We start from the raw sequence: 57,671 nt of genomic DNA on the forward strand, positions 1-57,671 counted from the left end.
CCATTGGAGAGCTCAACGAACGCCTTGACATAAACTTTCCACTTGCACGGTCTATCCTCGTTACGTTGAAGTTTGGATAGATCCGCTGTATGTCCTGGTCTATGTATGAACCATCGGTGGAAGCAAAATACTTCTGTTCGTTCACTGCAAAAATTACCGAGTTCACAAAGTTTGCACCATTTTTCATTGCGGCATCGTTGACCTGCAGCAGCAAATCAACTTTCTCTTTTACTGGAACAGAGAACGCATTCACTTCTACCGGGGCTTTCCAGCTTACTTCGCCAAAGCCTTTTTGTGGTGCCAGGCGCACTGCCTCGCCCTGTATCTTCGCATTGGCTTTCGCAACAGCAACTGCCTGCTCGGCAGCTTTTGCGATAGCATCTTTTGTTACATTATTTGTTGCCGCAAATCCCCAGCAACCATTTGCGATAACACGAATGCCGATACCAAAGGATTCAGTATTGGCAACACCCTGTACGCGCTTTTCCCTTGTAGCTACGAATTGATTGAGATAACGACCAATACGGACATCAGCGTAGGTAGCGCCTTTTGATTTAGCCGCATTCAGCGCAACATCCGCAAATTCTTTTTTTATCTTAACATCCATGCCTTCATTTAAGGCCTGTAGTGGATCGATTTCATTGCCAAGGAGGGAAAATTTCGGCAGAAACATTGCACCCATGCTCAAGGCAGACAGGTGAAGAAAGTCTTTTCTTTTCAAGTTATTTCCTCTTATTAGTTAGTGAATGGAGATATCATTAATAAAGCGACCAGTGCTTCGGGGTTCAATTTTAATTTTAAATTAATGTGGACAGGCGCCGCATTAATCCTGAAAACCTTTCTCTCCTGGCTGTACGATGATTAATAGTATCATTAATTACAGAACAGCAATCTATGCAAATTTTATTAACTACTATCTGCTATTGTGAAATTTTTCTTCTATCCAGATATAAGTACAGCAGATCAGAAACATTATAATTATATATAATTTTGCAAAGCTGTTAAAGCCATGCGTAGTGCTGCTGTCCGATGTGAGCTGCGAAGATGATAACATGGAAGACCTCAATTTGTTAACAGCTATTCTGCTTACTGCATGCAGATCTTTCCAGTCTGTTTTGCCAAAGCTATACCAGTAAAAAGATTGATTATCATCTGAATGTATCACCTGCCATCCGTTCTTACGCGGCCAGTATATTCCCTTCCATTGAAACGGCAAAAGATATTGTTGATTCATTGGCACAAGCGAGTGGTTAACGTTGGCACGGAAAGGCAGTGAATCTGCCGATTCAATCATGATGTATGCAGGCATATCCGTCGCGTTTATCGACGGCGCAACTGTATATAACTGCGGTAGATTTTTTGTCCGGGAAGTTTCACTGATCAGATCGGACCAGTACCCGCGATAAGCAAGCGTATCACCGCCAAGCACCCAATTATAAGTATTTGAAATCGTAGTCGACACCAGGATGCCTTTTCCTGATACTGCCGCAGCTGAATAAAGATGACTTTCCCTGTCTTTGATCAGCGGTCTCAGATGTTCCGCCTGGCTGATAAACATGGGTCGGGTAGCGGTGAGTACCGGCATCGCAGCACCTGTATCTGCCGTCTGCAAGTGTAACTGTTGTTTGTTGAGTGAACCTGACTGGCTATAACGGAATGGGGCATTAAAAAACAAGGAAGCCGGTGTGATGCTATCTGCTTTGATAATGAGTCCGAGACCATCCTGTTGCACAGCTGTCTTTAAGTTATTAAGCTCAATTGCCGACAGTTTATTCAATGCTGTCGCATCGCCGATCACCACGTCGAAATTATTCAACATCGACCTGCTGATACGATCAGCTTTTATGTCACGGATGTTAAGATATTCTGTATTGAATTTGTTGCGGCTCACAGCCGTCCTGATGGCAACTCCATAGTTGTTAGTGAATAACCAGTTCTTGAGAAATTTATTTTCAAAATCCGGCGAAGAAGCAAGCATCAGGATTTTTATCGGGGCGGTTGGCAGTGTTTCGAACGGAACCTTTTCTTTGTGCAACGTATCTTTTCCAGCCATTACCAGCAGTGTGTATACTGCCCTTCCGTTTTGCTTCGGTATGGTTTGTAATTCGAACCGGGCTAACTGGTCACCTGGTATTGTTGCAGAGTCAAGCGTTGTATTGAAGCCTTGAAGAATGATCTGAACATCTCCCGGTTTATTGTTATTAAAAGAACCCTGTACTCTTAGTTTCTCGCCGGAATATAACTGGCGGTTCCAGTTCACCGAATTAAAATGCCTGGTAAGGAAAGGCGGATGAAAAATGATTTCATGGTTACCAGCCAAATTCAACTCGTTTTCTTCAAGCCCATAACCCAGTACATGAATTATTTTAATGGCCGGGCGCGGGTCAGATGTGTCGGTGCTTCCGGGCGCATTTAAATATGCGTTGTTTTGTAACCCTGGGATCTCATTGATCTGGTGTATCAATGTCGCTTTGCGGTTTGCCATCGCCAGTTCTGGCTCTTTGGTATAGATTTTCAGCCCGGGTTTCACATTAAGTAAACGCTTCAATGTATCAGTTGACGACCCTGGTGTCAGGATGATGAGTTCTTCTGCATTATCTGTTGCAGTCTGTTTGTCCCGGGCGATGTTAAGAAAAAGAAGATACATGGCGGCAACAGCAACCAGGCTTACAAAAGCCCGGAGATGCCTTTGTTTTTTATTTGCCCGCCGGTAGGTCGCCCATAAAAGATAGCTACCCAGCAGCAGGCTCAGAACGGGCGCCAGGTAATTCCAATAACTCATGAACCGCGGGTAGATTTATTCAGGTTGATAAAATATTCGTTTGAAAGTTTCGTATCCGGGGCTGATTGTCTGCCGGCCGGCGTACGGGTGGATTGCTTGAGCATAAGTTGCAAAGCTTTTCCTGTTTTTACAAAGTCGGCAAACCCACCTTCATTTTTTATTATTCTTTGAATCGCTTCAAACGAAGCCAGGTATAATCTGGGATCTGCACTTGCCTTAAGACTTAATTCGCCGGCTGTCTGTTCCAACACTTCCAGTTCGGATCCGGATAATGGAGGTGCTGTCAGTTGTTTACCGGTTTGACCTTGATTATTTCGTATCTGTTCCGTCGATTCGTCTATTATGGCCATCGCTTTCCTTAGAACTGATTCCTTTTGATGCGGAGATTGGTATGTCTGGGTATTCACTCTTTCGATGATCTTGTCCAATTCGCCGGTCAATCTTTTTTCTGGTTTTAGCGGGGTTGTCTTGGTGTTGGTCTTGGCGACATACTCCCGCGATTTTTGCTGCAATTCTTTCAGGAGGCGGAGTGCCTTATATTCATAAGGAAGTGCATCGGCCGGTTTATAGGTCCTTAATCTTAATTCGGCTTCCCACATCTCAGCCAACACAGCCTTCAGATCTCTCTTTGTTTGTGGATCAAAAAAAGTTGCATCCTCTGCTATATCATGTTTGTGTGCGTACCTGTCTATAATCTTTTCAGCATTGTTAAAATCTTCCACTGATATTTCTTCGTCATGATCATCATCGTGTTCATCACCTTCCTTTGGCTTTTCATCATGGTCATGACCGGTATTACCATCTTCTCCGATCTTAGTCTCAGATTCCTCGCCAAGGAATTTGCCATATCTCAACCGAAGCAATTTCTGATCTATTCCGAGATCATTACAACGATTATTGAAAGTTTCTTTGCTGATGGTATCCCTGCTCTTTAATAACTGTTCAGTCTCAATGATAATTTGCCGCTGGCTGCGGAAAAATTCCGGTTTAATATCAACTCCACTCATCATGCCATCCATGCTCATCAAAGCAGCTGTGTCTTCTATCTTGATGGTGAATATATCAGACCTTGTTTCCTGTTTGTTGTTGTCGGTCGCGCTGACATAAAAATAAAGTTCATCACCGGGCTGCATACCCATACCCGAAAGATTGAAGGTTTTGTTCAGCCTGTATTGTTTTCCACCGGCTGCAAACTGATTAAATGCGAGTTTTTGTTCTTTGAATTTAACAGCCTCTCCATTTCCACTTGCTATAGTTGCTGTTATACTGCTGCCGGCGATACCATAATCATCAGTAAGTACCAGGTTTAGTGGTACCAGTGTTGATTGCCCGTACTCAATAATTGTTGCAGGTCTTGGTCTCTGCACAATAATTGAAGGTTCTTTATCCGGTATGATCTCCAGTTGATAAAATTCTGAAAGCTCATTATCGATCTTAACCTGGTAAAAGCCATTGGAGGATATCAGCCGTTCTGTGGCCCAGGCACCGGGTGTTTTATTCAACGATTCGAGGTCGAGCGTGGTACTGTCATTAAATATCAGCTGTACAGAAGAAGGATTGCCTTTTGTGTTAAGCTCCCAGGTGAGTCTTGAACCCTGCTCGGCCCTTACATTTAACCGTTGTTGTCTGCGGGTTGCTACACCAGTATAGGCAGGTGGATCAATGGTAAGATTGATACTACTTACTGATGGCAAAATTTTCTCTGGTGTCTGATCAACACCTGCTCTTTGCCGACTATCTGTTTGTTGGTCGCCGTAGCCTCGCTGCGCACCAATAACATAAACCGATCCGGCCAGCAGAACACTGATACCAAAAATGAGAATAGCTTTTTTTGTTCTCGCAAATCCGGGATTATTGTTCCGGAATTTTCGATCAGCTGATGCTATACCGGTCAGCGCTGCCGCCAGTTTCCTCACCTGTAGTTTTTCAAGTAACCCAAGTTGATGCGCTGGCTTTAGTAACAGCCCTGTGCTTTCCTCGAGTTCCGGATAATTATGGTTGAGCAATCTTGCCGCGTCTTTGTCCCTGACTTTCCAACGCTGAAAAACGGATAAGCTAACGGTAAATATGAGTATCGACATCGGGATTACCCACCAGATACTGATATTAAAAAAAGTATACAGGAAGGCCGACAAGGGCAAAGAAATAGCCAATGCAATTACTCCCATGGCCAATAGCTCATACTTGCGCCATGACTTCTGAAATCCCGATATATGTTCATTCCGATTCATAGCATGATGACCACCGGTCATTGTTGTATGCGATGCCATTTCAGACGATATGATATTTGGTTTCGGTTCCTGCATTATTTGTTCATTACCTCATTGATTTGTTTCGTATTCTGCGGTTGATCGATTCCTGCATTGTTTGTTCGTTACCTCATTGATTTGTTTCGTATTTCTGCGGTTAATCGGTTCCTGCATTATTTGTTCGTTACCTCTTTGATTTGTTTCGTATTCTGCGGTTAATCGGTTCCTGCATTATTTGTTCGTTACCTCATTGATTTGTTTCGTATTTCTGCGGTTAAATGAAATGATACGTTCTGCTGCAAATAACAGGAATGCTACCAGCCAGAAAGTGTAGCTGAGATCCAACACCTCAACAGCTGATTTGTTTTCCTTATAAGTTTGCCTGGTTACCGTAGGAATAACATTGGCTGGTTCAGTGATATTCTGATCATGGTTTGGGACAAGCTGTTTAACCGGGTCATTCACGATCAGCGGGAAAAGCAGCTTCGGAAATTCAGGATTCCAACTTAGATCGGACCATGCTGGATGGAAGCGCGTATAAAAACGGTAAATGCGTTGAGCCTTGTTCCTTTCATTTGTTGTTAGGTCCGAAAGATTCTCATTGCTCTCTTCCAGGGTCAATAGCGGACTTCCAAAGCCATCCTTCCATATTAATCTTTGTTCTTTGTCAGCTGCAGCTACGCGCTGAAAAATAGCAATAGCTCCCGGCAGAACGCCACCATTTTCTGTGGTCAGCCAGCTGCGCGATAGAACAGGGGTTCCCGGTTGGTAAAGGAACAGATTTTCAGCAGTTACATTTGCCGGGGGCGGATCTTTTGAGAGCCAGAATAGCCAGTGTTGTGAAGCAGGTATATCTTCGATCTTATCAACCGATGTAAGGACCAATTTGTAGCTCCCGAATGCGGAGATAGCCTTTATTGCGGCCTGCAGGTATCGTACATCTTCTGCAAATTTGTTATGATAAACTGAAACCCTTAAAGTGGAAGTATCCACCTGTTCGGATTTGTCCGGCGTACCTGAAGTAACTGTTTTTACAAAAAAACTCCCGTTGTCTCCCGGTTGAAGAGCACTCAACTCGTATGCACCATTATTTAGCTGCCGGGTTATGACCGGAAGTGATGGGTAAACAGTATCCTTTTGAACCATCTGCCACCGGAGATCGACGGAAACCACGGGTCGCCTGCCAACCATATTTCCCGTGACATCGCTGAGTTTATCATTGCTGAAAAAATACACAGGGTAAGCTGCCGGTAACAATTTGTCGGCCCGGCTGAGTATGGACCAATAAGATAATGCCGGCCTTGGCAATGTTGTTGAGTCTGCTATAAATCTGGAGCTGTCACTGATATTTATTCTTTCAAGCGTTTCGTCGGCAGCATGTAGTTCAAAGCCCTGGTTTAATAATGAGTCGATGGGCGTCCTGAAGTGGTTGTATACAAATGAAAAATCTTTTTTATCGACAAGCACCCAGCCGTTTTTCTCTTTTTGTTTCATGATCTGCCATTCGGGGCCGGCCATTAACATGGCTAATGCCAGGATCATCAGGCACCTAAGTAATAACAATAACCATTGAGTGGGCCGGAGGCTGGATGAAGTTTGTTGTGTGGCATCCGTCATCAGCAGTGTAGAACCTATTCTCAGCACTTTCCCCTTCCGTATGTTCCATAGATGAATAATCACTGGTATAATAATACCAGCACCTGCTGCTAACCATATGGGATTCAAAAACTGTAACAACTATGCCTTCAGTTTATTGCGCTGATTAATAAAATCACGCAGTGCTTTGTCAACCGGCTCGTCGAGTGCCGTTAAGCGGTAAAAAATATTTTTATTCAGTGAGAATGCTTTCTTTTCTTCGATAAAGGTTTGAAGTTGTGTTTTATAAAGATCTCTGTCAGCCTGTGCATTGATCGCAACAACCTTGCCCGTCTCAAGATCCTCCACCGCCTGGTAACCTTTGAAATTGAACTCGAGTTCATTCCTTCCCATCAGGTGAAATATCATGATCTCATGTCTCAACGCTACAAATGAAGTGAGCAGCTCACTGATTTCCCTGTTTTCCTCATAGAAATCAGTAATGAAGATGAGCAACTCACGTTTATGGGTACCCGCAAATATGTCTTTATAGTTGATGGGCTCAGTAAACTTACCCGAAGGTCTGATATTTTCAAGTTGGTAAAAATACCTGGAAAGGTGCTGGTGATCCTTCCGGCAGGGCAACGAAAAGAGATCCCCATCACGAAACACGTATAGCCCAATCGAATCTCCCTGGCTGTTTGCCAGGTAAGCCAGGCAGGCTGCAAGGTAACGGCCATAGTCCATCTTGGTAAATTCGCCATCCTTATGTTCCATTGACCCACTGGCATCTATTACAAATCGTACTGATACACTGGTTTCCGTTTCCGATTCCCTGATATAATACCGATCGGACCTTGCATACATTTTCCAATCCAGCGAGCGCAGATCATCACCCGGCTGATAGCTGCGGTATTGACTGAATTCCATACCCGTACCCTTTACATTGCTCTTATGTATGCCCGCCATAAAACCATCTACAGTAGTTTTCGCGGCCAGCGAAAGATCCTTTATTGCCAGTAAAACCTTCGGATCCAGTAATCGACTCATTCTTCTTCTTTTTTAATCCACCGAACCTCTTAATTATCTCACTCATCACTCACTCATAACTCATAACTCACCATTCATCACTTTCTTTGTTACCATATCAGGAGTCACATTTTCTGCGTCTGCCTTAAAATTCATCAATATCCGGTGTCTTAACACGGGATAAGCCATTGCATGTATATCTTCTTTTACGACTGCATATCTCCCTTTCAGAAGGGCCCTTGCTTTTGCAGTTAATATAAGTGCCTGGCCCGCGCGTGGCCCCGCACCCCATCTGACCCATTCCTTTACAAATGGAACCTCGCTGGTTGCCGGTCGCGTTGAACGGATGATATTGCTCACATAAGTGATCAGTTCTTCGCTGATACTTACTTCTCTTACTAATCCCTGGAGTTCTTTGATTTCCTCACCATTTACGACGGGGTTAACGGTTGCCTTTTTATTCCCTGTTGTGTTTGTAAGAATTGCAGTTTCTTCTAACTCTGATGGATAACCGATTTGAATGTAAAGCAGAAACCGGTCAAGCTGCGCCTCCGGTAACGGGTAAGTACCTGCCTGTTCTATTGGGTTTTGCGTTGCCAGGATAAAAAACGGCCGGTCGAGCGGATAGGTTTTACCACCGTACGTTACTTCAAACTCCTGCATCGCTTCCAGCAGGGCAGACTGTGTTTTCGGTGGTGTACGGTTTATTTCATCTGCCAGCACAATGTTTGCAAATAACGGGCCCTGGTTAAACTTAAAAAACCGTTTGCCGGTGCTATGATCTTCCTCCAGGATCTCCGTTCCCAGGATATCTGTTGGCATTAAGTCCGGGGTAAATTGTATCCTTCTGAAAGTAAGGTGCAGCGCCTGGGAAAGAGTACGTACCATCAGCGTTTTTGCGAGTCCCGGTACCCCCTCAAGTAAACAGTGCCCACCTGCAAGCAAAGCAACGATTATCTCTTCAAGGATATGATCCTGGCCAACGATCACTTTCTGAATTTCTTTTTTCAACAGGGATAACTTCCCGATCAATTCGTCAACTGTTTTTTCCGTTACTTCCAAAATTCTATGTATTAATGAGATTTTAATAAAGCCCTGGCAAATTTTTCAACCGGCCATTGATATGATGGTAATCATATGGTTCAATTACAGGAGGCAGCCGTTGGAATGGTGATGAAAAAAGTAAATTAGCTAAAAAACGGAATGTAAAAAAACAGAATTGACAAGTCGGGTTGTAATTAGCAGGGAAGTAAGGATATTTGTTCTGCAAAGTGTATATAATAGAAATTCATCATAAACGAAATTAATGCCCCAGGCGAAGTTCACGTTTGCAAGAATTCAATACAGGTCCGGCGACTGGAATACTGATCAGCGAATGCCTTCAAACGTTCTTAACTCACTGATTGAATACACGACTATTCCGGTGGAGACCGATGAGAAAATTGTTGAGTTGAGCAGTGAAGAGATCTTTGCATATCCCTTTGCCTATCTGAGCGGACATAAGCTTGTTCAGTTTGATACAAGGGAAGCTGCAAATTTTAAGAAATATGTTCAGAATGGAGGTTTTGTGTTCGTGGATGACTGTAACCACGATATAGATGGATTGTTCGCCAAGTCATTTGAAACACAGATGAGCAGCTTGTTTGGTGCGGGTTCATTAAAGAAGATTCCGAATAACCATAAAATCTACAATTCATTTTTTGCATTCGAAAAAGGTCCCCCCAATACCTCCTTTGAATTGAATGGATGGGGCGATGACCTCGTACATGATTACCTGAAAGCCGTCGAGATCAATGGACGTATTGGCGTGCTTTATAGCAATAAAGATTATGGCTGCGAATGGGATTACGATTTCCGCAACAAAAGATTTTTAGCTGAAGACAACACAAAGTTCGCCGTAAACATTATTGTTTATGCAATGAGCATTTAAGGAGTGATGAGTTAAGAGTGATGAGTTAAGAGTTAAGTTAATCACATAACTCTTAACTGACTCATAACTCTTAACTCATCACTCTTAACTCTCATGGCCTTTATGTCGCAAGATCATTAAATCGCGACCATAATTTTCTTAACATAGACTTCCTTACCGTGCCTGATCTTGATCAGGTACAATCCTGAAGGCAGGCCTTTCAGTCCAATCTGTTTGGTAAATCTTCCGATAAAGCCAGGCGTTGCGTTCCGGTACACGGTTTGCCCCGTTGCGTTGACCATCGTTATTTCAAGATTTTCTTTGGTTTTAAATTCAAACTGCAAGGTGAACAAGCCATCATTCGGATTTGGCGCTACGGAGAGTTTGATCTCGTTATCTGAAATATCTATAACCGCTGTTGAGACAAAATTTATTTCGTTGGAAGATAAAAGGCAGCCAGAGGCTCCGCTCACCACAGCTTTATAAACTCCGGAAATAGTCGGGTTGTAAGTGCGGCCGGTGGCTCCGGGTATTTCAGCGCCGTCTCGGAACCATTGGTTTCCAGTGAGAGCCGAACTGGTAAGTGTGCCGCCATTCAACGAGATAACCGGCAGGGATACGGTCTGCGCAACCACAGCTCTTCTTGCTGTCGGACAGTTCAACAGGGCAATCTTCATATCATAGAAGAAATAATAAAAGTTCCTGAAGTCGTTTGGAGCGGTTACGTTATTACCGGTGATGGAAAAAGTTTCGGGGATAGTCAACGGATAAGGACTGGAAGCAACCGGTATGTTGTTATTCCGGAAAATGGTGGCGCCATCAAGGCATCTTATCATAATGGCATACTTCGTTGATGCTTCCGGAATAGGCAGGTTCAGCGCAAAAACGGCACCTGTATCGAGTGGGTTATTCCCCGCAACCTCACCGGGGGCCGGGGTAGGAGTGGTAGCAAAAACATCAATAGTGGTCTCCGAAATATTGAAATAAGAGATATTGGTTGCAGTCTCACTTTCTATCTCAATTACCGAAAATTTGATTTTACCCGGATTGCCAATGTACAGCCGTGCGCTTTCTATTATCATTGGTCCGGTAGTAGTAAATCTTACAAAGTTGCCTATGAAATTCGGATCGCTGCCAAACGAATTGTACCCGCCTGACGGATAAACCATTTTGTTCGGTGGGCCTATCTTGGTTTTTACATCGTTCAGTCCAATATAATAAGTTCTGTTTGCAGGTATCACAGAAGTCGAAGCATTGTCGCCACTTGCTATCGGTGTGCCACCGGTCGCCGTAGTGTACCAGTATGCTTTGTCTGAAGTCAGAGTGCCCGTGCGGGTAAGCACCACCTGGTTCGTCCCGCATTGTTCTGCACTTCCCGTTGGAGCGGCCCCCGGCAATGCCACCACTGCATTGCTGGTCAAGGCATCATTGGAAGTTACCTGGTCACCAACCAGGTTTGTGCTGGCAGTGATAGTGTAAGTTGCTCCTGCAATAGCGTTGAAGTATGCCTGGAACGTAAAGACGCCTTCTGAAAAAGGAGCCAGGGTGAGGGGGTAAACTGTATTGAAGACCGCAATCGTGGTCGGGCCGTTTTTCACTGTAGCAGTAACCGGGATATTTGATTGAGCTAAGTCCCCAAAGTTTTTCAACACCACACTAACCATTTGAGAATCGAGTGCACAGACATTGCCTGAAGGATTAATGATACTGGTGATCCCAACATTTCTTGAGGGCGCAGCAACCTGCGTGCGAAGATCTATGGTTTGCCCGGCAGCATAAGTACCACAAGCCGCAGCATCGGCCGGGTTTGCAGTTTCCACCGCCACAATACGCAGGATACTATTGTTACCAACGGGGATATTGGCCGGGGTGGTAATACTTCCGTTAAACGTTGCGTTGCCAGCCAGTACACCGCTTTGTGCCAGCATTTCACCAGCTTCAAAAGCTCCATTGTTATTGAGATCAATAAATACTTTTACGATTCGATTGGCAGTACTGCCATTACAGCTGTGTATTTTGATGGAAATGGGGTAAGTCTGGCCGGATTGAAGGGAAAACGTGGTTCCTGTAAGACTGTTATATCCTTCACAGGTGGCGGGGCCGGCGTTTGTAACCGAGCCGATCTGAACGCTTTCTATCCTGGTGCTGCCGGAAGCTGAGGCAGTAGAGCTGCAATAGGCCTGGCCTCCAACCCCGCTCACCAGCAGTGAATAGGCCTGGGCCCCTCTTTCCAGTGTACCCTTGTGGGTTACTGTAATAGTATAAGCCCGGCCGGGAACCGCACCCGGAATAACGATTTTCTCCACATTGTCCAGGATATTATCGCCGTTTGTAGCGGGGGCATCGCGGTTATTAGGATCCAATATATAAGGAAGAAAAGTGGTCCCCCCGCTTGTAATTTTTATATCAAGATCATTAATGAGTTTTCGCTCCGGGTTGTTAAGTCTGTTCGAAGTATTTACGGTACCCCTTGGATCGGTCCAGGATATGGTTGCAATCAGGGTACCTTTACCTGAAGCAATAACAGGCAGGGAAAAGGTAGCTCCGTTGTTAAGCGTTTCCTCCCTGATGAGCTGATCCGAATTATTTGATGTAATGACCGCTGCGGCCTTTTCCATATTCACCAGTCCCCAGCCATGTTTATAATCCGGGCCGGGAGCGGGGCCGGACTCATCAGCTGTGTGAATTACCAGTCCCTTTAAGGTGGCAGAACGCATAAATGTCCCGGCATGGATTTTTGAATAATACTCCTGCAATAGGAACAATGATCCACTGGCTACGGGTGTTGACATCGATGTACCGCTCAGGTAAGCATAGGCGTTATTATCACTGGCCAATCCGGACAACAGGTTGATACCATCAGTTACCACGTCGGGTTTGATGCGTCCGTCATCGGTTGGGCCGAAGCTGGTAAAAGTCGAAAGTTCTACATCGGATGACTGCAGATACCCGCCTGAGATGGGGTTTACGGCACCGACAGTGAGCACATTTTTTGCGACCGAATAAGTCGGAAGAATGTCATATCCATCATTGTTGCTGATTCCCGCCGGGCGGGGCCCCGCATCAATTAGTGAATTGGCTGTATTATAGCGGAAATACTTGGCACCCTCGTCAGGGCCATTCAGATCGCGGTTATTTCCGGCCGCTTTTACGATCAGGTAATAGGGAGCATTGTAGGCGACTGAATCCCACATGCGCGCATCATTATCATAATATCCGAATTTGTAATCTTCATTGGCACCCGCTTCTCCGCGGAACTCCCAGCGGCTCTCACTGTCATTATAATACCAGCCGGAAATGGTTCCATACGAATGGTTTGAGACGAGGAGGTTCGGAGCCTCAGCAAGAATTTCAGACATGTGATTAGAGAAATCATAAGCGATCAGTTGCTGCGCGCCAAAAGCCATGCCTTTTGCATTCGGATTTACCCCGGAATTGACCATAATCCCGGCCACGTGGGTGGAATGATCTTCGAGTGAGGCAGGATTATCTTTCTGGGTTATCTTACCGGTAAGTTCGACATGTGTGTTGAGAATCCGGCCCCCATCCCAGATGGCAAGTTTGCCACGCATATTTGCGGAAGAACCGCTCAGGTTAAGGCCTGTACTGGCTCCGGGCCAAAGCAGATTTGTTCTTATTGTTGCAGCGCCGTCGAGGTTGTCGAGGGTTGTGATATATAACGGGTTCCCGGCGGGGTCGATGCCAACCAGCCTGGCCACACTGCCTTTTTTGCCTTTGGTAAGCATCGGCCATGATTTCTGAGCAGCAATGGTTTTTAAACGGAGATAGTCTTTTTGTTCCTGCAAAGCCGTTTCAGTACTGGCTTTTTCAAGGATGGAACGGTTTGTTTTGGTTTGGGCGTTTACATGGGTAGACACAACAGAAACCAGGATAAGTCCCAGGGTCAAGATTCTGCTCATAAGTAGTAGTTGTCTTTGTTTTAAAATTACACTTTTTGGGATTACAACCATCTTTTTTGATAACTTCAGCGCCAAATAGAAACTCGTAGATGAAGCATGTATTAATCCGGATTTCAGCCGCTTTTATGGTCCTCTGCTTATGCTCTTCCTTCATATACGGGATTTTCGGAAAAAGGTGCGGGATCCAGGGTTATGTTTACGAGATTAAAGGGAACCAGATGCCTTCCCCTGATGAAAAACGGGCTCCTCCGAAAGGCATAAAAACCTCTGTATATATCTACGAGCTGACCTCACCGGCACAGGTAGTTGCTGCGGACAGACCAGGGTTTTACAAATCAATCAAATCCAAATTGATCAAAGAAGTTTCTACTGATGAAAAAGGATTTTTCAAGGTTAAACTGCCACCAGGTAAATATTCCCTTTTTACCAAAGCCGAAGCGCTTTATTATGCAAACATCTATGATCAGTTTAACAATATCTACCCGGTAGAGGTTCAAAAAAAGAAGATGACCGACGTGGTGATTAAGCAGGATTTCAACGCAGCTTATTAGAAGCGCCAGTGGTAACGTTCTCTGATATAACATTCAAAACAGCGATTTTGGCAAAATTCACTTTTCAGCAAACAATGCGATGGTTCGGCCCCAATGATCCGGTGAGCCTGGCAGACATCAGGCAGGCAGGATGTTCCGGTATAGTTACAGCACTACATCATGTTCCCAACGGTGAAGTATGGTCGAAGGAAGAGATCAATAAACGTAAACGCGAAATTGAAGCAGCCGGCCTGGTTTGGTCGGTGGTCGAAAGTGTCCCGGTACATGAAGACATAAAGACCCGGCAGGGAAAGTTTGAACTGTATATTGAAAACTATCGCCAGTCGTTAAAAAATCTTTCCGCCAGCGGGGTGAATATTGTTACGTATAACTTTATGCCGGTGCTCGACTGGACCCGGACCGATCTTGCATTTGCCTGCGAAGATGGAAGCAAGGCCCTGAGATTCGAAAAAGCCGCATTTGTTGCCTTCGATCTTTTTATGTTGCAGAGAGCGGGTGCTGAAAACGACTATTCTGCCGCGGAGATCTCAAGAGCAAGGGAACGTTTCGAGTCCATGACCGATGATGAAAAATTATTACTTCAGCGGAATATTATCGCCGGGTTGCCAGGTAGTGAAGAAAGTTTTACACTCGCAAGGTTCCAGGAGGCGCTCGATAAGTATGATGGCATCGATGCTGACAAACTCCAGGAAAACCTTTTCTTGTTTCTCAGGGAAATAGTACCGGTCGCCGAAGAGGCAGGGATCAAGCTGGTCATCCATCCCGATGACCCACCGTTCCCCATTCTCGGGCTCCCGCGAATCCTGAGCACCGCGGATCACGTCGAAGCGCTTTTTGATGCGGTGCCTTCACCGGCCAACGGGCTTTGTTTCTGTACAGGATCCTTCGGGGTGAGAGCCGACAATGATCTCCCGGGCATCGTCCGGAGATTTGGCGACCGCATTCATTTCGTTCACCTCCGAAGCACACTTCGCAATGAATGGGGCGATTTTTATGAGGCCGATCATCTGACCGGTGATGTGGATATGTATGAAGTGATCAAGGAACTGCTGATGGTAATGAATAGCCGTAAACAACAAATACCTGTTCGTCCTGATCATGGTCACCAGATGCTTGATGATCTGAAAAAGAAAACAAATCCTGGTTACAGCGCTATCGGAAGATTAAGGGGCCTCGCAGAGATCAGGGGTCTTGAATTAGGTATTTATAGAAGTATTTTTTAATTCGTTTTTAATCATGATTTGAGAAGAGCGTTAATTAGCCTCAACATTATTTCTCTATTTTAACGCTATGGAAGAGATAAAAATATTACTGGTAGAAGATGAGAAGAAGATTGCTGAAACATTAAAGAAGGGATTGACAGAACAACAGTACCAGGTAGAACTCGCGTTCGACGGTTTGCAAGGTTTGAAATTGTTTGAGACCTATAACTTTGACCTGGTCATCCTCGATATCAATATACCCGGGTTGAATGGCTATGAAGTCTGCAAGGCGATAAGAAAAATAAATGAACGTATACCCGTCGTAATGTTAACGGCGCTGAGTGCTGTTGATGACAAGGTGGAGGGCTTCGATGCCGGGGCCGATGATTATATCGTTAAACCTTTTGATTTCAAGGAGCTCCTGGTACGTATCCGTGCTTTGCTGAAACGTTTATACCAGGGTCCCCCTACCGGGAATATTTTGACTATTGCAGATCTGACGATGAACCTGGATAATAAGGAGGTTACCCGGCACGGTTCCTTAATATCATTGACAGCCAAGGAATTCCAGTTGCTTGAATACCTGGTCCGCAATAAAAATCGTGTTGTGTCCCGTGCGGATATCGCGCTCAATGTATGGGACATCGATTTTGATACGAAAACGAACGTGATCGATGTGTATGTGAATTTTCTGAGAAAGAAGCTTGATAAAGATTTCGAAAACAAACTGATACATACACAGGTTGGTATGGGATATATTCTAAAAGAAAATCCCTGAGTGAAAATCAAAGTCAAAATAACCGCAATTTTTGCTTTAGTGGTGACGGCCCTGCTGTTGCTTTTAAGTATGTCGGTTTATTATTTTTCGAAGCTGGAAAGAAGGGAAACATTTAAGAACCGAATTACGGCAAGGGCCAATATCAATACCCAGATCTACACAATTGTTGGTGATACTAATCTTGCAGCCCTGGCAAGGTTCGACTCCAGTTCGACAACTATCCCGCAGAAGTCTGTCACCATCTACAATCAGCAGAACGTTCCGATTTATCAATTCAATGCCCGGGGTGCTGATACCGTTCATGCTACTCCGGAAATTTTGGATGGGGCCAGGGCACTGAAGCGTTTTTATTTCAGCGATGGTGAAAAAGAAGCCGTTGCGTTTAATTATGAAGACGGACCCAGAAAGGTAGTTATCGTTGTCGGTGGGTTCGACGAAGACGGCTGGACCAGGCTACGAAAGCTCCAGAATATGTTGGTGGGAAGTCTTGCAGCTGGTGTACTATTAACGCTCATTGTTGGCTATGTGTTCTCCCAGCAACTGGTCCGACCAATTTCACAGATAATTCATGAAGTAAACGAGATCAGCTCACAAAATATATCGCATCGCATTCATGCCGGGAGTTCTCAGGATGAACTTAACCAGCTAGCCAATACTTTTAACGAACTGCTCAACCGGCTCCAGGAGTCGTTCCTGATTCAACGGAGATTTATATCAAATGCATCTCATGAGCTTTCTACCCCGCTGACTTCCATATTAAGTCAACTGGAAGTTACGCTTCACAGGGACCGGTCGGTTGACGAATATAAACAGGTCATGCAGTCGATTCATGAGGATGTACGGCAGATGCAACAGCTGACCAAAAGCTTGCTTGAAATTGCAAAGACCGGTTCTCAGGGCAGCATAGAATTGATTGAAGTACGTATAGATGAAGTCTTGCTCAAAGTGACTGCAGATGTTCAGAAGATCAGCCACGAATATAATGTTGACCTCAACTTCGGCGATTTTCCCGAGGATGAAAAAGCATTCATGGTTTTCGGATCGAACGACCTGCTGTATTCTGCAATAAAAAATGTGGTTGAAAACGGATGCAAATATTCTCCTGACCACGTCTCTGTTGTAAATCTCAGTTTCCCGGATAACAAAGTTGTTATTGAAGTAAAAAATGAGGGCGATGTTATAGCGGAAGAAGAGATTGAAAATATTTTTCAACCGTTCTACCGATCCGGTAATATAGGACAGGCGAAAGGATTTGGACTCGGTCTTGCCCTTGCAAAACGCATCATTAGTTTACATAAGGGCCGTATCGATGTGCAGTCAGACCTGATCACAGGTACAGTATTTACTATTATCCTCCCAAGTCTCCGCAGCTCCGAAACATAGAAAAAACCTGCCGGTGATCTGCCTGCCCGCATTAAGATAAATTAATCCTTTCAGTGCAATATAGGCATGATTCGTGTTCATTAATCCCGGCAATGATTCATAGAAGTGACAACGGATTTGTGCGCGTCCGTTAATTCAGGAATTTAACAATTCAATGGTATGAATAAGTTATTCAATAATATTCTGGTGCCGGTTGATTTTTCAGATGCAACGGAATTGGCTATTGAAAAGGCGATCGATATCGCGAATCATTTTAAATGTAACATACACCTGGTATTTGCTCGCGCGAACCCGGGGGTAAAGAAATCCAGGCATTTTGTAAAAGGTATAACAGGGAGCTCCATAGATGCTCAAACAAGGCTTTACCAATTACAGAACCGGGTTACTTACCAGCTGCATCCTGGCCTTTCTTTCCAGTCTTGTTTCAGGAAGGGCAACAGGAGTCGCGGGATAGTAGATTATGCACTTACCCACCATATAGACCTGGTAATTTTGGGTAGAGCAACCGGCATGTTAAGGGGCCTGGTAAATGGGAGATATAATATTAGTGAAATAACGAACCGGATTGATTGTCCTGTGCTCACGGTACGGAAAGATAATTCTGATGACCGGTGGATGAATATCGTGCTTCCGGTCTGCAGTATGTTACCAGTCAGGAAGATGATGTTTGCAAGCTACCTGGCAAGGAAATACAATTCCAGGATTCATTTGGTTTCCATTGCAGATGATAAAAACGAAACGAGCGAAGATAGCAATCAATACCTCTCAAGGGCATACCAGTTGTTAAGAGACAACACAAATCTTACCATTGAATGTCACACGATCCGTGGCCATAACATCGCTAACACAACGCTACGGTTTGCCGAGAAGATAAACGCAGATCTTATCGTGGTAAATTCCGGTTCTGAATCCAGGCTTCCTGGTTTTGTCAATAAACTTTTCAACGGAAGTTTGTTCAATGAATCCCGGATCCCGGTGATGGCAATTTCAACGGTATAACGTTGAAATGGTTGATGCAAATAATGTCCGCGCGACACTTATGAGTGTCGTCATAGCTTTATCTCAGTTATGGCCTTCCTGTTCCAATCAACAAGGTCCACTTGCTATCTCCGCATAATTTATTAAGTCGGGTTTTCTACCGCAATTAATCAGGTCTTTCTACGGCAATATTTCAATTTTATTTTTTAAGTCAACAGAAATTGTCGTAACTTTTATTTGTCAGCGAGGCTCTTTAACCACTTTCTTCTGTATACTTCGTCTAGACTGTCTTTGATGTCTGCCAGGCTTTTTTCAAAGTGCCCGGGATCACTTAAATCCTGTCAATAAATTTTCCATTGTAGCCATTTATTCGTTAATAATAAATAAACAAATCGCTATGAAACCACATCCATCTCCGTTTATCAATGAGCGCAAAAAAACTATTCAGTTTCACTTAAAAATGGGCGCTGCTTCCCATGTATCCCTATCCGGAACCTTTAATAAATGGTCAACCAATGAATTGGAAATGAAACATGTTGAAAAAGATGACTGGATGATTGAAATTCCAATGCTGCCGCAAGGAAAATATTATTACCGTTTTCTGATAGATGACAAAATGTGGATCGAAGATATCGAGAATCAACTCCGTGAACCGGACGGAGTAGTGGGATTTTACAGTGTCTTGACAGTTTGATGTCTCAGACTATGTCCCCCGCCCAAGAAACACCGATCCCACTCATGGTGGTTGTTTAAAACAGCAAATCGTCTTTCCTGTTTAGAAATAACCACCTTTTTTTTGCTCTGGTTATACAACCATCACTTTCCCATTTCCATTACATATAGCATAACATAATTCACCGATCTCATCTGGTTTTACCCATCCGGATGTGTCAGCTCCCGGCATGTTCCGCCTGTTTAAGGCTGTATCCAGTGTTCCGGGAACAATAACGGTAACGCTCACATTTTTTCCTGCGGCAGCAGCATTCAACATATCCGCTAACTTAAAAAGTAAAGATTTGCTCAGGGCATAGGCGATCATATCTTTTCCGGTGGCAGGGTCAAGGGCTGGTTTTGCGCCGACGAATACAAGCTTGCCGTTGTTCCGGCTCATCATATGTTGAAACAACGGCCTGGCGCAATTGTATACTGTTTGAAAGTTCAGCGTAAACATGGACTGCAACGCCGCAATATCGGTTGTCTCTATATTACCCATCTCAAAACCTCCGACCAACAGCAGCCCGGCGTCTATGTTTCCCTTCAGACTTGCGATTTCAAGAAAAAATTCCTGTGCCGTTTCCTCGTTGTCTAAACTTACCTGGTGCAATTCAAAATTTGAATGACCTTCTGCAAATCCCAGGTGGCTGCCGGAATGATCAACCCCGATAACATGATAGTCACCTGACATGAACTTTTTAACAACCGCGGATCCCATGTTCCCGTTTGCACCTGTGATGATTACATTTTTCGGCATTTTTTATTTAAAAATAGTGGATTTAAAACATACTTATCTGCTGCCCCGGCCGGCGGAAAAGGGTGCAGTCCAGTTCCCATCTGTCCGCATTCAGGTTGTAAATGTTCGAATACTTTCTGTATTGCTGGGCAACCAACTCGGCAATATTACCTTCACCACGCATTCTTACACCGTAGCGGCTGTCATTGACCTTCCCACCATGGCTTTCTTCTATCATATGCCACACCTTGTCTGCCCTGTCCGGGAAGCTTTTATAAAGCCAGTCATGGAACAACAACTTAACGGCTCCATTTAACCGGATAAATGTATAAGCAGAAAAGGTTGCCCCGTTTTCGCTCGCGGCTTTCATGATCCTTTGCATCTCATGTTCGTTCAGACCGGGAATCATTGGTCCAAGCATCACCCCACATCTGACGCCAGCATCGGTCAGCTCCTTGATTACCCGCAATCGCTGTTTGCCGGTAGTGGTCCTGGGTTCCATCACGCGTCGCAGATCTTCATCGAACGAGGTAATCGAAAGCAACACTGCAACCAGCCGCTTTTTCCCCATTCTTTCAAGGATGTCTTTATCCTTCAGGATTGCGGCATTTTTTGTGATCAATCCGACGGGTTGATTAAACTCTTCACAAACTTCAAGGAGCCTTCGGGTGATCCTGTACTTCTGCTCAGCGGGCTGGTAACAATCTGTATTACCACTCATTGAAAGGGGCTGACACTCCCATTTGGGATTCATAAGAAATTTGCGAAGTAACTGAGGAGCGTTTTTTTTGACAACGATTTTTCTCTCAAAATCAAGGCCGGCACTGTATCCCCAGTATTCATGAACATTCCTCGCATAACAATAAATACAACCATGCTCGCAACCCTGGTATGCGTTCATGCTGTACATCATGCCAACATCCGGGCTATCAACCTTATTTACAATCGACTTTGCTTCCTGCTCTATATACTGGGTTGCTTCATTGGATACGGTCCAGTCATCAATGCCTTCGGAATGTTCCCTGACTGTCTCCTGTTTAAGAAATCGGTTTTTTGTGTTTATCTGTGCACCACGCCCTTTTAAATAGGAAGGCGATTGGTTCTCCCACTCATCTAACTCTTCATTGTTTTGCATAGGATATCTCCTCTGTTTAAAATAACTCTCCCTGCCTGGTGGTAACCGGCAGATTTCTGAACTCGGTCCTTTGCGCGATCTGCCAGGCCTTTTCGCCCTGCCGCCGCTTCAGCAGTAACATATTGTCCGCGATAAATCTTCCCGTAAAATGGCGGTGTGAATAGTCGCCCCAGCCCTTCTCATACTGCCACGGCAGCAGTTTGCGGGCTACAAGAATCTGTGGCTCATCCGGGAAATAGGGTTTGGTTTCCGTGTTAAGTCGCATCAACGCCTGGAAGTCCTTTAGTTCCCTTGTCAGTTTACGGATAGGTTCCCTCGTCGTGACATTAATATAAATTGCATGTGATGGCATCGGGAAATAATCTTTCAATTCAACCTTGAAAGGTGCCATCCCCATTCCAACAACATTCAACCGGTTCATCAGCCGCTCTTCCTTCATTTCGTACTGGGTGAAAGCCGCCAGCATGATATGTGATTTACCTGCATTGTTCAGGCTGGTTTTATATGTTTCGGCAAAGTCCTTTTTTACCTGGCCGATCTTATTGCGAAGATCCTCAGGGGGATGTAAAACAATCATATACTCATTGATGCGATAACCGGGTATGCTCTGAATAATTGATTTCATACGTTTAGTTTATTTATGCTGATCTGGTTTCATAATTTTTCCATAAGGCGACTATTTACCGGGTGACTCTTCATCAGGCGACCTTGTTAAACAGGTCGTTGTTCGCGGGAAGTAATCCAAAAACCTGGACCGTCCTGAGGGAGCTATACCCGTCATTTCTTTTTAGCAGCACCAGTTCTTCAACATTAAATGACTCATGAAACATTTTACGTGAATAGTCACTGAGTGCCTGTTCATAGATGCCGGTCGGGAGTTTGGAGCCGATAGTTACATGAGGCCGTCTGAAAAAGCCTCCCGGGCCCGGTTGTATAAAGTCCTTCATCGAATTCAGCTGTGCAATAAAATGCTGGATGGGAGATGCATCGGGCACACGAAGAAATATGGTATGTGTCGGGTAACCACTGTAATTATTGAGCGTAAGCCGGAAGCCATGTTCAAGGCTGCAGATGCGCTGGAGCCATCTGACAATGGTACTTTCCATGCCTTCTGATGCAAGAAAACTGGTAATAACAATATGTGGCCTGGGCGAAGCTTTCGGTCTCAGTTTATAAGTTTCATTGAAGAAAGTTCTTTCAGCCAGGATCTTTTCCAGGCAAGGCTTATCCGGAAAGGCGACGAGGAGATATTCATTTGATTCATGCTGACTTTGCATATACCCGCTTTATTCGTTGACCAATTATTTAGCATAAATATACTAAATTCTTTAGCAAAACCAAAATCTTGAAATTAATTTGCGGGGCACATTCTCTGCTTTAAGCGACAAAACTTTCTTAAGGGGTGAAATATAAATCTGATAGGGTCGAACATTCATCTTCCCGGGCAAATATCAATCCTTTACTGCCGGATGTCAGTCAACCGGAACTACGAGTATCACGGACACGTGTTTATTGTCCGACTGGATGTCGAGTACCGCGTTCAGCGATTCTGCCCTTTTTGAAATATCGGTGGTTTTTTCATGATCGAACAGGGATTCGGGTGTGCCATAGCCACCATTAGACTGGATCTTCAGCGATAAAGCAGTTTTGTCATAATCAATATTGATGAGTATCTGGTTAGCTAAAGAGTTCTTTGCGATGGAGCGAAGCGCCCGCCGGAAGATCACATAAAATTCATAACGGGCTTTCATATCAAGATTGATATTACGTACCTCGTCATCCACAACCATTTCGATATTGGCAGAGTGACGGTGACGCATAGCCGCAACAAATTCGTTCATCCGCAAAAGTGTCATCTCCATATTATCATTCGCGGGGTCAATGCTCCAGAACATATCATCCATCACAATGATCATCTTCCGGCTCTTTTCATTTATCTGGTCAATATATTCTTTGGAACGCGTGATGTCCTTATCCGCTTTTATCTTTGCCATCTCGCTCAGCATACTGATGTTGTTAAGTGTCGTGTCTAGCTCTTTATGAAGATTACCGGCAATCTGCGTCCGGACCTGCTGGAGTGCCATAAATTTTTTAATACGTTCACGTTCGATCCAGAACAGGATACATGCCACCGCCAGCAACAGGAATGCATAGAACCACCAGGTTCTCCAGAATGGAGATTTGATCTGGATCTTAAGCGAGGTAATATTTTTACTGGTGATTCCATCAGCGTTCTCAGCCATTACATTGAATGTATAATTGCCGGGAGGAAGGTAACTGTAGATTGCCTGCGCATGTTCATCGGCCTCCTGCATCTCCTTTTCAAGATTTTCAAGCTGGTAATGATAATGAAGCTTTTGTTCTTTAAGATAGTTGAGTGCACTGAATTCTATGACGATGGAATTTTTGTCATAGGGCAGATAAATCTTATCAAGGGTTTTTAGTGAATCTACCGGGATAGATTCGTTACCGATCCGGAAGTCTGTTATAGCTGCATCCGGGGGCACTTTTGATTGCACCATTTTCAACGGATCAAAAACAAGGAAGTTCTGATTGTTGGTAAACACGAGCCTTCCGTCAGGAAGCGCATGTGCATCACCGGGACTGAATGCATCATAGTTTATCCCATCGCGGCGGTCATAGGTGGTGAACGTGCCGATGTCGATATTGAATCGACAGATCCCGTTAAATGAGCCCAGCCAGAAGATGCCGTTCCGGTCGCGGGTCATACAGTTTACGTTATTCCCGGGCAAGCCATCTTCGGTTGAAATATGAACGGTTTTTCTTGTGTTGATATTGAGCATATCAAGTGCTCCCGAAGCTACCAGCAATATACTGTCATTTCGTTGCGCCAGGTCGGTAACCACATCACTCCAGAGCGTTTGATTGGGTTTACCCTCCTTTCTGAATATATCAACTACCCGGTTAGCTGTGGGGTGGATCTTTAACAGGCCATGACCTAAGGTGGCGGCCCATATCATCCCGTCTTTTGCAACGAATAGTTTATGTACCAGGCCTGTTTCGGCAATAACCGTATAGCCCTTCTCAATATCGTCACCGGCAATTCTGCGGTCCCATTTTATAACCAGGCCCCCCTGTGTTCCAAACCATAGGTTGCCATTCAGATCTTCCACCATTATGCGGATCGTACGGCCGCGGAAGATGGGATGTTTTATCGTCTTGTGTTTATCTTTCAGGCGGTCATAGGCTATGATGACACCCTCCTGCAGACCCATCCAGATCAGCTTCGTCTGCGAATGCTGTACAATCGTCCAGATGGAATACTTATCCTTTATTGAATCGAGATCTTTCGGAACATTAACGGGATTGAAGTTTTTGTCATAAATATAAAGCCCGGCTCCCCAGCAACCAACATAAATGGTCCCGTTATCAATCTGGCATGCCGTCTGGGTGGTCCCATAAATCATTCCTTTGCCATTGGGCCTTACCAGGTCGTATGAATTAAACATCTGGGCGTCCGGGTTGAAATAGAATATTCCGTTGTTGGTGCTGACCCAGATATTATGTTGCCTGTCTTCATACATGTTTGTGATCTTCTCAAACCGGATACTGCGCTCATCTTTAAAGTCGTTTTTTATGAGGTTGAGCGGTTTCCCCCCGGTTCCGTATTCCATCATGAAAGGCAGCCCGTAGATCCATAATTTGCCATTGTCCTGCCGGAGTGCTCCTAATATTTCATAATAAGAGGTACCCAGTACTTCATCAGATAAAACATGCTCCCTGCTTTCATTTGTTTTTGCATCATGATAAAATAGTGTAGGCACAGATTTCTTAGGTCCCCAGCTAACCACCAGGAACCTGTTGGAGTGGTCAGCATAAACGCCCGTAACACTCGTAAGATGGCCGTATTTTGTTATGAGGGGATTATTGTCAACGTTGTTTCCGCGGTAACTCATGTGACGCGTAAGCGGATCAAATACCGCTATGCCCGAATCGGCGGCAAGCCACAACCTTTTTGTGAGGGGATCTTCACAGATATTTGTCAAACGCCATTTGTTGGGAATCGGCACGTAGGAGGGACTGTATTCCAGTACATTTTTCCTGGCATTGTACAGCATCAGCCCAACGCTGTTGATAGCAAGGAGCAGATCGCCCCCGGAGGTTTCCAGGATCTGTTTAGGGAAGTAAATGGTGAGCGGTGTTTTAAGGTCCAGTTTTACTTCCTGGTAAGTGAAGTTGCTGGTGTTGAAAATGCCAACTTTATTATCGGCTGTTCCAACCCACAGGTTTTGTTTCTGATCTACATAAACAAAAGTAATGTTGTCGTCCGGAAGGCTTTTCGGGTTTCCCGGATCCGCGCGATAGGTTGAGAATTTTATGCCATCATATCGCTGAAGACCATTTGCGGTGGCGAGCCAGATATATCCCTTCTGATCCTGGATGATATTATTAACGTAGTTGGAAGCCAGCCCGCGGGTACTATTGAAATGAGTAAATACAAATTGCCTGGCCTGGGTAGTAGCCATCCGGCTGGCATCGGCAGCTACGGGAGCAACCTGGGCGATCGTTCGATGGCCCGACAAAAGCACCATTAATATTGTGAGTAATCGGATCACAATTTGCGGTTTAGGTAATCAAATTTACTATGCGTAAACGAAATACGCGAAAGCACTTACAGGTCAGGCCAACTCATACCTCGATACTTTCTTTAAGGTTTTCTTCAAACAGGTAACTAAGCGGGCACTGCTCGAGGATGATGCGGACTGATTTTCCCTCTGTACTTTTCCATTTGATGAGCCTGATATTGTCGCCTTCGATTTCAATCCCCGTAATGTCACCATCACTAAAGCAACAGCAACCCGTGTTGAAGTATGTGGGTTTCACCATAGTTTTTACAAACTTCTTGTTACCATATTCTTTTTTTCTCCATTCAAGTTCCTTTTCTAGCGTGTCTACGAGCTCCTGGTGATTAAGCTCGCGGGCCCGGGCTATCTGTTTCAGTATTCGCTCAATATGATCAAGCGAAGCAAAAACAGGTTTGTGTGTATGACCGGAAATGAACAGTGTATTCTTTTGTGTGGCAGACCATTCATACATGATTATATTGTGGTGATCGATCAGTTCAAATGAATCCGAAGTGGTGTTTATGCTGATATCCAGGAATCGCTGGATCGGTGTCCAGATCGCTGCCACTATCCACATGCTCAACCGGTTGCCGTCACTTTGTTTATCGCCCTGGTGGCCGTGGCTCAGGAGAATCGAAAACTCTTCATTATTATGTATTGTCTTCAGAATGATGCCTTCAGGTATTTTTAGCTTCTTCCCAAAGATGCCTTTTAGATAGAGCTCACGCTGGAAAGAAAATTTCCACTCGAGATCATGATTGCCAAAGGTTCGCAGATAACGATCCACAAGCAGGAACCTCGCCTCTTCTATCAGGCTTTTACGGCTTTTTTCTACCACCTTGTCCGGGGTATTTTCCCACAGCTCTTCGCAGTCGCCGATATTGGCAAGGGTAAATCCATGTTGATAATAATAGTCAAGCGCATTGAGATAGTTTGCCTCGGCGTTCCGGAAATCATCTGCAGCATCCTTGGCTCCTTTATGTTGATCTGAGAAAATGATGTACTTTCCCTTATCCAGCTCAAAGGTTTGAATAAAGCCCGCTTCTTCTTTTCCTTTATGAATATTTTCTACCAGGGAATTCAGCGATTCAAAAACATCTTTCTTTACCGGTCGTGAAGCAAACTTGTTGGCCAGGAAGGTCACAGGTTTTCGGAGTATGCGTTGGAGAAATCTTCTTATCATTAACCGGCTTCCTTTTTTTCAGGTCGTAATTTACGTGTTTGAAGCTGACAATCGCGAAGTGGCCAGGCGATCCTTTTCGCCGGAATGGGGTGTCACAAAAAATACGCTTGATATGACCCGTAAAATCACCTTGGTTGCCTCTTAAAAAATGAAGGGCTAAGTCAGGCGCTCACAGGTTCCGGTTGACGGGTATTGGGTACCGCCTCATTGTTCCGGTAATCAGTCATGATAAAACTTGCTGTGGCCATGGCCAGGAACGCCAGGTGAAACGCAAGCGTTTTTTTATGATTGCGGATCATGGGGGACAAAGTCATTAATGCCTGTGTGGCCAGGACACCTGCATCAATTTTTTTATGCATGTCCATCGAAATTTTTGGATCCACGGTCAAAGGAGTGTCGGTCACTGAATTCACAGATAAGATTGCCGTCCCGATCTCCGCATAACTTTTTACAGCCTTTTTGTTCAAACCCATTAATGCAGGTCCGATTAGCTGCAGGGCAGCAAAGGCATAATCTATAACTGCATGGGTTGTGGGTGTAATAAGCTTATGTTTCATCGTGGTTGATTTATGTGATAGAATAATTGCTGTTCAAAATTTGTTCCCGGCGGTTTAGCCTCACCCCATTGCAGTCTCATTATCCGCCGGCTGATGGCAGGAAAATTGTACCCGACCCTCGTCAGACATTATAGTGCTTAAGGCAATTCCGCCTGTGCATACAACATGTCTGCTGGATGAGATTATGTTTAAACCCGTTGCTGCGCTGCTCTTGCTGATCGCATACCATTCTTTGCTTCAGGCACAGGAAAATGAAATGAATCCCGACAGGCCCGACCAGACCGAAGAAGTTCACCTGGTACCAGCAGGGAAATTCATGCTGGAATCAGGGTTCTCAATAAACCGATTCGATACCGGTCGCAACGCAAACATCGTTAAAGCGATGCTTCGCTATGGCCTCACGAAAAAAATGGAGATCGGTATTCTCACCGAACAAGGCAGGGACCGCAACCGGTACATTGAGAAAACAGTTCAAAGTACTTATCCCCTCGCGCTTCGGTTAAAACTGGCGTTGCTCGAAAAACATCAATGGCTTCCCGATATTACGCTCATAAGTTACTGGCAGGTCCCCGTTTCCAAAAACGACAAAGGTGAGCATGCCCGCAATTCAATAGCACTGTTGCTAGCCTTTCTTCACGAAATCTCCGATAAATGGAAAATTGAGTACAATACCGGGTTTCAACAGGAAGCTTTCAGCAAAGACATTGCCTGGCAGCTCTATACTTCTGTTCATTATAAGTTTAATAATGAACTCGAGGGGTTCGCCGGAAGTTACTCCCAGTTTCAAAAGCACGAAGAGCCATTCCACAATGTTGATATAGGCCTGGGATACAAGCTGAAAGAAAATTTACAACTGGATATTGCTGCAGGCACCAGCATAGATTATCCCGAACCCAATAAATTCCTTACCGTCGGGATTTCAATAATGCTGTAAGCCTTAATAAGTGTTGCCCGGATGTTCCCGGATGTTTACATAGGTTCTATCTTATCAGCAATGGTATCTTTTTCTTTGTGCCTCGCTTTTCCAACCTCGAGCAAAGATTTAATTGAAGCCTCTGATGGTAACCCGTTTTCATGTGAGGTTGTATTGATGAACAGCACTACGGAAGATCCACAAATGTTGACGATATCCCTTGCCCTTGCTTCCTTCTCAATTTTTTCAAATTCTTCTTCGCAGGTATCGAATACTTTTACCCAGGTAGAACCGAATTTAGCAGCCGGTAAAACAAAATCAAGTGCCTCTTCACCCGCATTAAAAACCAGGTAGAAGCTGTCATCAGTCATTTTAGCACCATACTCATCAACACAGCTTAGTCCAAGCCCATTGATAAAAATGCCAAGTGACCTGGCGTAATCCTGCTGCCAGTTGTGCTCAGCCATCTCGGTTCCATTGGGTTGAAACCAGACGATATCCTCCAACCCGATGCCCCTGATAGGCTTTCCCTGGAACCAACGCCGGCGCGAAAAAGCAGGATGCGCTTTCCAGAATCTGATCAACTGCTCCACATATCGTTTAAGACCATGGTCCATGTTCTCCCAGTCAACCCAGGAAGTTTCATTATCCTGGCAGTAGGCGTTATTATTTCCATTCTGTGTGCGGCCGAACTCATCTCCTGCGAGGATCATAGGTACTCCCTGTGACAGGAACAACGTGGTAAAGAAATTTCTCTTTTGCCTGGCCCGGATGGCATTGATCTGCTTGTCTGACGTAGGTCCTTCCACACCATAATTGCAGGATCGGTTATGGTTATCCCCGTCCTTATTGTTTTCCTGGTTTGCTAAATTGTGTTTGTGCTCATAACTTACCAGGTCGTGAAGGGTATATCCGTCATGCGAGGTTATAAAGTTGATACTGGCGGTCGGCCGGCGGTAATCGTTTTCATACAAGTCGGGGCTACCGGTAAAACGCAGGGCAAATTCCCCCAGCATACTGTGTGCGCCCCGCCAGAAATCGCGTATACAATCCCTGTACATTCCGTTCCATTCAGCCCATCCCGGTGGAAATTTCCCAACCTGGTATCCGCCTTCTCCCACATCCCAGGGCTCGGCAATCAATTTAACCTGGGAAATAACCGGGTCCTGGTGAATGATATCAAAGAAAGCGCTCAACCTGTCCACAGCATGTAGTTCCCTGGCAAGGGCAGAGGCAAGATCAAACCTGAATCCATCCACATGCATCTCTTCCACCCAATATCTAAGGCTGTCCATGATCAGCCTTAGCACGTTCGGCATCCGGGCATTGAAAGTGTTGCCCGTACCGGTATAATCCATGTAATGAAGTTTGTTATCGCAAAGCCTGTAATACGATTCATTATCTATACCCTTAAATGAAAGCGTCGGTCCGTATTCATTTCCTTCCGCAGTGTGATTATACACCACATCCAGGATTACCTCCAGCCCCGCCCGGTGAAAGGCTTTCACCATTTCTTTAAATTCAATTACCTGCGCACCTCCATCCTTGTCAGCGGCATACCTGATATCAGGTGCAAAAAAACCGATCGTGTTATAACCCCAGTAATTGACAAGCCCCTTTTCCGCGAGGTGACGATCACTTACAAAATGATGCACAGGCATCAGCTCGATGGCGGTAACTCCCAACGATTTAAAATATTTAATTGTAGTAGGATGTGCCAATCCCTTGTACGTTCCCCTGATCTCCTCCGGTAATTCTTTCTGAAGTTTTGTAAATCCCTTTACATGAAGTTCATAAATGATTGTTTCATGATAAGGAATATCCGGCCGACGGTCATTCTCCCAGTCAAAGGCAGGATCAACAACTATAGATCTTGGGATATAAGGCGCACTATCAGTAGCGTTAAATGCTTTTATCTTATCGGGATGATGCAGGTCATATCCGAACAATGCATCATGCCACTGAATGGTTCCGGATATCGCTTTTGCATACGGGTCGATCAGGAGTTTATTCACGTTGAATAACTTGCCGTTCGCGGGATCATATTTTCCATTTACCCGGTAGCCATATAACTGACCCGGTTGAATGTTCGGAACATAACAATGCCATATATGATGGGTTCTTTCCTTTATCCTGATTTTGACTGTTTCGTATTCATCTTCTTCAGACTGGAATAAGCAAAGTTCTACTCCTTCCGCATTTTCTGAATACAACGAAAAATTTACTCCGTCACCATCCCAGGTCGCACCAAGTGGATAGGGTTTGCCTACGCGGACCGCTAATCTTGTCATAGAATATTCTACAGTTAATTCACGCCATTTATTTCAAATGTCATACCCGAAAGCACAGATCGGGTGATGGGACAACACTGTTTGCCTGTTTTAGGTCTGTTGAGCAAGTGTTTTACCTGAAAGAGATCATAATGTTCCGGATTTTGTTCGTCCTTCCGCGGGTTTCCGGTGCGGATCGTTGTTAAAACACAGAATTGGGTGGATTGAGACAGGGGGATAGTGTTGATCTACAGACATGCTGGTAATTCGTTCAACAATCTGCTGAATGGAGGTGTGGAAACAGATTTCACACCAAATTTTCTACAATACCCATTTCCCCTGATTTCAGGTTTTATTGTGGCAGATGTTTCACAAACCGTGATTTTCTGGGCTTTAGGGCATTTTGCGACGGTCTTTTGAGGGTTGGCAGCTGAATTGTCATATTAGAGTAGCATTAAAATCACCTAATCACGATAAACTAATTTTTTTACTTGCATGGATATAGTATGCTTTTGCCATTTGAGATGGGATTTTGTTTACCAGCGACCGCAACACATTTTGTCAAGATTTGCAAAGAGATCAAGGGTGATCGTAGTCGAAGAACCAATATTTACAGATCAACCTTCATTTCTTAATGTTAGTAACCGGGAGGACGAGCTCTTTATTATTACACCTTACCTCACTCATGGATCCGGTGATCACCTGCAGGCTCAAAAGGATTTGCTGAGACCGTATTTTCAGGATCTTGGGTTGAAAGACTATATACTCTGGTATTATACCCCGATGGCGATGCCTCTCGGATCTGAATTACCTGAACCGACACTGGTTGTCTATGATTGTATGGACGAATTGTCCGCCTTCAAATTCGCACCCCCTGATATTAAGGAGAAGGAAGAGCAGTTGCTGGGCATTGCTGACATTGTTTTCACCGGCGGGCAAAGTATTTATGAAGCAAAAAAGCACCTGCATAAAAATATTCATGCTTTTCCCAGTAGCATTGACCGGGCGCATTTTGCAAAAGCCCGCGAGATCCAGGAAGTACCCGCCGAGTACGAACATATCCCTAAGCCAAGAATTGGCTTTTACGGTGTGTTGGATGAACGATTCGATATTGACTTATTAAGGGAAATCGCTTTAAATCGTCCCGATTGCCAGTTTGTGATGATAGGACCTGTAGTAAAGATCGAACAGGATATTCTCCCCAGGGCCGACAATATCCATTACCTGGGTAGTAAATCCTACCAGGAGCTGCCAAATCATCTTGCTGCCTGGGACCTGGCGCTGATACCTTTTGCCATCAATGAATCAACCCGGTTCATCAGTCCCACTAAAACTCCGGAATATCTTGCTGCCGGCAGACCGGTGGTTTCGACACCCATCAGGGATGTTGTTACTCCATATGGTGACCAGGAACTTGTTTATATCGGGGGTACCCCTGAAGAATTTTTAAAAGGAATTGAATGGGGCCTGGCCATACGTGACGATCCTGGCTGGCGTAAAAAAGTAGAAGAATTCCTGGGCAACATTTCCTGGGATATAACCTGGAACAAAATGTTTGAATTGATAAAAGAGACTAAACAGCGAAAACCTGATAACTTAAAACACAGACCCAATGAGTATGTTTGATTATTTAATAGTAGGAGCAGGCTTCGCTGGTGCGGTGCTTGCTGAAAGACTGGCATCACAATCAGGAAAAAAAGTATTGATTGTTGACAAGAGAAATCATATCGGTGGCAACACTTATGATTATTACAACAGCGACGGTATCCTTATTCATAAATACGGGCCGCATATTTTTCATACAAACTCAAGAGAGGTTTATGATTACCTTGGGCAGTTTACACCATGGAGACCATATGAACACCGTGTACTGGCAAGCGTCGACGGAATGCTTGTACCGATTCCAATAAACCTCAACACCATTAATAAACTGTATGGTCTCAATTTGTGCAGTGATGAAGTGGAGAAATTTCTCGAATCCAAGGCGGAACCTGTAACACGGGTCAGGACCTCTGAAGACGTAGTGGTAAGCAAGGTGGGGCGGGAACTGTATGAAAAGTTTTTCAAGAGATACACAAAAAAACAATGGGATCTCGATCCATCTGAACTGGACGCATCCGTAGCTGCCAGGATCCCGACACGCAGTAACCGCGACGACAGGTACTTTACAGATACCTATCAGGGTATGCCCTTATATGGATATACCAAATTATTTGAAAACATGTTATCGCATCCGAATATCAAGGTGATGTTGAATACAGATTATAAGGAGATTCAGAACGTGATTCCTTATCGTGAGATGATTTATACGGGGCCGATCGATTACTATTTTGACTACTGTTACGGCAAACTTCCATACCGCTCGCTTGAGTTCAAATTCGAGACGGTTGAATCTGAAGTTTTCCAATCGACCGGCACAATAAATTACCCCAATGAACATTCTTATACTCGCATAACCGAATTCAAATATCTCACTGGTCAAAGACATCCGAAGACCACTGTAGTATATGAGTTCCCGAAAGAGACCGGTGATCCTTATTATCCTGTACCAAGGCCTGAAAACGCGGAATTGTACAAAAAGTATCAGCAACTGGCTGCAGGAATGAAAAGGGTACATTTTACCGGCCGTCTTGCAACCTATAAGTATTATAATATGGACCAGGTTGTTGCGCAGTCACTGAAACTTTTTAAAACACTCCATACTCCTACTGAAATTGACTTACATGCAAACGGAAATGGAACAAAAGTGCTTGTCGTGCCATCCTGAGATCTGGGGCGGTATCGAATGCACAATTAACCGGGTAGGTGATCACTACCGGGATCAGTTGGAGAGTTCAGGGCATTATGAGCGAACGGCAGACATTGCAATGTTTGGTAATCTCGGTCTGCGGAAAATCCGGTATCCTGTATTGTGGGAAAAACATCAGCCTACTGAAGACACCGTGATTGACTGGAGCTGGGCAGAAAAACAGCTAAACACTATCCGCGAAAACGGCATGGAGCCGATCGTGGGGCTGGTGCATCATGGCAGCGGGCCTGGATTTACAAATCTCACTGATCCAAAATTTCCTGAGAAACTTGCTGCTTATGCGCTGAAAGTTGCAGAACAGTTTCCCTGGATAACATACTATACGCCGGTGAATGAACCGCTCACTACGGCAAGGTTCAGTGGCCTCTATGGATTTTGGTACCCGCATGGACATAATGACGCCATCTTTCACCGGATATTGATAAACGAGTTGAAGGGTACTGTGCTGGCGATGAAAGAAATCCGTAAAATCAATCCAAACGCAAAGTTGGTTCAAACGGAGGATCTCACTTTCATTCACAGCACAGAAAAACTGACTTACCAGGCGAATTATGAAAATAAAAGACGCTGGCTCACCAATGATCTTTTGTGCGGGCTGGTGGATCGAAAACATTATTTCTGGAAGTATTTTACGACGCGGGGTGTCCCTGAGTCGGACCTCGAATTTTTTCTTGAGCACTCCTGTGTTCCTGATATCATTGGATACAACTATTATGTAACCTCCGAGAGATATCTTGACGAGAACCGCTCGCTTTATTCACCGTCAACTTATGGTGGGAACAAAAGACACCGATATGCAGACACAGAAGCGGTGCGTAAAGGCCGGAGCAAAGGCCTCAAAGCGTTATTGAAGGAAGCCTGGAAGAGGTATAAACTTCCGATGGCTGTAACTGAGTGTCACCTTAACTGTACCCGTGAAGAGCAATTACGATGGCTTCGTGAGAATTTCCTGGCCTGTTGTGAATTGAAAAACGAAGGTGTGGATGTAAGAGGTTTCACCGCCTGGTCTTTGTTGGGGGCTTATGACTGGAACAGCCTGTTAACAAAACATCACAACTGTTACGAGCCTGGCATATTCGACCTGAGTAATGGTAAACCCCGTGAAACGGCATTGGGTAAAATGGTCAGGACGTTTTCGGCGGGTAAAAATTATGAATCACCGTTAATGCAATTGCCTGGCTGGTGGCATCTGCAGGAGAATAACGCGATTGTAACTGCTGATCTGAACAAGACCGGCGGCGTTCCGCCTGTTCTTATCGTGGGTAAAACCGGCACACTTGGAAGGGCCTTCGAACGAATCTGCCAGCTACGATCAATTCCCTATATTTCCCTGGGGAGGTTTGATATAGACATCCTTGATGAATCAAGCATACACGCCGCATTTGAAAAGTACAAACCCTGGGCATTAATAAATGCCACAGGTTTTGTGAGGGTCGATGACGCCGAAGACAATACCAGGGAATGTTATAATATCAATGCCATTGCACCTTCGCTGCTGGCAAGGGTATCAGCGAAGTATGGCGTACAGATGGTAAGTTTCTCCAGTGATCTTGTTTTCAATGGAGACAAAGCGGCACCCTATCGTGAAGATGATACTGTGTTACCTTTAAATGTCTATGGAGAAAGCAAGGCGCGGGGAGAAGAGTTCATACTTGCTGAAAATCCGAACGCCCTCGTGATTCGTACGAGTGCTTTTTTTGGACCCTGGGATAAATATAATTTTGTCTATTCTGTGCTCGACGCATTAAAGACAGGTGGCCGGATTGATATGGTTGCAGATGTAGTAGTTTCTCCTACCTATATTCCTGATCTTTGTAATGCTACTATGGATCTGCTGATCGATGAAGAAAAAGGAATCTGGCATATCTCTAATTCAGGAACCACAACCTGGGCAGCTTTTGGCGGCAGCATTGCTGCAAGGGCGGGCTTCAACCGTGATCAATTAATATCTAAACCGCTGTCTGAAATGAGCTGGAAAGCAAAGCGGCCTCTTTATAGTGTATTGGAAAGTGGAAAAGGAATAAAGTTGCCACCCCTTGACCACGCACTTAACCGTTATTTCGAAAACTTATCTGTGTAATAAATAAAAAAAATGGCAGGCAACAAATTCATGTTCTCGACAGGGATAGAAAACAGTTATCCCACTATATTACTTCCAAATGGACAGACGAAGAGAGTAGATGAAATGGAAAAATGCGGGCACTACAAGCATTGGAAAACGGATTTTCAGTTAGTAAAAGAGCAGGGAATAGAATTTCTAAGATATGGGCCACAATATTTCAGCACACATCTGGGACCGGGTCAGTACGACTGGTCATTTATAGAGGAAGGTCTGCATGAATTGAAGCGACTCCACATTACTCCTATCATTGACCTTTGTCACTTCGGGGTACCCGACTGGCTCGGCAATTTTCAAAATCCCGATTTCCCGCATTACTTCGCTGAATACGCCAAAGCTTTTGCACGCAAGTTCCCTGACATACATCTTTATACTCCAATCAATGAAATATTCATCACTGCCATGTTCTCGGCACAGTACGGATGGTGGAATGAAAGACTCCAGTCTGACAGGGGTTTTGTAACAGCGTTAAAACATCTGTGTAAAGGAAATGTGATGGCCATGCAGGCGATACTAAAGATTCAGCCGGAAGCCACATTCATACAAAGCGAATCTTCTGAATATTTTCATGCTATGGATCCGCTGGCGGTACCGAGAGCAAGGTTCCTCAATCAAAAAAGATTTTTGTCGCTCGACCTCACTTATGGCTATCCGTTGAATGTTTCGATGTATGAGTTTCTTTTATCCAACGGTATGTCGAGGTATGAATACGATTGGTTCATCCAGAACCAGGTGAAAGCAAGATGCATCATGGGCAATGATTACTATGTCACCAACGAGCACCTCGTGTTTCCGGATGGACATACACAGGCTGCAGGAGAAATCTTTGGATACTATGTGATCACGAGTCAGTACTACAGGAGGTATAAACTACCAATCATGCATACTGAAACCAATATCAGGATGCCGGCATGTAAAGAGTGGTTGTTGAAACAGTGGGCAAACGTACACAGGCTTAAAAACGATGGCATTCCTATCATTGGGTTTACCTGGTATAGTCTTACTCACCAGGTTGATTGGGACTCTGCCTTAAGGGACGATGCGGGCAATGTCAATGAGTTGGGTCTGTATGATCTTGACAGGAAAATAATGCCGGTCGGTGAAGCCTACAGGACACTGATCCAGCAGTGGAAAGATATTCTGAACGAAGAAAGTTTCGGGTTAACCTTTGATAATTGGTAATGCCCCAAAATGTACACGCTTTCTACACGGGTTGATGATAAAACGGGGAGCAGTTATATATTTAAAATATGTTTAATTCTTAAGAGAGGAAAAGTATTACGAACATCACCTGGCGTTTTCATGCAGGAGGGAGTAGCACTATTCAGGATTACTCAGTGCTGGTAAAATGAAGAACCGGAATCATATCAAAATGATGATTCCGGTTCTCTGTTTATACGCATCCCGTATTTTGTGAATACTTGAACTTAAAATACTATATAATTATCTGTCATAATCAACCACCTGCCCTCTTATCTCACAAATGTTTTTTCCGATTTAATAATGTCGGCAGTAAATAAAGAAAATAATCGTTGACCACTGATCTGGGCCTTGCCTTCATTTTCAGGTGACCCGCGTTCGGCGGCAGCCTTCTCGCAAAAAGGGAAGATATCATTAGAACGGGTGGCAGTTGTGGCCACGAATTTTTTCATGGATGTCTTGGTTTGTTCCATCGTAATAATTTTAAATTATTTTCTGAGAAAATATTCAATAATTGTGCCCCGGCACTGAGTGTCGGGAAACGGTCGGGACTTATGTATAATCGGGGTATCGAAACCTATGTGGGTGCGGATTGTGAAGCTGCTAAATATACAAACTTTGAAGTCTTGAAACAAATTATTTTACAGTAAATGATCTGATTCCGGAGAGTGTAGAATGACCCGTCCTTCAAAGTGATTGAAATAACCCGTCTCTTAATGTAACCAATATAACCTCACTCCCAATGATATGGAAATAACCTACTTCCTGATCATATGAATAACCTACCTGCTAATGATATGAATAACCTACCTGGTAATGATATGGAATAACCTACCTGCTAATGATATGGAAATAACACTACTCTCAATGTAATCGAAGTAAAACACCGTCAAACGGTCTGCAAAAGGTTAGCTGAATTCTTTTTAAAAACCGTCGTTCGGAATGCACCAATTAGCGCATAATAAACATTATAAGCAGATAGCCATTATGTTTTCCACCATCAGCGTTGTGTATGTTTTCACCATGACTTATGTAATAAACAGTGATCGTCTCTCTTTATCACAATGATCCTGTATCCTTATGAATGTTGTGAAAGAATATTCACGTAAACATGGACTATCAGACATGTTGCGCATATGTCCCATGGCACATAGTTTGCAAAACAACATTTATTACTTCATTTCAAAAATTTCAACTTTACATTATGGCTAATACAAAAAGTGCCGGTTCCAAAACCGGTAAATCGTCATCGTCAACCCGTGCCGGCAAATCGTCAGGCAACGGATCCAATGGAGGTTCATCAGTATCATCAAGATCAGGTTCATCCAGTGCAGGTTCTTCACGTGGAGCTTCGGCTATGAAGATGGGTCAGGGCCAGGGTAACACACAGCTCGAGAAATATTTTCACGATGCTTTGAAGGACATTTATTGGGCAGAGAAACATCTTACAAAGGCTCTTCCTAAAATGCACAAGGCAGCGACTACTGATGAGTTGAAGACTGCTATCGAAGATCATATTGAGCAGACTAAAGAACACATTGCCAGGGTAGAGCAGGTGTTCGGGATGATTGGAAAGAAAGCCCAGGCAAAAAAATGCGAGGCCATGGAGGGTCTTGTGAAAGAAGGGGAATCCATCGTTGAGGAGACTGAAGATGGCAGCATGACCCGCGACGTTGGCATTATCATGGCTGCTCAGAAAGTTGAGCATTATGAGATCGCGACTTACGGTGGTCTTGTTACCCTGGCTAAAACAATGGGTCTGGAAGATGCTGCCAATATTCTGGGTCAGACACTGGAAGAAGAAAAGCAGACAGATGCTAATCTTACCGGAATTGCAGAAAACAACATCAACTGGCAGGCTGAGCAGGAAGATGCGGATGAAGATTCTTCTGACGACACTGAAGAAAATGAAGAAGAATAAAAGACGAAGCGGAATAATAACGAGGAATGATTACATACATATCATTGTGGAGGAGAACTCAGATTGGTCAAAGTTATGATGAGAATGTCACAGAAGAATAGTTGACGGAGACGTCATAAAACGACTAAACATCGTTTTAAAAAAAAGGGTTGTCTGCTGATAACCCTTTTTCGTTTCCCGATGTTACCAGAGTGAACAACAAAAGATTCCAATCGTTACTGAAGAGTCCAATCGTCACGGAGTCATTTTACAAAACCTGTATCCATTGAACTTCCGGGGAAATACCGGTCCTGATTCTATAACCATCAAAGAAATCATATGAGTGATCAACACCTGAAGCCGGGGCATAGCAGCCAAAATGCTAATGAAACCGTTCATGTTCCATCAAGCCAGCGATACAAAACTATCACTGACGAGGTCCCTCAGCTTATCTGGGAAAATGAACCCGGGGGTAAGGCGATTAGCTTTAATAAAAGGTGGTTTGAATTCTGTGGTCGCACGTACGAGCAGTCATACGGACGGGGCTGGATTGATTTGGCGCATCCAGAAGATGGTGCAGTGGTGGAGCGGTGGCGCAAGGATCTCAGGGATGGAAAAGTCTTTGAAGGTGAAGTGCGCCTGCGCCGGCACGACGGCCGATACATATGGCACTTGCTGCGCAACATACCCGTTAAGGATAATAATGGCAAAGTACTTGGCTGGGTCGGAACAGCCACAGATGTCCAGGAGCTCAAGAACAGTTCGGCGATGTTGAATGAGGTCTCGGTCAGACTCCGGGCCGTTTTGGAAACTGCGATAGATTTCGCCATTATAACACTCGACGGAGAAGGAAATGTTATTGATTGGAATAGTGGCGCTGAAGAAATGTTTGGTTATACGCGGCAGGAGGTGCTTGGCAGATACTGCGACTTTTTCTTTACACCTGAAGATGTTTATGGTGGGATCCCGCAGCTGGAACTAAAAAAAGCAAGAGAAACCGGACAGGCCATCGATGAGCGCTGGCATTTGAAAAAAAATGGGGAACGTTTCTTCCTGAGCGGGGTGATGAAGCCCATGGCCGTTGACAACGTTACCGGTTTCGTAAAAGTGGCAAGGGATATCACGGATCGGAAATTGACAGAGGAAGTGCTGTTGTTGTCTGAGCAACAGCGAAGCCTGGCCATGCAATCTGCTGAAATGGGCGAATGGACATATTATATTCCTGAAGATGTTATCGAGGTCAAGGAGCGATGCAGGGTGGTTATGGGAATGAACAGGCAGGAAGAGCGTATAAGTCCTGAAGCTGTTCTGCAGCTGATCCATGAAGACGATAGAAATTCGGTTGTTGAAGCCATGAAAGATGCTATCGGTGGTCTGCACATTTTCCATGCCGAATTCAGGGTCAGATTTCCAGAGACCCGCTCAATCGCCTGGGTTAATGCATATGGACGCGTAACGGGGCACCAGGATCAATCTCCATCAAAAATGATCGGAGTGGTATATGACATTACCCCCCGAAAGTTACTGGAGAAACAAAAAGACGATTTCATCAGTATCGCGAGCCATGAGTTGAAATCCCCCGTAACAAGTATAAAGGCCTATAGTGAGTTGCTGGACGATGTGTTTCGTGAAAGCGGAGATTCAAATAATGCCCTCCTGGTCAAAAAACTAAATGCGCAGGTTGACAGGATGGTAAAGCTGATTTATAACCTTCTCGACTCTTCTACCATTTCTCAGCTTAAAATGAAGTTGAATCCCGAACCTGTTGATATCAATGTTCTCATTGAAGAGTGCCTTTCGGGGTTTGAGTTAAGTGCTTCCCGGGACAGGCTGACTTTTTTACCAGACAAAATACCGTTATTACAGGCCGATCCTCACCGGATCAGGCAGGTCATAGAGAACATGGTCAGTAATGCACTGAAATATTCTCCTACGGACAAGCAGGTTATTATTTCCACAAAAGACAACCTGGATAGTGCCCTTGTATCCGTGCAGGATTTTGGTAATGGTGTACCCGAAGAAATGCAGTCGCTGATCTTCGAGAGATATTATCGTGTGCATGATGAAAAACTTGAATCCAGCCAGGGTCTCGGCCTCGGTTTGTATATCTCATCTGAAATAATCAGGCACCACTTTGGCACTATTTCGGTAGATAGTACGGTTGGGGAGGGTTCTACTTTTCATTTTACCCTTCCATATACATAATCGGATAAAAAAAGCTACCGACGGGGATAATTCAGTTGATCACAAGGATCTTCCAGTTGATCACAAGGATTTTCGTGTCTGCAGTTGATCACAAGGATCTTCGTGTATGCAAAAAAATATTGCTGATGAAAAAAAGAGTTGTAGTGATTGAAGACGACGAAGCTATCAGTGATATTCTAAGCATCATGCTTACCAATTACGGATACACTGTTTCTTCAGTGAGCACGGCTGAACATCTCCAATATGACGAGAAGTTTGCACCTGATCTTTTCGTCATTGACAGGAACCTCCCCGGTATAGATGGGATCAGCATTTGCCGGGAAATCAAATCGCGGCCCTCCATGAGTGATATTCCCGTAATAATGATCTCGGCTTCTCCGGGCTTCATTGAACCCGCAAAGGCAGCAGGCGCGGACGCCTGTATAGAAAAGCCCTTTTCCAGGTCTGAATTGTTTTCAGTTATTGATAAATATGTCACAAAGGGAGATAGTTAGTCCCCATCGTTCGGGATCATGATCATCTCCCGGAGGTTGAACATGTCTCAGGCACTCCTGCGTGATAATGTGATCATCAATGCGCCGCCAATCATGAGCATTGCACCAACGATCACCCTCCAGTTCAGCTGTTCTTTAAGGAATATAACAGACAGGATGATCGCAAAAACAAGCGATAGTCTTTCGATGGAAGATACAAGCGAAGCGTCCCCAAGCTTTAACGCATTGAACTGAAACAATGAGGACAAACAGGTGATAACCCCCGCAGATAGGAGATATAGCCAGGAATTCTGATCAATCTTACCCAGTTCAAATGATTTTTTCTGAAAAAATACTGTTCCCCAGGAAATAGACAAGATCATGATAGCCTGCACTGCGAAGGCCAGGTTGGGATCTACCTTTTTCAAACCGGCTTTTGATAGCACTATGGCGCAGGCTGCACTAACTGCGGCCAATAAGGAAAATACAATCCACATGCGTAATTTTGGTTTAAGCTTACAAAGGTTGAGCCATGGAATCGTTTTTGTAATATATTGTAGGAATTATTGTTTGTGAGTCAACGCGTTGCTTTATGAAATCCGTCATTACAGGTACTGGTAGTTTTATTCCGACTGATATTATAGATAACAGGGAGTTTACCCTGCATGACTTTTACGACGACCGGAACCAGCAAATTACCGGCGCCGCAGGTGAAATAGTCAGGAAATTCGAGAAAGTTACCGGTATTTATTCCCGCCGATACGCTAACGATGGATTAAAGGCTTCGGATATGGCGACCACTGCCTCCAGCGCAGCCATTACTGATGCTGGTATCGATCCGGAGACCCTTGATTATATCATTGTAGCCCACAATTTCGGAGATGTGAACAAAGAGGGCATTCAATCCGAGGCTGTTCCTTCGCTTGCTTCCCGTGTAAAACAATCTTTACAGATCAAAAATCCCGACTGCGTTGCCTACGATTTGTTATTTGGGTGCCCCGGATGGATCCAGGGTGTTATCCAGGCAGATTGTTTTATTAAAGCCGGGCTCGCGAAAAAATGCCTTGTTATAGGAACGGAAACGCTGAGCCGCGTTATTGATGTATATGACAGGGATAGTATGATCTTCAGCGACGGCGCCGGGGCCGTGATACTTGAGGCCAACCCGGTAGAAGACAGTGAAGCGGGGATCCTTGGTTCTGTTGCACAATCCTATTGCGTGGAAGAGGCAGGTTTTATACAGATGGGAAAATCAAATTATCCTGGTTCTGATCCCCATGTCCGGTATATGAAAATGGCGGGAAGAAAAGTTTACGAGTTTGCATTGAAAACTGTACCGGTAGCCATGAAGCAGTGCCTGGATAAGTGCAATGTTGATATAAGCGAACTAAAAAAAATATTCATACACCAGGCAAATGAAAAGATGGATAATGCCATCATCAAGGAATTTTATATGCTGTATCCTGATACTGATGTTCCGCTCTTTATCATGCCAATGAATATCCGCGAGTTGGGTAACAGCTCTGTAGCTACTGTACCTACTTTGTTAGATATGGTTAGAAAGGGAGTAATACCAGATCACTCCCTTTCCGCCGGAGATATTATATTATTTGCATCCGTTGGAGCTGGCATGAACATCAATGCCATTTGTTATCGTCTCTAAACTCATCACTCATAACCCATCATTCATCACTAATTAACGTCTTGTGAATTTTTCAGCTTATCTATCATGGCTGATACACCATTCTTGTTTAATGGATCAGGTGCCTGCGGAAGCGCCAGTTGTGCAAACTTCAATGCATTCTTATAATCGCCGTTTGCAGAATAACCTCTTGCCATGCCAACCTTTGAAGTGAACTGGTCAGGATGTTTCTTATAGTTTAATTGAAAAACTTCCATAGCTTCTTTTGGTTTTTTCTGCCTGATCAGTTCGCGGCCATACCCATGTAGTTCCTGCATATTTGCCAAAGGGAGGGCAGTTTTCATAATGGCTTCCGCTTCGGCTGCCCGCCCAAGTTTCTGAAGTATCTGTGCCTTTGTAGCCTGGGGGGCGAATACAACATTGCCACCAAATACCGGTCCTGAAGCAGAGTCCGACCAAAGCAGCGCTTCTTCTAAATTCACATTGTGTTGCAGTGACCATTGCGCGGCCTCCTGCCAGGTCTGCCAGTAAAAACCTTTCTGGCTGCGCAACTCATTCCGGAAGCTGGTAAGCTGATCATTGGTATAGTTGGTAGTCAGTTTAACTGGTATCATCAGCTTCTCCCAGGCAAGAGCTATAGTTGCCGAACTATCAGTCTGATCCATGAATTCATACTTCAGTCTTTCAACACTGTTTGGGATCTTAACCGGCTTTATTTTCACCCTTAGTACATCTTCTTTATCATTGTAATAATAGTTTCCCCAGGAGCTATAATTGCTGGAAAAGATTGCAGTTGATTCGAGTGAATCATAGGCTATGAAGAATCCGTATTTGCCTTTTTTCAGCGGTTGTCCTTCAATGAGTACATCGTTGGAAAATTCAATGATCGTATTTTCATTCGCCCCCGCACGCCATGGCGCAGCTTTGCTGTTTCCAAATCCCTGGTTTTCGAAGCCCTTGTACACGAGTTGTCCCCAGATCTTGCCTTCGCGTCCATTAACAGCAGGGCGGCTGTATTCAATGCGGACATCGGTTAGCCCGACACGTTCACCCACCACAGCTTTTTTATTATTTCCGCTGGGCAAACGGGTTAAGGTTAACTGCGAAAAACCAGCATTCATTGCCAACAAGGCAACAGCTAAACTAAAGATGCGTTTCATGTCTGTCATTTGAACCGGGAATTTACAATAAGCCGGGTCTAACGGGTCCTTTATTATACGGGAGTTTTAAAACAACAAGGGGCGGTAACAACATTCCATGAGTGGTGAAAAATCTGGTTGGTGCTTAGTTCGACGGTTGTTGCTTATCGGGAACGATCAAATGAAACTTTGTGCCATGTTCTACGGTTGACTCGGCGAATAAAAAACCATTATGATTTTCAGCGATCCGCCGGCAAAGCGATAATCCGATACCGGAACCAGGATAAGCTTCCCGGCCATGCAGGCGCTTAAATACTTCGAAAATCTGTTCGGCAAACTGCTTTTCAAAACCTATCCCGTTATCAGTCACAATGATGTCGTAATAATTACTGGAGCTAAGCGGTTTGCGAACATAACTGGCGGCATGTTCATGCGAGATTGGTATCGCATCAATAGAAATCACCGGCCTTGTATCAGGCCTGACGAATTTCAACGAATTGCTGATTAGGTTGAAAAAGAGCTGGTTCATCTGGAGCGGGACGCCTTCTATCGCGGGCAGCGGACCGATTGTAATGATTGCATCTTTTTCAGCAATGGTCAATTCAAAATCATTTGTCACAGCCATTACAATTTCAGTCAGGTCCACCGGCGCGAGCATCGAATCGTTTTTCAGTAATTTCGAAAAATTCAGCAGGTCCTGGATCAGCAAGGTCATGCGTTCTGCCGCGTTACTTATTTTGTCAAGGGTTTCTTTTGTCTGGCGATTCAGTGTATCTGAAATTTTCAATCTGCTTGTAAATACACGGATCTTGCGGAGCGGCTCCTGTAAATCGTGGCTCGCGACATAAGCATATTGGGCCAGCTCATCATTGGAATGCAAGAGCTGTGCATTCGATTCTTCGAGTTCTTCATTGGTTGCCTGTAATTGCTCAATCGCTGCGGCCAGTTGCTCGGTCCTTTGTTCAACCTGTTTCTCAAGGGCGAGTTGATGTTGCCGCTGAAAGGTAATATCCTGGGAAGTGCCATTCATTACAACCGGCAATCCTTCTTCATCAAACACTGTTTTACCCTGCACGTGTATAACCCGTTCCTCGCCGGTGATCATGTTCACAGCAGTGTATTCTGCATTGAAAAGCCCGGTCGAGCCGGGTTGGAGGGCGGCCTCTTCGAGTTTTTTAACCCTGTCATAATCGTTTTTGTGAATGACAGGCGCAGGCGGTCCCGGGTTATTTTTGGGGTCTATGCCGAACCATTGCACAAGCCGGTCGGAATAAGTAACAAAACCAGTTTTAACATCAAGACTCCAGGTTCCAAGCTCGGCGAGTTCAATTGCTTCCCTCAGCGAGGACTCCGCTATTTCCAGCTTTTGCTGCGCCTTTACCTGGTCGGTAACATCAATGGTAATATCCAACACAGCATATACTTCCCCTTTATCGTCAAAAACCGGAGTATAACTGAAATTATAGTAGTTGTAAGTCATCACCCCGTTCTGCACAATCTTAACCTGTGAGCCAACAGACTGAAACATAACACCTGTCGTGAACACCTCGTCAAGGATATCCAGGAATGGCTGACCCTCGGTAAGCAGTTCAGGCATTGCCTCCCTTAAGGGCAGCCCGGCAATCCCCGGGCCTTTGCCGACGATATCGATAAAGGTCTGGTTTGGATTTTCGATAATGAGATCCCTTCCGACAAACAAACTGATCCCGGCGGGAGCAGATGATATGATCCCACGCAGTTTTGTTTCACTCGCTTCCAGCTCCTTCATGGCGACCACCTGGCCGGTCACTTCAACAGCCATATCCAGTATCGCATATATCTCACCGTTAGAGTCGCGCAACGCCTTATAGGTGACGTCAAAATAGTACGCAGATCTGATATCGTTTCTGATTATCTCGGCGCGCGTAGCTTTAACTTCATAGGTTTCGCCGGTCCGGAAAACATGGTCAAGGATCTCAGTGTATCCCTGACCGTTTATCTCCGGAAGTGCTTCCCTGAGTGGTAACCCGATAACAGAACGGTCCTTACCCCAATACTTGAGCATTATTTCGTTCGCTAGTTCCACCCGCAATTCCTTACCAACATACAGGCAGGTGGCCACCGGCGCTTCCTCTATCAGGAGGCGGAACCTTGCTTCACTTTCTTCAATTTTTTTCCGGGATTTCACCTGCTGGGTCACGTCGGTGGCCACGACGAGAACACCCGAAACTTCATCATTTTGTATAAAGGTTGGCTGGTACAACAAATCAACAAAAATGGTTTCGATCCGACCCTGTCTTAAAATATTGGCAGCGACTTCGTTGGCTGAAAACGGCGAACCCGAAGTCAATACCATGTTTAGCAGGTCGTCAAAACCTTGCCCGGCTAATTCCGGTAATGCTTCCATCATCGGCTTACCTACCAGTTCATTTCTGCTTCGCCCTACCAGCTCTGCATAAAAAGGGTTAACCATCCGGAACCTGAGTTTATGGGCATCCATAACGGCTATACCCACGGGAGATTGGTCAAAATAGGCAAGCAGTTCCTGTTGAACCTGTTGAATTCTTTGCGTCGCATAAACTTGTTCGGTAACGTCGGTCGCCATATTCATGATAGCATAGACCTCCCCGGCTGCATTTAACAAAGGCTTGTAAGTGTAATCAAAATACCGGGTAGTGAGCACCCCATTTTGTACCAGGCTTGCAGGTTCCTGTTTTCCTTCATAAGTTTTACCGGTTACAAACACATGCGTCAATCTATCAAGAAATGGCTGCCCAGTCAGTTCAGGCACTGCCCTGGCAAGTGGTTGGCCAATCACTTCTTCTCCCTTTCCCCAATAATCCAGCATCTGCTGGTTGGCCACCTCGATCACCAGGTTGATTCCAACAAATAAACAAGTGCCCACCGGCGCCTCCTCAAAGATCGACCTGAACCTTTCTTCACTGTTTTTCAGTATTTCCGTGGCCTTTATCTCCGCCGTATACTGATCATGCACGTCAGTGACGGTTCCGATCATCCCGGCGTATTCCCCGTTTTCATCCCATCTCGGGGTCCCTTTATCTATTGACCACCTGTAGGAGCCGTCCTTCTGACGCAGGCGATAGGGGGCATGGAACGGTTTCCGTGCTGCATTCGCATCCAGGAACTTTTTTGCCAATGGTGCCTGCTCGTCGGGATGGGTGGCCCGGATCCAGCCCAAACCAAGACTGCGTTCGGTTGGCTCCCCGGTCACATCGTACCATTGTTTACTGAGATATGTGCACTGGCCGGCCGGATCAGTGGTCCATAAAATGGCCGGCATTGAATCGGTTACATTTCTGAAATATTTCTCGCGATTTGCCAGTTCAAGTTCGTTCTGTTTCGCTCTCCTGAGCGTCTCTACCTTTGAAGTCGTTTCGTTACAGGTAACCAGAACGCCGTCCACCCGGCCCTCATCATTACGCACCGGGCTATAGCTGAAGGTCCAGTACACATCTTCAAGCTTTCCGTTTCTGTAGATTGGAATCAATTCATCTTCCCTCCAGGTCGGCTCGGCGTTCCTAAGCACACCTTGTATCATCGGATAGATGACAGGCCAGATTTCCGGCCATGTTTCTATTGCTCTTGCACCTAACGCCGACGGATGCTTTCCATTATTGCCCAGGCTTGGCCGGTAAGCATCATTGTAAAACTGGATCAGCTCGTCCCCCCACCAGAGAAACATGGGAAATTTGGATGTTAACAGAATACTGACAGTTGTTTTGAGACTCTGGGGCCAGGAGTCGGGACTGCCGATCGGGGTATTGCCCCAGTTATGGTTCCGCGTTCGCTCTCCCATTTCCCCACCACCATGTAAAAAATGATAATTTCCGTTGATTGCCGATTGCATACACGCAATTTAATTAAGTAGATGTGAGCCGGCAAAAATGTGAATATTGCCGGATCAATCTCCCTGATACCGAAATCCTGCCATGGTGATTGCAAAATACCGGCCCCGCATGTGCCATTCTGCGAGCGGCGATGACTACCGGTCATAACACAATTTTTCTGTTTTGGTTATAATGGACACTTGTTTATTTATGCATCCTGTGTTGCCATTGCCCCGATTTTCGTGATTTATTCGGGTCATAAAAAAAATCATAGCTATCATGCACAATCGAAATTGTTCCGGTAGGTTACCCGCCAACCTGTATTTCTGTAGCCGCCGATTTCGGATAAATTGTTTATGTTTTCGTAAACATACTACGTAATTATACCAGCCTTTTCTGTTGTTAATCAACTTATTTTGTGGCCTTGCGAAAAGTCAGGTTCGCTCCGCCTCGTCTAACCATATGCTAAATCGTTAAATTTCCCGATGAACAAAAGAGGTACGATTGTAATAATAGATGATGACATAGACGACCATGAAATTCTCCAGGAAATATTCCGGGAACTGGATCTTCCAAATGAAATAAAATATTTTGAATCGGTAAGTTCGGCACTTGACTATCTCGCCCTCGGCCAGACTGAACCCTTTATCATCATCTCGGATCTTCACCTTCATGAGGTAGATGGATTTCATCTCCAGGACCAGATAAAAAACAATGAGCTAATCTGCCGGAAATGTATTCCGTTGGTTTTTGTAACCACCGGCACCACCAAAGAGAATCTTGCGAAGGCGTACAGATCATCTGCGCAGGGAATCTTTTATAAACCCCCGCAGTACGAAAAATGGAAAAGCCTGTTGCAAGGTATCTATGATTACTGGCAGGATGCCATTACTCCATGAGTCCGGCCGCCACGGTAAGTCTATGCTACCGGCTTCCACGCTGAAATGCTAACTTTGAATAGTTAGCAATGAGATTTCACAACAACGTTGGAGAGGCATGACCCACCAGGAAATAGCTCAGCTGCGGATGCATAACCAGCATTTGGTATCCGCAATCATTAAGACCGCTAGCGACCTGGTTTATCATTTCGGTGCTGTGCAGGCGCAGGAATATGATCAGACCAAATGGGGACTTGGCATACGTTTACAGCAACTGGACGATGCTGCTATAGAAACGGAAATTTCGACGGGTAACATCTGCCGCACACATTTGCTGCGACCAACCTGGCATTTCGTACATATTAATGATATCGGTTGGATGCAGGCTCTTAGTTCGGAGAGAGTTCAGGCGATCAATAAATATATGTACCGGCAACTTGAGCTGAATGATAAGACGCTGAATCGGGCAAACAATATCATAATGAAGTCGCTCGGCAATGGCGAATCTCTCACAAGGGCGGAACTCGCTACAGTTCTTTCCCGTGAACGAATCAAAGCAGACGGCTTACGCATGACCTACATTATGATGAATGCGGAACTGGAAGGACTTGTCCGAAACGGCAAACGAAAAGGGAAGCAGCACACTTACTCTTTATTACACTTAGAAAATATAACCCCCGCGGACAAAGAGGAAGGCTTGTCAAGACTCGCCGAACGGTATTTTAGAAGCAGGGGACCGGCAACCGTCAAAGACTTCTCAACCTGGTCCGGGCTTACTGTGGCCGATTGTCAATCCGGTATAAATGTGAACCGGGATATCCTGGAAAAAATAATTTTGGGCAGTGAAATATACTTTCATGTTCCACCGGTCAGTAGTAATAGCAATGATTTACCTGCCCTAAAAATGAAGAAGGAATTATTTCTGTTACCTGTTTATGACGAGATGATCATGGGATATAAAAACAGGGAGTCTATTATGCAGCAATGTAAAAAGGGACAACAACATAGATATGATTGTATGATGCTCTATAATGGCCAGGTTATAGGCACTTACAAGCGAACGATTAGTTCAAAAACCGCCTTTTTCTCATTTGATTATTTCCAATCTCCATCTGATAAGCAAAACAACCTGGTCAAAGCAGCATTGAAGAAGTTTGAGCAGTTCTTTAACCTGAAGACCATCGTATCACCACGTTAAAAATTCTCATTTTTCCAGTTGAAATTTTTGTAACTTAATAAGGCCAACTTCAGCCAACCCCTGTATATATCCCTTAAAACGGCTTAATGATCAATAAATTTGATTTTCAGGTCGGGCATCCCGGTGCATTTGCGCAACTCGCAGTAAAAGAGATGTTGTTTCTTTATTATAAATGTCCCACGGCAGCAGACGGTGTTGCGCTATCCGCCAGGTTTAATAAGATTTTTTTTGTGCTCGATGGCAGGAAAACTTTTCATCATCGGGACAAATCCTGGGAGATGACTGCCGGTAAAGCCTTCCTGATAGGCAAGACCGATTACGCGCCGGAGATGTTTGAAGGGGATGATTGGGATGTTCTTTGTTTTTATATACCTGATGCTTTTTTAAAAAGCTTCTTTGATGAACACCGGAAACAATTTGTGCTGAAAGATCTTTGCCCATCGTCAGCCGGGCGACTGATTGAAATAAATCTTACTGAAAGCGCCCTTGCATTTTTTTACAGCGTGGTTCCTTACTTCATCCAGAAAATTCCTCCTTCAGAAGATTTGCTTGAACTGAAATTTAAGGAACTGCTGATGCACATTCTTCTTAATCCCACGAACCGCGAACTGGTGTCTTATGTATACCGCATCTCCCAGAGCCGTAAGCCACAGCTGAGCGACATCATGGAAACCCACTTCAGGTATAACATGCCAATGTCCGAATTTGCCAGGATAGCGCAGCGAAGCCTCGCTTCGTTTAAGCGCGATTTTATTCAGCAATATCACACCACACCCGGCAAATGGCTTACCCTCAAAAGACTGGAGTACGCCAGCCACCTGCTTGTAACCAGTAAAAAAAGCATAACAGAAATAACCGATGAATGCGGTTTCGAGAATGGCACGCATTTCAGCAGAATCTTCAAGGAGGTCTATCGGTTATCGCCTTTACAATACCGCAAAAAGTTGAACTCCAGGGAAAACTTATTGAGCTTTTAAGCAACATGCATGTGCCGCCCGGCCAGATAACTTTGTTGTGCCATTCAACATTTCCCCATCAAAAATGATCAACATGAAAGCTGCTGCGATAGAATCAAACATCCGGGATTTCAAGGGCACCATTGTAACGCCCGATGATCCACAATATGATACGGTCCGGAAAGTCTACAATGGGATGATAGATAAACATCCTGCAATGATTGCAGTCTGCTCGGACAAAAATGACATTATAGCCTGTGTTAATTATGCGAGGGAACATGATATGCTCCTTGCCATCAGGGGTGGCGGACACAATGCCGGGGGTCTCGGAATTTGTGATGACGGACTGGTGATTGATTTGTCGCGAATGAAAAAGATATCCTTCGATTCAAATGATAATACCGTGTGGGTTGAGGCTGGTTGTCTCCTTAAAGAAGTTGATGGAGCTTTACATGAACATGGACGGGCCGTACCCTCCGGCATCCTTGGAACCACAGGTATTGCAGGACTTACACTGGGGGGCGGACTAGGGCATCTTACCCGGCATTATGGTTTAAGTATAGATAATCTGATCGAAGCTGAGATGATCCTTGCAAACGGAGAAGTGACCAGGGTTTCAGCGAATGAAAACCCTGATCTTTTCTGGGCAATCAGGGGAGGAGGCGGAAACTTTGGCGTCGTTGTTTCGTTCAGGTTCAAAACGGTGCCTGTCCACACGATTTATGGTGGACCAATGCTCTGGGAGTTATCGGAAGCAGAAGAAAGGATGGCGTGGTTCCATAAATTCATTACCCATGCACCGCAGGATACCAATGGCTTTTTTGCATTTCTCACTGTGCCACCTGTAGCTCCGTTTCCACCAGAGCTTCACTTAAAGAAAATGTGTGGCATTGTCTGGTGTTATTCCGGAAAACCTGATCTCGCTATCCAGGTTTTCGCACCGATCCGGAAGTCAAAAACACCGGCGCTCGATTTTGTTGCTCCCATGCCTTATCCTGCATTGCAAACGATGTTTGATGCATTCTATCCTCCCGGTATGCAATGGTATTGGAAAGCGGATTTTGTGAAAAATCTGCCCTCAGAAGCTATAAAGCTGCACTCGGAATTTGGCAGGTCGCTCCCAACGCCTTTATCCACCATGCATCTGTACCCGATTAATGGAGCCGCATCCCATGTCCCAAAAGATGCTACTGCCTGGAATTATCGCGATTGCAATTATGCCTGTGTTATAGTAGGCATAGATCCCGACCCTGCCAATAAAGACATGGTAACTGACTGGGCCAGGGATTACTGGAAAGCATTGCATCCATATTCAGAAGCCGGTGCCTATGTTAATTTCATGATGGATGAAGGAGATGAACGTGTGAAGGCAAGTTATGGTGATAATTATGAGAGGCTTGCCGTTATAAAAGGTAAGTACGATCCGAAGAATCTGTTCCGGGTAAATCAGAATATCATAGGAAAGGTGTAAAATTGACTGTGAGTTTAACAATTCATATGCAGGGTACAAGAAAGGTTTGAGCTGTTTACGAATTTTCGTATTCCTAAAAAGGTATATTTTCGGAGCTATAATTTCGAAGCTATAACTTCGAAGCTATAATTGCGAAGCTATGTTTCGAAGCTACGTTTCGAAATTATGTTTTGAAGTTATGTTTCAAAGCTATGTTTCGAAGCAATAATTGCGGAGCTATAACTTTGGAGCTATAACTTCGAAGCTATGTTTCGAAGCTATGTTTCGAAGTTATGTTTCGAAGCTATAATTGCGAAGCTATAATTGCGAACCTATGTTTCGAAGCTATAATTACGAAGCCTTACAGTCGAAGGGGATACATTCGAATCATATTAACAGCTTTAAACCTTTTTCACTATGTCATCGTACACTGAACACAAAATAGTTGTTGGCGATACTGGAATGGAGATCATTCTCCGGGAGATAAATGAGGCAACCGGCGAGTTTACCGTCGAGTCCGATTCCCAGGAATTTATGGAGATTTTTGGCACCAGTAGTTTTTCATTTATCAGGGGAAACAGTGCAAGAGAAAATGCAATCCTTGGAGATGTTATACAACGCCATCAACCTAAAGCCATGGAAATCATCGATCAGGTGAAGAGGGCGATCTGAAAATTGAGCCTCTTAAATGTTCCCTGATATTCGCTAAATAAAAACGCGGATTTATCGCCCAATTAACTTATATTGTGAGTAGTCCACATACATAAACTGACTCTGCAGGAGTGAAGGAATGGCTCTCCCTCATGTTCGTTTGATGAGGTGCCTTATGCCATTAAATACCTTCGCAAATGCACAAGGAAATGCCATCCCGACAAGGGTCAGTAAAATTTGTCAATCCGGAACGGAACCAGTTCTTTGTGACAGTTAAAAAAAGGGTAGATCAATACTTCCTCGATCGCCGCATATCTAAACTTGGCGATAGAAAACTTTTCTTAAAAACCATTATACTTCTATTACTTTATTTCGCACCATTCGTGGCGTTGAACCTGCTATCACCTGTATGGATAGTAAGTCTGCTGCTCTGGACAATTATGGGAATAGGAATGGCTGGGCTAGGCATGAGCGTTATGCATGATGCCAATCACGGGGCTTATACTTCCAGGCCGGGTTTGAACTGGTGTATGTCGCATGTATTGAATCTGATGGGCGGATCAACGGTCAACTGGAAATTACAACACAATATTTTACATCATACTTATACAAACATCACCGGGATGGATGATGATATCGCAAATAAACCTGCGCTGCGCTTGTCACCTCATTCACCATGGCTTCCATCGCACCGGCATCAGTGGTGGCATGCATTTCTTTTGTACGGGTTGACGAGTTTGTATTGGGCAACTGCCAAAGACTTTGCGCAATGGGTCCGTTATCGGCGAAACAAGGTGAATAATTCTTCTTCCCGGTCTTACAGATTATTGCTGCTTCGGTTAATCGTAGATAAGTTGAATTATTTTTTTGTTTTCCTTGTAGTTCCCCCGGTCTTTTTTAATGTTCCGTTTGCAATGGTGATCACCGGTTTTTTATGGATGCACTTTCTTGCCGGTGTTGTATTAACCGTTACTTTCCAGCTGGCTCATTCACTTGAAGGTACAAGTCACCCGGTGCCTGTTGACGGTATTATTGAAAACGATTGGGCAATTCATCAGATGCATACCACTATGAATTTCTCCCCTCATAATAAATGGCTGTCCTGGTATGTTGGCGGTCTGAATTTCCAGGTAGAACATCACCTGTTTCCAAGGATCTCCCATGTGCATTATCCCGCGATAGCGCCCATTGTTGAGGCCACTGCAAAAGAATTTTCGATTCCCTATCTGCAGAATCTCAGTTTTATCTCAGCAGTAGAAGCGCATATCCGCTTCCTGAAAAAACTCGGCAGGTTGCCAGACATCAATGAAGCGATAGGGTGATATCAACTCATTCTGGTTAGTTGTATGGACTTCGGCGGGGCAACTATCAGTGGGAACTTCTCCACTTTTACGTTGCTCGGGTCGAGTCCAAAGCCTTTCTCTTCAGAAAGGCTTATGTCTTTTAGAAAGAAGTGTAATTTCATCATCATTCTTTCCCAGATCGGCAGTTCATGATCTTCGCTGAGATATTTCTCGAGTACAACAAAACGGAAATCACCCGTCACATTGTTTTTTTCCAGGCTCTCATACCGGCTAAGTACATTTACTTCTTTGTTTCTGACCAGGTCCTCAACCACTTTTTTGAATAACAGGTTCATTCTGGGCTGCACCCTGAAACCTAAACGGAAGTCGATACGTATCACGTCATTCGGAATAATATGTTCTACGCGGTATTGTGAGGTGTATGGTTCATCAAAAGTTTCAACATGAATGAACCAGTATATATCCGCCCGCTTAGGCATCTTATTAAGTATGGAATAAATGATCTTGTGTTCGATCTCTTTTTGCGAATCAGCACTGGTTAAGTAAACGAGGTGCGTTGCATATTTAGGTACTGACCTGTCACGGCTCAATTCCTGGAGCTTGGGCAGGTAATGTTCAAGACGCACAAATTCAACATAACGGTTTTTGATTTTCTTGGCCTTGAACCAGTTGTACATCACCAGGAAGAGCAAGCCTCCAATGATCACTGCAACATAGCCGCCATGGGGCAGCTTCTCAAAATTAGCGGCGAGGAAGCTGAGTTCTATTGCCAGGAAAACCAATAGATAAAGATATATTAATACCGGGCTTGTTCTTTTCAGCACCAGGTAGTTTGCAAACAGGATAGAAGTTGCTATCATACACAGGGTGATCGCCAACCCATAGGCCGCTTCCATGTTTGATACCTTCTGAAAATATATTTCAATACCCACACATCCCGCGTATAACAACAGGTTAATTGCCGGTATATACAGTTGTCCCCGCGCTTCTGTTGGATAACGGATACGGAGCTTGGGCCAGAGATTCAATCTTATGGCTTCGCTGATCAGCGTAAATGAACCGGAGATCAGTGCCTGGCTCGCGATGATAGCAGCTGATGTAGCTATGGCTATGCCAAAATACAGGAACCAATGTGGCATCAATCCATAGAAAGGATTGAAACCTGCCGTGATCATATCCGCGCTTATTTTCTGCCCGTTGTAATCATGCAATAACCACGCACCCTGGCCGAGATAGTTTATGATCAGGCACGACTTCACAAATATCCATGAATACCTTATGTTCCACTTGCCACAGTGACCCAGGTCCGAATAAAGCGCTTCGGCACCTGTAGTACAAAGAAATACCCCGCCGAGAATATAAAAGCCTGCGGGGTATTCTATCAATAACTTCAATCCGTAATATGGGTTGAATGACTTAAGCACATGCAGGTCATCAGAGATATGGAACAGGCCCAGGACCGCCAGCATCAAAAACCAGCCTGTCATCACCGGTCCGAAAAATTTGCCGATAGCAGCTGTTCCAAACTGTTGCACGAAAAATAAAACGGTGAGAATACCAATCACGATATAGACAATCGTACCCTGGCTGATATCTGATAGCGCGGGTACCTGTTTAAGTCCTTCAATCGCTGATGACACAGAGATCGCCGGTGTGATCATTCCATCTGCCAGTAGTGCAGCTCCGCCGACCATAGCGGGGACCACCAGCCACTTTTTTCTCCTGCGCACGAGGGCATACAAAGAGAAGATTCCCCCTTCACCCCTGTTGTCGGCGTTAAGCGTGAGTACAACATATTTTATTGTTGTTTGCAGCGTGAGGGTCCAGATGATGAGCGACAAGGTGCCGATGATCAGCTGTTCACTTATTTCTTTACCGCTGATTACAGCGTTCATTACATATAAAGGGGAAGTACCAATATCGCCGTAAATAATACCCAAAGCTATCAGGAGGCCGGCTGCGGAAACCTTATTGTGTGAAGACATTTATCTGCTATTGTTAACTTTCAAATCAGGCATCAAAAGTATACCAGTAACCGGTAAGTTGACACTAAAACGGCCCAATGCCGCAAATCTTTATATAATCCTTATACCTTGCAGTCAGGGATATTAAAATTTATGATAAGCTTGCTAAGTAGACAAACGGGCTTGTTGTCAGCATCGTGCCATTCATGTATTGGATCGTATCATGATTATTACCTGCACCCATTGGCAGGAATGGTAAATTGAATAACTAAATGAAGAAGCGCAAATGAACCATTTGTTTTCATGGATCACTGGTAAAGGCAAACAGTATGTGATTGCTTTGTTTTCAGTATTTTTGGTAAGTGGGGCCTGTTATCTTTTCTCATCTTACCTCGACTACCGGGTGGTGGCACTTCTTTTATTGCTGGTCGTCTCAGTCATTGCCGTTTCGTTTGACATCTTCCCGGTGCTGCTTGCCGCTTTTTTCAGTGCATTGATCTGGAATTATTTTTTTATTCCTCCCATACATAATTTTCATGTAGCTTCTTCCGGAGACCTGGTGTTACTCATCATGTATTTCCTGATTGCAATGATCAATGCCGTGCTCACCTACAAGATAAGGAAGGCAGAAAAAAAAGCTAGGGAGAAGGAAGAGAAGGCAAATGCGGTCAAGCTCTACAACACCATGCTGAATTCTTTATCCCATGAACTGAGAACCCCGATAGCAGCCATAATCGGGGCCACAGATAACCTGCAATCATCAAATAACAATCTTACCCCGGTTCACAAGGATCAACTGATAGCTGAAATTTCAAAAGCTGCGCTTCGGTTGGACCGCCAGGTGGGTAACCTGCTCGATATCTCGCGGCTTGAATCCGGCTTTATAGAGGCAAAACAAACCTGGGTGGACATAGTTGAAACCATTCATGACATCGTGTATAAGATCGAAGAGAATGGCGTAAGTCAGAAGATCCATATAGATATCAGTCCTGCCATTCCTTTATTCAAAACAGATAAAGTGATGATTGAACAGATCGTTTCGAATATCATCAACAATGCAGTGCTTTATACTTACCCGGATACTATAATAAAAATATCAGTGAGTGCCTTAGAAGAACCGGGAACCAGTTCACTACCGGTGGGATCCAATGGTGAAAATCTAAGGTTTCAGCATAGTGGCTTAAGTATAATCATCGAAGATGATGGACCGGGTTTTCCCGAAGATGAGCTGCCCTTTATTTTTGATAAGTTCTATCGTTTAAAAAACAGTAAAGCCGGTGGAACGGGGCTTGGTCTTTCAATAGCCAGGGGATTTACCGAAGCATTAAAAGGGCACATAAAGATTGAAAATGTTGTTGGTGGCGGTGCGAGGTTTATCATGCAGATTCCCTGCAGCACTTCATATTTAAAAGTGACAAATGAATAATCCAAAGGTACCTGATCCAAAGTTGACCGATTAAGAAGCACGAGACACATGATTTAAAGTTGACCGATTAAGAAGCACGA

43 protein-coding genes are annotated in these 57,671 nt (G+C 44.6%); 23 read left to right on the forward strand and 20 right to left on the reverse strand.

Annotation, left to right across the window (positions count from 1 at the left end):
• The 6 genes from ACX0G7_RS21415 to ACX0G7_RS21440 all read right to left on the reverse strand — a co-directional run.
• A partial coding sequence (locus ACX0G7_RS21415) for a PmbA/TldA family metallopeptidase (RefSeq protein ID WP_458925566.1) occupies positions 1–721 on the reverse strand: 721 nt, incomplete at its 3' end.
• A gap of 192 nt (positions 722–913) precedes the next feature.
• The gene (locus ACX0G7_RS21420; protein WP_458925567.1) at positions 914–2,782 is read right to left on the reverse strand and encodes a hypothetical protein; all 1,869 of its coding nucleotides are present in this window, start codon (positions 2,780–2,782) and stop codon (positions 914–916) included.
• The gene (locus ACX0G7_RS21425; protein ID WP_458925568.1) at positions 2,779–5,088 is read right to left on the reverse strand and encodes a DUF4175 family protein; all 2,310 of its coding nucleotides are present in this window, start codon (positions 5,086–5,088) and stop codon (positions 2,779–2,781) included. The genes ACX0G7_RS21420 and ACX0G7_RS21425 overlap by 4 nt, the downstream gene beginning before the upstream one ends.
• 174 nt (positions 5,089–5,262) lie before the next feature.
• Complete coding sequence (locus ACX0G7_RS21430) at positions 5,263–6,768, reverse strand: BatA domain-containing protein (RefSeq protein WP_458925569.1); 1,506 nt, start codon at positions 6,766–6,768, stop codon at positions 5,263–5,265.
• Positions 6,769–7,656, reverse strand: coding sequence for a DUF58 domain-containing protein (locus ACX0G7_RS21435; RefSeq protein ID WP_458925570.1), 888 nt, complete (start codon positions 7,654–7,656; stop codon positions 6,769–6,771).
• A gap of 60 nt (positions 7,657–7,716) precedes the next feature.
• On the reverse strand, positions 7,717–8,697 hold the full coding sequence (locus ACX0G7_RS21440; RefSeq protein ID WP_458925571.1) for an AAA family ATPase: 981 nt from the start codon (positions 8,695–8,697) through the stop codon (positions 7,717–7,719).
• A gap of 244 nt (positions 8,698–8,941) precedes the next feature.
• Here ACX0G7_RS21440 and ACX0G7_RS21445 point away from each other — a divergent pair, with 244 nt between their 5' ends.
• Positions 8,942–9,565, forward strand: coding sequence for a DUF4159 domain-containing protein (locus ACX0G7_RS21445; protein ID WP_458925572.1), 624 nt, complete (start codon positions 8,942–8,944; stop codon positions 9,563–9,565).
• Between the two features lie 116 nt (positions 9,566–9,681).
• On the opposite strand, the gene ACX0G7_RS21450 is transcribed toward ACX0G7_RS21445, so the two are convergent.
• A complete protein-coding gene (locus ACX0G7_RS21450) occupies positions 9,682–13,464 on the reverse strand; it encodes a S8 family serine peptidase (RefSeq protein ID WP_458925573.1) in 3,783 nt (1,260 codons plus the stop codon).
• A gap of 218 nt (positions 13,465–13,682) precedes the next feature.
• On the opposite strand from ACX0G7_RS21450, the gene ACX0G7_RS21455 reads away from it, so the two are divergent.
• From ACX0G7_RS21455 to ACX0G7_RS21480, 6 genes are all read left to right on the forward strand, one after another.
• Positions 13,683–14,015, forward strand: coding sequence for a hypothetical protein (locus tag ACX0G7_RS21455; RefSeq protein WP_458925574.1), 333 nt, complete (start codon positions 13,683–13,685; stop codon positions 14,013–14,015).
• A 47-nt stretch (positions 14,016–14,062) separates the two neighbouring features.
• Positions 14,063–15,238, forward strand: coding sequence for a mannonate dehydratase (gene uxuA / locus ACX0G7_RS21460; RefSeq protein WP_458925575.1), 1,176 nt, complete (start codon positions 14,063–14,065; stop codon positions 15,236–15,238).
• 67 nt (positions 15,239–15,305) lie between these two features.
• Positions 15,306–15,995, forward strand: coding sequence for a response regulator transcription factor (locus ACX0G7_RS21465; protein WP_458925576.1), 690 nt, complete (start codon positions 15,306–15,308; stop codon positions 15,993–15,995).
• Positions 15,996–17,378 (forward strand): HAMP domain-containing sensor histidine kinase, encoded by a 1,383-nt coding sequence (locus ACX0G7_RS21470; protein WP_458925577.1) that lies wholly within the window; start codon positions 15,996–15,998, stop codon positions 17,376–17,378.
• A gap of 159 nt (positions 17,379–17,537) precedes the next feature.
• Positions 17,538–18,377, forward strand: a complete 840-nt coding sequence (locus tag ACX0G7_RS21475; RefSeq protein ID WP_458925578.1) for a universal stress protein — start codon at positions 17,538–17,540, stop codon at positions 18,375–18,377.
• Between the two features lie 376 nt (positions 18,378–18,753).
• Positions 18,754–19,050 carry an early set domain-containing protein gene (locus tag ACX0G7_RS21480; RefSeq protein WP_458925579.1) on the forward strand — a complete coding sequence of 99 codons (297 nt, stop codon included), beginning with the start codon at positions 18,754–18,756 and terminating at the stop codon, positions 19,048–19,050.
• A gap of 111 nt (positions 19,051–19,161) precedes the next feature.
• On the opposite strand, the gene ACX0G7_RS21485 is transcribed toward ACX0G7_RS21480, so the two are convergent.
• The 7 genes from ACX0G7_RS21485 to ACX0G7_RS21515 all read right to left on the reverse strand — a co-directional run bounded on the left by ACX0G7_RS21485 (position 19,162) and on the right by ACX0G7_RS21515 (position 27,267).
• Positions 19,162–19,827 (reverse strand): SDR family NAD(P)-dependent oxidoreductase, encoded by a 666-nt coding sequence (locus ACX0G7_RS21485; protein ID WP_458925580.1) that lies wholly within the window; start codon positions 19,825–19,827, stop codon positions 19,162–19,164.
• A gap of 22 nt (positions 19,828–19,849) precedes the next feature.
• Positions 19,850–20,941 (reverse strand): PA0069 family radical SAM protein, encoded by a 1,092-nt coding sequence (locus ACX0G7_RS21490; RefSeq protein ID WP_458925581.1) that lies wholly within the window; start codon positions 20,939–20,941, stop codon positions 19,850–19,852.
• A 16-nt stretch (positions 20,942–20,957) separates the two neighbouring features.
• Positions 20,958–21,566: a 2'-5' RNA ligase family protein gene (locus ACX0G7_RS21495; protein WP_458925582.1), complete on the reverse strand. Its 609-nt coding sequence runs from the start codon at positions 21,564–21,566 to the stop codon at positions 20,958–20,960.
• Between the two features lie 73 nt (positions 21,567–21,639).
• Positions 21,640–22,218: a 2'-5' RNA ligase family protein gene (locus ACX0G7_RS21500; RefSeq protein ID WP_458925583.1), complete on the reverse strand. Its 579-nt coding sequence runs from the start codon at positions 22,216–22,218 to the stop codon at positions 21,640–21,642.
• Between the two features lie 195 nt (positions 22,219–22,413).
• Positions 22,414–25,518, reverse strand: a complete 3,105-nt coding sequence (locus ACX0G7_RS21505) for a ligand-binding sensor domain-containing protein (protein ID WP_458925584.1) — start codon at positions 25,516–25,518, stop codon at positions 22,414–22,416.
• Positions 25,519–25,591: 73 nt separating this feature from the next.
• Positions 25,592–26,710, reverse strand: a complete 1,119-nt coding sequence (locus tag ACX0G7_RS21510; RefSeq protein WP_458925585.1) for a metallophosphoesterase family protein — start codon at positions 26,708–26,710, stop codon at positions 25,592–25,594.
• Positions 26,711–26,871: 161 nt separating this feature from the next.
• On the reverse strand, positions 26,872–27,267 hold the full coding sequence (locus ACX0G7_RS21515; protein WP_458925586.1) for a hypothetical protein: 396 nt from the start codon (positions 27,265–27,267) through the stop codon (positions 26,872–26,874).
• A gap of 154 nt (positions 27,268–27,421) precedes the next feature.
• Here ACX0G7_RS21515 and ACX0G7_RS21520 point away from each other — a divergent pair, with 154 nt between their 5' ends.
• Positions 27,422–28,201 carry a transporter gene (locus ACX0G7_RS21520; protein WP_458925587.1) on the forward strand — a complete coding sequence of 260 codons (780 nt, stop codon included), beginning with the start codon at positions 27,422–27,424 and terminating at the stop codon, positions 28,199–28,201.
• Between the two features lie 35 nt (positions 28,202–28,236).
• Here ACX0G7_RS21520 and glgX read toward each other — a convergent pair whose 3' ends face one another.
• Positions 28,237–30,471, reverse strand: a complete 2,235-nt coding sequence (gene glgX / locus ACX0G7_RS21525; RefSeq protein ID WP_458925588.1) for a glycogen debranching protein GlgX — start codon at positions 30,469–30,471, stop codon at positions 28,237–28,239.
• 474 nt (positions 30,472–30,945) lie between these two features.
• Between glgX and ACX0G7_RS21530 the strand changes: the two genes are divergently transcribed.
• Genes ACX0G7_RS21530 through ACX0G7_RS21545 form a run of 4 tightly spaced genes read left to right on the forward strand, consistent with a single transcriptional unit; the run spans position 30,946 to position 36,560 of the window.
• Positions 30,946–32,076 (forward strand): glycosyltransferase, encoded by a 1,131-nt coding sequence (locus ACX0G7_RS21530; RefSeq protein WP_458925589.1) that lies wholly within the window; start codon positions 30,946–30,948, stop codon positions 32,074–32,076.
• Entirely contained in the window at positions 32,069–33,217 is a 1,149-nt protein-coding gene (gene glf, locus ACX0G7_RS21535) for a UDP-galactopyranose mutase (protein WP_458925590.1), read from the forward strand. Before ACX0G7_RS21530 ends, glf begins: the two co-directional genes overlap by 8 nt.
• On the forward strand, positions 33,186–35,339 hold the full coding sequence (locus ACX0G7_RS21540; RefSeq protein WP_458925591.1) for a family 1 glycosylhydrolase: 2,154 nt from the start codon (positions 33,186–33,188) through the stop codon (positions 35,337–35,339). The genes glf and ACX0G7_RS21540 overlap by 32 nt, the downstream gene beginning before the upstream one ends.
• 12 nt (positions 35,340–35,351) lie before the next feature.
• Positions 35,352–36,560, forward strand: coding sequence for a family 1 glycosylhydrolase (locus ACX0G7_RS21545; RefSeq protein ID WP_458925592.1), 1,209 nt, complete (start codon positions 35,352–35,354; stop codon positions 36,558–36,560).
• A 290-nt stretch (positions 36,561–36,850) separates the two neighbouring features.
• Here the strand turns inward: ACX0G7_RS21545 and ACX0G7_RS21550 are convergent, their stop codons facing one another.
• Positions 36,851–37,051, reverse strand: a complete 201-nt coding sequence (locus ACX0G7_RS21550; protein ID WP_458925593.1) for a hypothetical protein — start codon at positions 37,049–37,051, stop codon at positions 36,851–36,853.
• 731 nt (positions 37,052–37,782) lie between these two features.
• Between ACX0G7_RS21550 and ACX0G7_RS21555 the strand changes: the two genes are divergently transcribed.
• The 3 genes from ACX0G7_RS21555 to ACX0G7_RS21565 all read left to right on the forward strand — a co-directional run bounded on the left by ACX0G7_RS21555 (position 37,783) and on the right by ACX0G7_RS21565 (position 41,177).
• The gene (locus ACX0G7_RS21555; RefSeq protein WP_458925594.1) at positions 37,783–38,499 is read left to right on the forward strand and encodes a YciE/YciF ferroxidase family protein; all 717 of its coding nucleotides are present in this window, start codon (positions 37,783–37,785) and stop codon (positions 38,497–38,499) included.
• A 318-nt stretch (positions 38,500–38,817) separates the two neighbouring features.
• Positions 38,818–40,683 carry a PAS domain-containing sensor histidine kinase gene (locus tag ACX0G7_RS21560; protein ID WP_458925595.1) on the forward strand — a complete coding sequence of 622 codons (1,866 nt, stop codon included), beginning with the start codon at positions 38,818–38,820 and terminating at the stop codon, positions 40,681–40,683.
• A gap of 125 nt (positions 40,684–40,808) precedes the next feature.
• Positions 40,809–41,177, forward strand: coding sequence for a response regulator transcription factor (locus ACX0G7_RS21565; RefSeq protein ID WP_458925596.1), 369 nt, complete (start codon positions 40,809–40,811; stop codon positions 41,175–41,177).
• Positions 41,178–41,224: 47 nt separating this feature from the next.
• Here ACX0G7_RS21565 and ACX0G7_RS21570 read toward each other — a convergent pair whose 3' ends face one another.
• On the reverse strand, positions 41,225–41,653 hold the full coding sequence (locus tag ACX0G7_RS21570; RefSeq protein ID WP_458925597.1) for an EamA family transporter: 429 nt from the start codon (positions 41,651–41,653) through the stop codon (positions 41,225–41,227).
• Positions 41,654–41,748: 95 nt separating this feature from the next.
• Between ACX0G7_RS21570 and ACX0G7_RS21575 the strand changes: the two genes are divergently transcribed.
• Positions 41,749–42,819, forward strand: a complete 1,071-nt coding sequence (locus ACX0G7_RS21575) for a 3-oxoacyl-ACP synthase III family protein (RefSeq protein ID WP_458925598.1) — start codon at positions 41,749–41,751, stop codon at positions 42,817–42,819.
• Positions 42,820–42,848: 29 nt separating this feature from the next.
• Here ACX0G7_RS21575 and ACX0G7_RS21580 read toward each other — a convergent pair whose 3' ends face one another.
• Positions 42,849–43,958: a DUF2911 domain-containing protein gene (locus ACX0G7_RS21580; protein ID WP_458925599.1), complete on the reverse strand. Its 1,110-nt coding sequence runs from the start codon at positions 43,956–43,958 to the stop codon at positions 42,849–42,851.
• A gap of 124 nt (positions 43,959–44,082) precedes the next feature.
• Positions 44,083–47,784, reverse strand: a complete 3,702-nt coding sequence (locus ACX0G7_RS21585) for a PAS domain-containing protein (RefSeq protein WP_458925600.1) — start codon at positions 47,782–47,784, stop codon at positions 44,083–44,085.
• Between the two features lie 465 nt (positions 47,785–48,249).
• Between ACX0G7_RS21585 and ACX0G7_RS21590 the strand changes: the two genes are divergently transcribed.
• The 6 genes from ACX0G7_RS21590 (at position 48,250) to ACX0G7_RS21615 (ending at position 54,219) form a co-directional block, all read left to right on the forward strand.
• Positions 48,250–48,663, forward strand: coding sequence for a response regulator (locus ACX0G7_RS21590; RefSeq protein ID WP_458925601.1), 414 nt, complete (start codon positions 48,250–48,252; stop codon positions 48,661–48,663).
• A 97-nt stretch (positions 48,664–48,760) separates the two neighbouring features.
• Positions 48,761–49,840 carry a winged helix DNA-binding domain-containing protein gene (locus ACX0G7_RS21595; RefSeq protein WP_458925602.1) on the forward strand — a complete coding sequence of 360 codons (1,080 nt, stop codon included), beginning with the start codon at positions 48,761–48,763 and terminating at the stop codon, positions 49,838–49,840.
• A gap of 86 nt (positions 49,841–49,926) precedes the next feature.
• Positions 49,927–50,817 carry a helix-turn-helix domain-containing protein gene (locus tag ACX0G7_RS21600; RefSeq protein ID WP_458925603.1) on the forward strand — a complete coding sequence of 297 codons (891 nt, stop codon included), beginning with the start codon at positions 49,927–49,929 and terminating at the stop codon, positions 50,815–50,817.
• A gap of 73 nt (positions 50,818–50,890) precedes the next feature.
• Entirely contained in the window at positions 50,891–52,267 is a 1,377-nt protein-coding gene (locus ACX0G7_RS21605) for an FAD-binding oxidoreductase (protein ID WP_458925604.1), read from the forward strand.
• A 396-nt stretch (positions 52,268–52,663) separates the two neighbouring features.
• Positions 52,664–52,918: a hypothetical protein gene (locus tag ACX0G7_RS21610; RefSeq protein ID WP_458925605.1), complete on the forward strand. Its 255-nt coding sequence runs from the start codon at positions 52,664–52,666 to the stop codon at positions 52,916–52,918.
• A gap of 176 nt (positions 52,919–53,094) precedes the next feature.
• Positions 53,095–54,219, forward strand: coding sequence for a fatty acid desaturase family protein (locus ACX0G7_RS21615; RefSeq protein ID WP_458925606.1), 1,125 nt, complete (start codon positions 53,095–53,097; stop codon positions 54,217–54,219).
• A 2-nt stretch (positions 54,220–54,221) separates the two neighbouring features.
• Here the strand turns inward: ACX0G7_RS21615 and ACX0G7_RS21620 are convergent, their stop codons facing one another.
• Positions 54,222–56,186 (reverse strand): KUP/HAK/KT family potassium transporter, encoded by a 1,965-nt coding sequence (locus tag ACX0G7_RS21620; RefSeq protein ID WP_458925607.1) that lies wholly within the window; start codon positions 56,184–56,186, stop codon positions 54,222–54,224.
• A 265-nt stretch (positions 56,187–56,451) separates the two neighbouring features.
• On the opposite strand from ACX0G7_RS21620, the gene ACX0G7_RS21625 reads away from it, so the two are divergent.
• Positions 56,452–57,591 (forward strand): sensor histidine kinase, encoded by a 1,140-nt coding sequence (locus ACX0G7_RS21625; RefSeq protein ID WP_458925608.1) that lies wholly within the window; start codon positions 56,452–56,454, stop codon positions 57,589–57,591.
• Positions 57,592–57,671: the final 80 nt, after the last annotated feature.

This window comes from Flavitalea antarctica, assembly GCF_054461535.1.

Coding starts and splice junctions, on each gene's coding strand:
- ACX0G7_RS21530 (WP_458925589.1), top strand. CDS start 30,946: ATGGATATAGTATGCTTTTGCCATTTGAGATGGGATTTTGTTTACCAG.
- ACX0G7_RS21580 (WP_458925599.1), bottom strand. CDS start 43,958: ATGAAACGCATCTTTAGTTTAGCTGTTGCCTTGTTGGCAATGAATGCT.
- ACX0G7_RS21465 (WP_458925576.1), top strand. CDS start 15,306: ATGGAAGAGATAAAAATATTACTGGTAGAAGATGAGAAGAAGATTGCT.
- ACX0G7_RS21550 (WP_458925593.1), bottom strand. CDS start 37,051: ATGGAACAAACCAAGACATCCATGAAAAAATTCGTGGCCACAACTGCC.
- ACX0G7_RS21455 (WP_458925574.1), top strand. CDS start 13,683: ATGCCTTCCCCTGATGAAAAACGGGCTCCTCCGAAAGGCATAAAAACC.
- ACX0G7_RS21615 (WP_458925606.1), top strand. CDS start 53,095: ATGCACAAGGAAATGCCATCCCGACAAGGGTCAGTAAAATTTGTCAAT.
- ACX0G7_RS21575 (WP_458925598.1), top strand. CDS start 41,749: ATGAAATCCGTCATTACAGGTACTGGTAGTTTTATTCCGACTGATATT.
- ACX0G7_RS21585 (WP_458925600.1), bottom strand. CDS start 47,784: ATGCAATCGGCAATCAACGGAAATTATCATTTTTTACATGGTGGTGGG.
- ACX0G7_RS21570 (WP_458925597.1), bottom strand. CDS start 41,653: ATGTGGATTGTATTTTCCTTATTGGCCGCAGTTAGTGCAGCCTGCGCC.
- ACX0G7_RS21600 (WP_458925603.1), top strand. CDS start 49,927: ATGATCAATAAATTTGATTTTCAGGTCGGGCATCCCGGTGCATTTGCG.
- ACX0G7_RS21595 (WP_458925602.1), top strand. CDS start 48,761: ATGACCCACCAGGAAATAGCTCAGCTGCGGATGCATAACCAGCATTTG.
- ACX0G7_RS21490 (WP_458925581.1), bottom strand. CDS start 20,941: ATGCAAAACAATGAAGAGTTAGATGAGTGGGAGAACCAATCGCCTTCC.
- ACX0G7_RS21545 (WP_458925592.1), top strand. CDS start 35,352: ATGGCAGGCAACAAATTCATGTTCTCGACAGGGATAGAAAACAGTTAT.
- ACX0G7_RS21475 (WP_458925578.1), top strand. CDS start 17,538: ATGAATAAGTTATTCAATAATATTCTGGTGCCGGTTGATTTTTCAGAT.
- ACX0G7_RS21495 (WP_458925582.1), bottom strand. CDS start 21,566: ATGAAATCAATTATTCAGAGCATACCCGGTTATCGCATCAATGAGTAT.
- ACX0G7_RS21565 (WP_458925596.1), top strand. CDS start 40,809: ATGAAAAAAAGAGTTGTAGTGATTGAAGACGACGAAGCTATCAGTGAT.
- ACX0G7_RS21590 (WP_458925601.1), top strand. CDS start 48,250: ATGAACAAAAGAGGTACGATTGTAATAATAGATGATGACATAGACGAC.
- ACX0G7_RS21500 (WP_458925583.1), bottom strand. CDS start 22,218: ATGCAAAGTCAGCATGAATCAAATGAATATCTCCTCGTCGCCTTTCCG.
- ACX0G7_RS21610 (WP_458925605.1), top strand. CDS start 52,664: ATGTCATCGTACACTGAACACAAAATAGTTGTTGGCGATACTGGAATG.
- ACX0G7_RS21425 (WP_458925568.1), bottom strand. CDS start 5,088: ATGCAGGAACCGAAACCAAATATCATATCGTCTGAAATGGCATCGCAT.
- ACX0G7_RS21485 (WP_458925580.1), bottom strand. CDS start 19,827: ATGCCGAAAAATGTAATCATCACAGGTGCAAACGGGAACATGGGATCC.
- ACX0G7_RS21560 (WP_458925595.1), top strand. CDS start 38,818: ATGAGTGATCAACACCTGAAGCCGGGGCATAGCAGCCAAAATGCTAAT.
- ACX0G7_RS21620 (WP_458925607.1), bottom strand. CDS start 56,186: ATGTCTTCACACAATAAGGTTTCCGCAGCCGGCCTCCTGATAGCTTTG.
- ACX0G7_RS21510 (WP_458925585.1), bottom strand. CDS start 26,710: ATGATAAGAAGATTTCTCCAACGCATACTCCGAAAACCTGTGACCTTC.
- ACX0G7_RS21625 (WP_458925608.1), top strand. CDS start 56,452: ATGAACCATTTGTTTTCATGGATCACTGGTAAAGGCAAACAGTATGTG.
- ACX0G7_RS21450 (WP_458925573.1), bottom strand. CDS start 13,464: ATGAGCAGAATCTTGACCCTGGGACTTATCCTGGTTTCTGTTGTGTCT.
- ACX0G7_RS21555 (WP_458925594.1), top strand. CDS start 37,783: ATGGCTAATACAAAAAGTGCCGGTTCCAAAACCGGTAAATCGTCATCG.
- ACX0G7_RS21480 (WP_458925579.1), top strand. CDS start 18,754: ATGAAACCACATCCATCTCCGTTTATCAATGAGCGCAAAAAAACTATT.
- ACX0G7_RS21540 (WP_458925591.1), top strand. CDS start 33,186: ATGGAACAAAAGTGCTTGTCGTGCCATCCTGAGATCTGGGGCGGTATC.
- ACX0G7_RS21435 (WP_458925570.1), bottom strand. CDS start 7,656: ATGAGTCGATTACTGGATCCGAAGGTTTTACTGGCAATAAAGGATCTT.
- glgX (WP_458925588.1), bottom strand. CDS start 30,471: ATGACAAGATTAGCGGTCCGCGTAGGCAAACCCTATCCACTTGGTGCG.
- glf (WP_458925590.1), top strand. CDS start 32,069: ATGTTTGATTATTTAATAGTAGGAGCAGGCTTCGCTGGTGCGGTGCTT.
- ACX0G7_RS21515 (WP_458925586.1), bottom strand. CDS start 27,267: ATGAAACATAAGCTTATTACACCCACAACCCATGCAGTTATAGATTAT.
- ACX0G7_RS21605 (WP_458925604.1), top strand. CDS start 50,891: ATGAAAGCTGCTGCGATAGAATCAAACATCCGGGATTTCAAGGGCACC.
- ACX0G7_RS21445 (WP_458925572.1), top strand. CDS start 8,942: ATGCCCCAGGCGAAGTTCACGTTTGCAAGAATTCAATACAGGTCCGGC.
- ACX0G7_RS21420 (WP_458925567.1), bottom strand. CDS start 2,782: ATGAGTTATTGGAATTACCTGGCGCCCGTTCTGAGCCTGCTGCTGGGT.